General features: G+C 55.6%; 42 protein-coding genes (2 of these 42 cut by a window edge). 18 read left to right on the top strand and 24 right to left on the bottom strand.

Going from position 1 to position 57,671, the window contains the following annotated elements; translation table 11 throughout:
* A protein-coding gene (locus tag KQI65_10060; GenBank protein ID MCB2205082.1) for an OB-fold putative lipoprotein crosses the window boundary here: on the top strand, positions 1–352 show its 3' portion. 92 nt of this gene lie to the left of the window's left edge; the window shows 352 of its 444 coding nt (coding positions 93–444); its start codon lies off the left edge, out of view; the stop codon is at positions 350–352.
* A 26-nt stretch (positions 353–378) separates the two neighbouring features.
* Here KQI65_10060 and KQI65_10055 read toward each other — a convergent pair whose 3' ends face one another.
* Together KQI65_10055 and KQI65_10050 are read right to left on the bottom strand one after the other, a co-directional pair.
* Positions 379–1,212, bottom strand: a complete 834-nt coding sequence (locus KQI65_10055; GenBank protein MCB2205081.1) for a DUF116 domain-containing protein — start codon at positions 1,210–1,212, stop codon at positions 379–381.
* A gap of 53 nt (positions 1,213–1,265) precedes the next feature.
* Positions 1,266–2,774, bottom strand: a complete 1,509-nt coding sequence (locus tag KQI65_10050; protein ID MCB2205080.1) for a hypothetical protein — start codon at positions 2,772–2,774, stop codon at positions 1,266–1,268.
* Between the two features lie 840 nt (positions 2,775–3,614).
* On the opposite strand from KQI65_10050, the gene KQI65_10045 reads away from it, so the two are divergent.
* Complete coding sequence (locus KQI65_10045) at positions 3,615–4,742, top strand: hypothetical protein (GenBank protein ID MCB2205079.1); 1,128 nt, start codon at positions 3,615–3,617, stop codon at positions 4,740–4,742.
* Positions 4,743–4,746: 4 nt separating this feature from the next.
* Here KQI65_10045 and KQI65_10040 read toward each other — a convergent pair whose 3' ends face one another.
* Positions 4,747–6,681: a TonB-dependent receptor gene (locus tag KQI65_10040; protein MCB2205078.1), complete on the bottom strand. Its 1,935-nt coding sequence runs from the start codon at positions 6,679–6,681 to the stop codon at positions 4,747–4,749.
* 199 nt (positions 6,682–6,880) lie between these two features.
* Between KQI65_10040 and KQI65_10035 the strand changes: the two genes are divergently transcribed.
* From KQI65_10035 to KQI65_10020, 4 genes are all read left to right on the top strand, one after another.
* Positions 6,881–8,032, top strand: coding sequence for a hypothetical protein (locus KQI65_10035; protein ID MCB2205077.1), 1,152 nt, complete (start codon positions 6,881–6,883; stop codon positions 8,030–8,032).
* A 111-nt stretch (positions 8,033–8,143) separates the two neighbouring features.
* Positions 8,144–8,869, top strand: coding sequence for a DUF2807 domain-containing protein (locus tag KQI65_10030; protein MCB2205076.1), 726 nt, complete (start codon positions 8,144–8,146; stop codon positions 8,867–8,869).
* Between the two features lie 25 nt (positions 8,870–8,894).
* Entirely contained in the window at positions 8,895–9,263 is a 369-nt protein-coding gene (locus tag KQI65_10025; protein ID MCB2205075.1) for a GIY-YIG nuclease family protein, read from the top strand.
* Positions 9,264–9,299: 36 nt separating this feature from the next.
* On the top strand, positions 9,300–9,605 hold the full coding sequence (locus tag KQI65_10020) for a hypothetical protein (protein ID MCB2205074.1): 306 nt from the start codon (positions 9,300–9,302) through the stop codon (positions 9,603–9,605).
* 93 nt (positions 9,606–9,698) lie between these two features.
* Here the strand turns inward: KQI65_10020 and argJ are convergent, their stop codons facing one another.
* The 9 genes from argJ to KQI65_09975 form a co-directional block, all read right to left on the bottom strand.
* Positions 9,699–10,910 (bottom strand): bifunctional glutamate N-acetyltransferase/amino-acid acetyltransferase ArgJ, encoded by a 1,212-nt coding sequence (argJ, locus tag KQI65_10015; GenBank protein MCB2205073.1) that lies wholly within the window; start codon positions 10,908–10,910, stop codon positions 9,699–9,701.
* A 51-nt stretch (positions 10,911–10,961) separates the two neighbouring features.
* A complete protein-coding gene (gene argC, locus KQI65_10010) occupies positions 10,962–12,008 on the bottom strand; it encodes an N-acetyl-gamma-glutamyl-phosphate reductase (GenBank protein MCB2205072.1) in 1,047 nt (348 codons plus the stop codon).
* On the bottom strand, positions 12,005–13,210 hold the full coding sequence (locus KQI65_10005) for an aspartate aminotransferase family protein (GenBank protein ID MCB2205071.1): 1,206 nt from the start codon (positions 13,208–13,210) through the stop codon (positions 12,005–12,007). Before KQI65_10005 ends, argC begins: the two co-directional genes overlap by 4 nt.
* Entirely contained in the window at positions 13,200–14,036 is an 837-nt protein-coding gene (argB, locus tag KQI65_10000; GenBank protein ID MCB2205070.1) for an acetylglutamate kinase, read from the bottom strand. Before argB ends, KQI65_10005 begins: the two co-directional genes overlap by 11 nt.
* Positions 14,037–14,149: 113 nt before the next feature.
* The gene (locus KQI65_09995; GenBank protein ID MCB2205069.1) at positions 14,150–15,055 is read right to left on the bottom strand and encodes a mechanosensitive ion channel; all 906 of its coding nucleotides are present in this window, start codon (positions 15,053–15,055) and stop codon (positions 14,150–14,152) included.
* Positions 15,056–15,058: 3 nt separating this feature from the next.
* Positions 15,059–16,843 (bottom strand): SLC13 family permease, encoded by a 1,785-nt coding sequence (locus KQI65_09990; GenBank protein MCB2205068.1) that lies wholly within the window; start codon positions 16,841–16,843, stop codon positions 15,059–15,061.
* A 91-nt stretch (positions 16,844–16,934) separates the two neighbouring features.
* Entirely contained in the window at positions 16,935–21,842 is a 4,908-nt protein-coding gene (locus KQI65_09985) for a hypothetical protein (protein MCB2205067.1), read from the bottom strand.
* 199 nt (positions 21,843–22,041) lie between these two features.
* Entirely contained in the window at positions 22,042–22,515 is a 474-nt protein-coding gene (locus KQI65_09980; GenBank protein ID MCB2205066.1) for a hypothetical protein, read from the bottom strand.
* Positions 22,516–22,756: 241 nt separating this feature from the next.
* The gene (locus KQI65_09975) at positions 22,757–23,605 is read right to left on the bottom strand and encodes a helix-turn-helix domain-containing protein (GenBank protein MCB2205065.1); all 849 of its coding nucleotides are present in this window, start codon (positions 23,603–23,605) and stop codon (positions 22,757–22,759) included.
* A gap of 299 nt (positions 23,606–23,904) precedes the next feature.
* Between KQI65_09975 and KQI65_09970 the strand changes: the two genes are divergently transcribed.
* The 3 genes from KQI65_09970 to KQI65_09960 all read left to right on the top strand — a co-directional run bounded on the left by KQI65_09970 (position 23,905) and on the right by KQI65_09960 (position 28,484).
* Positions 23,905–25,044 carry a hypothetical protein gene (locus KQI65_09970; GenBank protein MCB2205064.1) on the top strand — a complete coding sequence of 380 codons (1,140 nt, stop codon included), beginning with the start codon at positions 23,905–23,907 and terminating at the stop codon, positions 25,042–25,044.
* A 172-nt stretch (positions 25,045–25,216) separates the two neighbouring features.
* On the top strand, positions 25,217–25,747 hold the full coding sequence (locus KQI65_09965; protein MCB2205063.1) for a hypothetical protein: 531 nt from the start codon (positions 25,217–25,219) through the stop codon (positions 25,745–25,747).
* A 151-nt stretch (positions 25,748–25,898) separates the two neighbouring features.
* Entirely contained in the window at positions 25,899–28,484 is a 2,586-nt protein-coding gene (locus KQI65_09960) for a PAS domain S-box protein (protein ID MCB2205062.1), read from the top strand.
* A gap of 92 nt (positions 28,485–28,576) precedes the next feature.
* On the opposite strand, the gene KQI65_09955 is transcribed toward KQI65_09960, so the two are convergent.
* Together KQI65_09955 and KQI65_09950 are read right to left on the bottom strand one after the other, a co-directional pair.
* Entirely contained in the window at positions 28,577–30,997 is a 2,421-nt protein-coding gene (locus tag KQI65_09955; protein ID MCB2205061.1) for an Omp28-related outer membrane protein, read from the bottom strand.
* 119 nt (positions 30,998–31,116) lie between these two features.
* Entirely contained in the window at positions 31,117–31,509 is a 393-nt protein-coding gene (locus KQI65_09950; GenBank protein ID MCB2205060.1) for a hypothetical protein, read from the bottom strand.
* A 499-nt stretch (positions 31,510–32,008) separates the two neighbouring features.
* On the opposite strand from KQI65_09950, the gene KQI65_09945 reads away from it, so the two are divergent.
* On the top strand, positions 32,009–33,682 hold the full coding sequence (locus KQI65_09945; protein ID MCB2205059.1) for a T9SS type A sorting domain-containing protein: 1,674 nt from the start codon (positions 32,009–32,011) through the stop codon (positions 33,680–33,682).
* 106 nt (positions 33,683–33,788) lie between these two features.
* Here the strand turns inward: KQI65_09945 and KQI65_09940 are convergent, their stop codons facing one another.
* Together KQI65_09940 and KQI65_09935 are read right to left on the bottom strand one after the other, a co-directional pair.
* Positions 33,789–34,298: a hypothetical protein gene (locus tag KQI65_09940; GenBank protein MCB2205058.1), complete on the bottom strand. Its 510-nt coding sequence runs from the start codon at positions 34,296–34,298 to the stop codon at positions 33,789–33,791.
* A gap of 31 nt (positions 34,299–34,329) precedes the next feature.
* Complete coding sequence (locus KQI65_09935) at positions 34,330–37,590, bottom strand: T9SS type A sorting domain-containing protein (GenBank protein MCB2205057.1); 3,261 nt, start codon at positions 37,588–37,590, stop codon at positions 34,330–34,332.
* 291 nt (positions 37,591–37,881) lie between these two features.
* Between KQI65_09935 and KQI65_09930 the strand changes: the two genes are divergently transcribed.
* Positions 37,882–41,559, top strand: coding sequence for a hypothetical protein (locus KQI65_09930; GenBank protein ID MCB2205056.1), 3,678 nt, complete (start codon positions 37,882–37,884; stop codon positions 41,557–41,559).
* Positions 41,560–41,625: 66 nt separating this feature from the next.
* On the opposite strand, the gene KQI65_09925 is transcribed toward KQI65_09930, so the two are convergent.
* The 3 genes from KQI65_09925 to KQI65_09915 form a co-directional block, all read right to left on the bottom strand.
* Complete coding sequence (locus KQI65_09925; protein MCB2205055.1) at positions 41,626–42,162, bottom strand: hypothetical protein; 537 nt, start codon at positions 42,160–42,162, stop codon at positions 41,626–41,628.
* 149 nt (positions 42,163–42,311) lie between these two features.
* Positions 42,312–42,911, bottom strand: coding sequence for a hypothetical protein (locus KQI65_09920; GenBank protein ID MCB2205054.1), 600 nt, complete (start codon positions 42,909–42,911; stop codon positions 42,312–42,314).
* A gap of 116 nt (positions 42,912–43,027) precedes the next feature.
* Positions 43,028–43,579: a hypothetical protein gene (locus tag KQI65_09915; protein ID MCB2205053.1), complete on the bottom strand. Its 552-nt coding sequence runs from the start codon at positions 43,577–43,579 to the stop codon at positions 43,028–43,030.
* 363 nt (positions 43,580–43,942) lie between these two features.
* Here KQI65_09915 and KQI65_09910 point away from each other — a divergent pair, with 363 nt between their 5' ends.
* Positions 43,943–44,692 (top strand): class I SAM-dependent methyltransferase, encoded by a 750-nt coding sequence (locus KQI65_09910; GenBank protein MCB2205052.1) that lies wholly within the window; start codon positions 43,943–43,945, stop codon positions 44,690–44,692.
* 344 nt (positions 44,693–45,036) lie between these two features.
* Here KQI65_09910 and KQI65_09905 read toward each other — a convergent pair whose 3' ends face one another.
* Genes KQI65_09905 through KQI65_09890 form a run of 4 tightly spaced genes read right to left on the bottom strand, consistent with a single transcriptional unit; the run spans position 45,037 to position 49,831 of the window.
* Positions 45,037–46,728 (bottom strand): DUF2339 domain-containing protein, encoded by a 1,692-nt coding sequence (locus KQI65_09905; GenBank protein ID MCB2205051.1) that lies wholly within the window; start codon positions 46,726–46,728, stop codon positions 45,037–45,039.
* 51 nt (positions 46,729–46,779) lie between these two features.
* A complete protein-coding gene (locus KQI65_09900; GenBank protein ID MCB2205050.1) occupies positions 46,780–48,297 on the bottom strand; it encodes a cytochrome c3 family protein in 1,518 nt (505 codons plus the stop codon).
* Positions 48,294–49,349 (bottom strand): cytochrome bc complex cytochrome b subunit, encoded by a 1,056-nt coding sequence (locus KQI65_09895; GenBank protein ID MCB2205049.1) that lies wholly within the window; start codon positions 49,347–49,349, stop codon positions 48,294–48,296. Before KQI65_09895 ends, KQI65_09900 begins: the two co-directional genes overlap by 4 nt.
* 41 nt (positions 49,350–49,390) lie before the next feature.
* Positions 49,391–49,831 carry a Rieske (2Fe-2S) protein gene (locus tag KQI65_09890; protein ID MCB2205048.1) on the bottom strand — a complete coding sequence of 147 codons (441 nt, stop codon included), beginning with the start codon at positions 49,829–49,831 and terminating at the stop codon, positions 49,391–49,393.
* Between the two features lie 423 nt (positions 49,832–50,254).
* Between KQI65_09890 and KQI65_09885 the strand changes: the two genes are divergently transcribed.
* Together KQI65_09885 and KQI65_09880 are read left to right on the top strand one after the other, a co-directional pair.
* Positions 50,255–50,551, top strand: coding sequence for a hypothetical protein (locus KQI65_09885; protein MCB2205047.1), 297 nt, complete (start codon positions 50,255–50,257; stop codon positions 50,549–50,551).
* Positions 50,552–50,664: 113 nt separating this feature from the next.
* Complete coding sequence (locus KQI65_09880) at positions 50,665–51,555, top strand: hypothetical protein (GenBank protein ID MCB2205046.1); 891 nt, start codon at positions 50,665–50,667, stop codon at positions 51,553–51,555.
* 301 nt (positions 51,556–51,856) lie between these two features.
* Here the strand turns inward: KQI65_09880 and KQI65_09875 are convergent, their stop codons facing one another.
* Positions 51,857–52,840 (bottom strand): HipA domain-containing protein, encoded by a 984-nt coding sequence (locus tag KQI65_09875; protein ID MCB2205045.1) that lies wholly within the window; start codon positions 52,838–52,840, stop codon positions 51,857–51,859.
* 478 nt (positions 52,841–53,318) lie between these two features.
* Here KQI65_09875 and KQI65_09870 point away from each other — a divergent pair, with 478 nt between their 5' ends.
* The 4 genes in view from KQI65_09870 to KQI65_09855 are tightly spaced (at most 4 nt apart) and all read left to right on the top strand, a layout consistent with a single transcriptional unit that may run on beyond the window.
* Positions 53,319–54,866, top strand: a complete 1,548-nt coding sequence (locus KQI65_09870; GenBank protein ID MCB2205044.1) for a MotA/TolQ/ExbB proton channel family protein — start codon at positions 53,319–53,321, stop codon at positions 54,864–54,866.
* Entirely contained in the window at positions 54,863–55,573 is a 711-nt protein-coding gene (locus tag KQI65_09865; GenBank protein MCB2205043.1) for an OmpA family protein, read from the top strand. Before KQI65_09870 ends, KQI65_09865 begins: the two co-directional genes overlap by 4 nt.
* A 1-nt stretch (position 55,574) precedes the next feature.
* Positions 55,575–56,414, top strand: coding sequence for an HNH endonuclease (locus KQI65_09860; GenBank protein MCB2205042.1), 840 nt, complete (start codon positions 55,575–55,577; stop codon positions 56,412–56,414).
* A 4-nt stretch (positions 56,415–56,418) separates the two neighbouring features.
* Positions 56,419–57,671: the start of a DEAD/DEAH box helicase gene (locus tag KQI65_09855; protein ID MCB2205041.1), read on the top strand. The gene runs 1,597 nt beyond the window's last position; 1,253 of the gene's 2,850 nt are visible here — the first part of the coding sequence; the start codon lies at positions 56,419–56,421; the stop codon falls past the right edge of the window.

Below are 57,671 nucleotides of genomic sequence, written 5' to 3'. Positions count from 1 at the left end.
AAACTTCGTGGGCGCGGATCCGGACTATACCGTTACCGCGGCCGCGCTGATAGGGGAATTCTCCACCGACGAGCAGGCGGCGACGAAAAAATATGTCGCGGATGACAGGGTCGTGCTCGTACGCGGTGTCATCGGTGATGTTGTAATCGATGACCGAGGCATCGCCGTGGTGACCGTTACCGGGGAGGGCGTCGACGGGAACGTCTCCTGTACGCTCACCAAGGAGGAATCTGCTCGCGCGCAGTCGCTCAAGGCCGGTGATGCCGTTCGCATTACGGGACAGTGCACCGGTATGCAGGGACTGATAGAACCGGAAGTCATCATGATTCGCTGCGGCCTGGCTGAGGAGTGAAGTTCTGAGCTCGCCGTCCGTGAAATTCAGATACCTTCGAGCAGAGCGTCAAGCTGTCCGAGATCTATGGAGTTTGGGTGAAATGTGTCCATCCACCTGCCGCACCGATTGGCGTTGAGCGGCAGACCCAGCACCGGCACCTTATGCTGCGTGCACATGCGCATTCCGCTCAGCAGCTCTGGTATGCAGGCGATGCCCAGGATTGCGGGAGAGGTAGACTTTTCCCGGAGGCGTTTGAACAGCTGGCGTCTACTGAGCGACATCCACAGGTACGGTTTGATGGAATGTCTTTCCAGTGCTGCACTCACATGATGTATGAAGCAGTCTTGTGAACATTTGCGGCAGCGCATCTCGATTTCATCACGCTCTGCTTTGCATTCCCGCGTCAGATCCCGCAGGCAATGGGGGAGAAGGGCGATGCGATAGCTTGAAGCAGCGAAACGCTCACGCTGCATGCGGTTGACCAGCATGGTTTCGAGCATGGCGAGATGATACTGTCGACGTGTCATACCCAGGACGCTGTCGTGCCGCCTGAGAAAGGAAAGTTGCGAGAGATGTCCCTCCGTCGCCCGTGTAAACGGGGCCAGTGCATTATCAATCCGTTCCTGCTGTTCACGAGTGATCGGTTCCCCGCCGCGTGATTCCCTGTTTGCGTGAAAGCCTCTTCTGCGAGTCCGTCTCGCTGCAGCACGCAGTCCCACAAGCAACATCTCTTTCGAGTCGAACGAGTCCAGCAACTCCGCAAGCATGTTGTGACATGTCGCGTAATACCCCTCCGTTGACGGGGAATCTCCGAACAACGTATAGCTGCGTCCATCGACACGGTCAGGAGAGAGCATGTATGCAGGATATGATTTCATGCGAGAAATATGTGCGAACGGATTTTCAGGGACAAGGGGAATGCTGAACTCGTCTATAATCGCACACTCAAAAGAAATGAGACTCCCCAGAAAACCTTCTTTCCGTTGTCGAATACATCTCTGGTATCAGAGCTGACGTCTACGGTTCTGTATCCATGTTCGCTGACAGCGGGTTTCAGCAGGCGGCGGACCTGGAATTCCAGATTGCCATACGAGGAGGAGATGGTCATTCCGGCTAGAACGAATGTTTCCTGAAGAAGATCATTGCGCTCATATTCACTCTCGTAGTAGGTTCTCCAGTATCCACCGTCATCCGAAGGACCAAGGTCCTCGAACGTGTGGGTGTACGCGAGTCCGGCGTTGAATGCGAACTTCTCCGGATATGCGAGTTGCAGGCACGATTCAGCGGTGAGGAAGGAGCCTGCGGCAATCCTCGGCCGCACGGCGAGGTACCAGCCGTGGCCGTCGCGATGTCCCGTCAGCGGGATTCGGCGGGAAAGCGAAATGGCAGCATGGGCACTGACCGGTCGTGTGTAGACGTCATACACATGGAAGAGGGACTCTACGCCCAGCTGCAGGGCGAAATCCGCATTCGGATCAGGGAGAAAATCATAGGGATGACGATCGTCACCCGCGTATACAATCATCTCATCTCCCCGCGTAAGTCGCGAATCGTGAAATTCGGGAGGAAGTACATTCCCGAAGAGGGAGTAAGGTACAAGATGCTGGACGGCCCGTTTGACAGCGAGGGAGTCTTCCTCCGTCGTGCTCATTGAACCCATGTCAATGCCAGAAACAGCGAAGCCCACACCCGTACCGAATACGACGGCAGGCAGTGTATATGCGATCGTGCTATAGATTACCGGTATGTGTTCTTTCTCGTTTGCGGTCGCGGAGTGCGCACTGGAAATGAGCAGAGACAAGAATGCATAACTGGAGAGTACGATTGACGGACCGAGGGGAAGGTAGTTCGGAGATTCGAGGGAGCGGATTTCCTCGATCGCGATGCGACGCAAGTAGCGGTCCGTCAGCGCTGCATCATACACCTCATCGCTGTCCCAAACGAACAATGCGGAATCCGAAACGGCGAGCAGGGGGCGGTGAAGGCGATTGCCATCCTGGGTGACAACGGTCGGAAGTGACGGCAGCGAGAACCTTCCGTTATCTATTACTATGATCTTTTTCATGATGAGCCTGGAAAAGGCCCGTAACTGCGCGGCATCTTCTCGACGTTTGAGGAACTCAGAGAAGGCAGTGGTAATGCCATCAGGTGAGAGGTGGAAGCGCTCGTACTGTGCAACCCATTCGCTGAGTACGGTGAATTCCAGTGCATCAAACCTGATGTCAGGCACCGTTCCCACTTCGCTCACAACGGTGCAGCACACACTGTCCATCCCACACCAACGCAAGTCTGCATGTGCAAACCCATCGACTCCGGTGAACAGCTCGAAATACGCCTGCTCCGCCGCAGTAATTCTGTTGCCGATGCGTGGAAGCTCCGGAGCGCTGCTCTGTCCAGACGCAGGAAACAGAAACAGCAGGAGAAGTGATATGGTGTACACAGCTTTCACCGTGTGGCTATTGCAAAGACACAACAATCGCTCAGATGTTGCAGGTGCCGGTTTCCACCCAATGAGAACATTTGCGTTGGAAGGAACAACTATGATGTTCATGTGTCCTTGATATTGAGATCTGAAGTGTGCAGGTTTCCTGAACACCTGACTGCTAAGCTTATTGTATACACGAACCGCGATGCAAACAAGTATTGACGTAAACGTTGCCTTGGTTCTACTGGTCGCTGGAGTGTTGTCAGCACATCTGGGCACCACATGGCTGTAATACAAAAGATTGCTCCAGTCGCTTTGCTGCTATTTGCGTTCTGGGGATGCAAGGATGCACCTACGGAGCCGAAACCCGAACCCGAATCGGAGCAGGCTGGGCTTATTTCGCTAACCTTGAACGAACGAATTGAAGTTTCAATCAACGACACACTACATTACTGCTGGGAGGTGATGGGAGAACTCGAGGCTGATTCCCTGATTATCGAATACATGGCTCCAGAACCTGCTTCACGTACATGGAAATTTCTCCAATCCGTGCCATGCACAAGTGGTTGCCTCAACATTCCCGTACGAGCTATCAACAAGGTCGACTTTTCATTGCGCATCCGCACGCCAGGAATGGAGAAAGTGGCGTTCTCCGCTCGGATATCAGTCTACGAACTGAAATTGCTCTGGTTCACAACCTATACCGAGGCGAGCGTGCTTCGTGAGGGGGATACACTGCATGTGTGCTGGCGTACCACCGATCTTGACCGAACCGAAGTCTTTGTGATGGAATACAGTCCCCTTCCGGAGGGCGACTGGCAATACCTTCGAAACATTGTCATCGGGGAATTCTGCGTGAATATTCTTGCAACTGAAATTCCCGAAAGCGATTTCTACCTGCGTTTTCGAAATATGGCAGGTTCTATCTCCACCACCTCGGCACAGATCCATATCACTACTGATGATGCACCCGGGACGGTTGCTTTTCTTCCCACCTCCTTGGACACATTGATTTATCACCGTGATGTGCTGCGCTGGAATATCCTCCCAGACCATGTGGAGGAGGTGCATGGTGTGTATGTGCAGCAACAGATTGTCGGGCGCGAATGGGAGCGGTCGAAGTGGTTCGATGTCTCAAACAAAGAGTTCCATCCAAGTGATCTTATCGATGCCACGGACGCGCAGTATCTGGATTATAACCCTCAGCGCAGATTTCGTATTCGTCCCGAGAGTGATACTACATGGACGTATTCGCCAGTTTACACCATTGTTGACTTCCGTCTCACGGGCCCGCCGCCAGGATCAATTATCAAGAGGGGAACAATTGTGCACGGTGCTGCTTCGCATCCCGCCGGTCCCTTGGCGGAACATTTCTGGTCAACGGACGGAGGAATAACATGGAAGGCGGTAAAGCAGAACGCGTTCGCGAATGAAAGATATGACAATAGTACGAAGCTGTTCCCGCTTCCACCAGGACAAGAGTGTTATTATGCGATGAAGGGATGGCGAGGCTCCCGGCTATTCGCTGATACTCTGGGACCGTACACTGTGCTCGACGATACACGTCCAATTGTCTCGTTCGAGCTGGGGGAGAAATGGACATATGAGTTTATGGACGACGATCAGGGAGAGATTAGCCGTGATACTGTTACTGGAACCCTCGAGCGCATCGAACAGATCGAAGATCGTATTGAATACACGTTCCGTACGGGGGCTGGTACCGAACCGTGGAATTTCCAGACCGTGATTGAGTATCCGGCTGAGATGCATCGTCTGAGTGGCTGGGTCTTTGACGACTTCACAAGTCACCTCACGGTCTATCGCTTTGCCGATCAGGACCTGGATGAGTATTCTGTGTACTGGGACGATGGTCCTTCGCGCGCCCGCATGACCATGCGGCTGGGAATCGGGCTCACTGAATATTCGTTTCAATCAAGAATGGGTGGGACGTGGTACGCCAGATCCACGATACATATCCCGTGATCCCCTACTCCAATACCGCGTGCAGCTGAAGGCGAACGACGCGGCCGGGTTCCCAGACCTGGTTGCCAGCGGCGAAGGGATTGCGGAGGTAGGAGAGATGCTGGCGGTAGTTGTTGTCGAAAAGGTTTTCGACTGTCAGATCAGCGCGCAGCATACTGCCGTTCCAGCGCAGTCCCGCGTCCACGCGCAGCCATCCGGGGGTACCATCCTCTCCCAGGGTTGGGTCGATGCGATACTGAGCCGCCTGGGTAACAATGCCGGCATGCAGCAGGACGCGCTGCCATTCCGGTGATCTGAGTTGGAGCTGGGCACGCAGGGGAGGAATTTCCGACAGCGGATTGGAATTATTCAAATGCTGTCCCCAGGTCCATGCGACGTCGGCCGTCAGCAGTTTGCGTTCATACCGCATGGTGACACCGACGAGTAATGCATCCACGTTTTCAAATGTCTGATACATTCCCTGGCTTCCGCTGCGCTTTGCCGGCTGCACGTAATTTGCAACGCTGCTGCAGAACGCCTCCGCCTGCAGTGCGTGCCAGCGAGCACTACCGCGCAGTGTACCACGCACAGGCTGGGCGAGCGTGGGATTCCCGATCCATGCCGGTTTGTCACCGGGTTTGCGTACGGTGACATAGAGCTCTTCCGCCTGGGGACTTTCAGTGGCAACTTCAACTTGAAAACCGTAACCGCTCTGCAGTCCGTCACGCCTGCGCCACTGTAATGTTGCGGCAACCAGGGGGAAATTCCTTCCGTTCTCCGCATCGGCGAAAACCTCGCGATAAAACGCCAGGCGGCTATCATCCCCGATGCGCAGATGCGTGAGTCCACCTCGCAGCGAAATGTGCCACGCCCCACAGGTCATCCCGCTACTCGCAGCACCGTAATATTGGTACACTTCCGGCATCAGATGATTCGTCAGGATCAGTGGTCCTTCGAGCACGCCAGAGGAGCTGGCGGATTCAGAGAGCTCTTCACCGAGTACGGTCTTGCCCATTTGTGCATTTGCTACCGAATCCGGTTGGTTGAAACGATTATCCGCATCCCACCTTCGCATCCAGACTTCAAAATGATCGCCAGAGACACCGACGGTCAGATTTCGCGCCGCGGTACGCATCTTTACGGCTGAATAGCGGTGTTCGTTCGTCATCAGGTGATCTGTATACGTGGTATAGAAGCGAAACTGCTTCCACTGCACGTGGCCATTCCACACCCGGTTGTAGATTTCGTCCATCAGCAGGTAGGGGAAGAGCACGTTTTCGGTATAGGCAAAGCTCCCGCCGTATTTCCAATGTCCCGCGCTGCCACGCAGGCCGGTTTCCGCCAGCATATGTCCCGGGAGCGTGTGGTATCCATAGCGATCACCGAAATCCATTCCGTCGCCGTCTCTGTACGGATCGCCTGTCGCATACCGAAGGGACAGAGCATGATGTGCTCCTTCGGCCATGACCGCCGCGTCGATACTGCGCAAGGCGTCGGCACTGCCGGCGAAGGAGGTGTGAAGACGGAAGTTTTCAGATGGGGGACGCCTGCGGAACTGCACGCTGCCCGCGAGTCCCGACGCAGGGGGAATGGATGATTTATCCAGCACCACGTTCGCAAGTTCCAGTGGATTGACGCGAGTGAGCGGGGAGTCCATACGATTGGGACATGCGCTGTGATAGCGCTCTTCGTCCACGACCACAACGATGTCTCCGCGCCTGAAACCGTCGACGGCGATATCCTGTGCAAAGGGCACACCGCGGCGGACCAGCGAAAAGCCGTTCTGTGAAAGAATGGATGAGACAGCCTCCTTGCGCATGGGAACGTCAAGGCGTCCGAAGCCAATGCGCCGGGCGGAAATCTCCACCGTGTTCATTTCCCATGTCTGAAGGCTGTCGGATTCCTGGGCGTGCACGACGCCGATCAATAGCAGGATAGATAGGACGAAGAACTTGGCCATCTGGTCACCCCTGAATGTGCTGCGATGTCTGCGCTGATGCGTGGTTATGATACGAAGAATATCACAAAAAGAACGAAGCAAGACAAGGACATCCGATAAGGCAGACGCAGGTGCCGCATTTACGCGGGACGTTTCCCACGCGTGTAAATATTCATATATTCCACTCCGAAGCTCTCATCCAAATTTCCGGAGGCCCACCATGCGAACTCCATCTGTCAGCATCGTTATCCTTGCCGTCATCTGCTGCACTCTCCCTTTGCATGCACAGACACAGCGTCAGGTTCTGCTCGAGGAATTTTCTACTGCAGTATGCGGGTTCTGTCCCGATGGCGGACTCGTTGCCGAGCAGATTGCGCATGATCATCCGTCGGTAATCTGGGTGACGCATCATGCCGGTTTCGGAGTGGATTCGATGACGACGCCGGAGAGCAAGGGGATTGCATCGGCCTTTACAAACTTCGCACCTTCGGCACTGATTGATAGAGGGGTGTACCCGGTACACGTAGCGCCGTATCTGGAGGAGTACGGGAAAATCGGAACTACGCGGTCGAAGTGGGACAGTGTGGTGACGGCCCGGCTCGGGGATGAACAGTATGCGCGCCTCGACATCACGACCTCTTACAATGCAGCCACCACCACGCTCAACTGCAGCATCGATATTGTGTTCAGCACGGTACCAGAACCCGGGGATATCCGCGTGAATATGTTCCTTGTGGAAGACAGCGTCATCGGAACGGGAAGTGGTTTCGATCAGAAGAATTACTACGACGGGAGTGCGGGACACCCCTATTACCAGGCAGGAAATCCCATTCTCGGCTTCGTGCACAGGCGCGTGGTCAGTGCCGTGCCGACCGGGACGTGGGGAGTGGCCGGTATCGTTCCTCCGTCGCCAGAAACCGGCGTCACGTATACGTATTCCTGGTCCGGTTCGCTCATGGATGTCTGGAATGATTGCAACATCGGCCGGCAGGATGCCATCTCCGTGGTGGCTTTTCTCTCGTATTACGATGAGGATATAAAAAAGCGGCAGGTGATTCACGCTGCGGAAGCCCAGGTCGATGCAAGAACCATCATCATTTGCCACGCTCCCGGTCCCCAATCTCCGGCTATCCTGGCCTGGCCGAATCCTTCACACGATCTCATCCGTCTCAGCACTGATCTGCCCGCAGGAGAGAGCGGCAGACTGGTCGTGACGGATGCTGCAGGACGCCAGGTCGCGCAATATGACGTCAGAACGGGGCGGAATCTCTATACGCTCGATGCTTCGGCCTTGCCTTCCGGTTCCTACCTGTATTGCCTGTTCAGCAGTTCCAGTCCCATGGTAACGGGACGATTGCAGGTCCTTCACTGACCGCGCAAATATGCAGAATGTGCATATTTCAAATTCCTGTGTAACTTGTAGTGCGACTCCCCGTAAAAATGAACACCGCACTGACAAACTTTGCCACAGGAATACGGCATCATGAAAACGAAAAGGATTGTACTTCCTCTTCTGCTCCTTGCCATTGTGTTCGTCGCAAACGCCTGCGATGATGATCAGATCGATGGTAGTGGACAGCAGCAGACCATCCCTTACACCATCGCGGATTTCAACAGCGTTGCAGCAGAAACAGGGTTTCGTGTGAGTCTCTCACCGGACAGCCTCTATTCTGTTGCGGTAACTACGGATGACAATCTGCTCGACTATGTCGATGTTTCCCGCTCCAGTACGACGCTCAACCTCAAGGTTAAACCCAACAGCGATGTGCAGTTCACGGAGCTGCGTGCGGACGTGCGCATGCCTTCGCTCGAATCTCTGACACTGGCCAGTGGAGCACGTTGCTCACTGAAGGATGGCTTCTCTTCACTGCTTCCTTTCAGCGTCGTACTCACTGCGGGTTCTTCAGCTGAAGGAAATATCGTGACGGGAAACATTTCCTGTCTCGCGACGGCGGGGAGCAATCTGACGCTCGAGGGCAGCGGATTGCTGGGAAGCATCGTCGCATCCGCTGGCAGTACGGTGGATCTGCGCGACTTTACAATGACGGATGTGAGCGTATCCGCCGATGCAGGTAGCATTGTGTATATCAATTGCAGCGGAAGACTCGACGTGAGTGCCTCGGGCGGTTCACGCGTTTACTACACCGGGAATGCACAGCTTGGCAGCGTATCCGTCACCGGAGGAAGCACTTTGCAGATTATTCCCTGAATCAGAAAGACTGGATACAATCAACATGCAATCACGCAAGGATATCATACGTGAATACAAAGAGCGGAAACACACCGCCGGGGTCTTCATCATAAAGAATACCGCGAACGGGAGATTCCTGCTCGGCAGCAGCCTCAATATTGAGGGCCCCCTCAACAAGCACAGGTTCATGCTGCAGATCGGCTCGCACCGCAATACTGAGATGCAGAAGGACTTCAGGGAATTCGGATCGGAAGCTTTTGTCTTCGAGATTCTCGAAACAATCGAACCCTCCGACAAACCCGGCTTCGACATCGACGATGAATTGAAATTGCTTGAAGAGATCTGGGTGGAAAAACTGCAGCCTTCAGGGGAGCTGGGATATAACCGTGAGCAAAAAATCAGAGAGGCCTGAAGGCTTCCATTACATACATAATGAAAGGATAAAACAATGATCGTCGTTCGCGATGTTTTCCGTGTACAATTCGGCCAGATGAAGCCTGCTGTTGCCTCGCTTCAGGACATGGCATCCAATCTCGCCAGCAAGGGTGAAACCTTCCCGTTTCGCGTTCTCACCGACGCGGCAGGTCCGTATTACACACTCGTCCTGGAGTTGACATTTGACAGCCTCGCTGCGTATGAGAGTGAAATGAAAACCCTTTTCGCAACCGAGGACTGGCAGCAGTGGTACAAATCATTCCTGCCCTTTCTCACTGACGGACAGCGAGAGATTTACAATATTGTCGAGACCGACTGACAGGTCTTGGCGCAACTGAAGGACGGTTCGTAAAAAAAAACGTGCACATCGTTGCCTGATGTGCACGTTTTTCAATAGGAGTGCGCTTGCTGATCAGGTGGTATACACCGAGTTGAATATGATGTAGTCCGTCGTCAGGTCGGTTCCCCAGCCCACGGCTTCGGCGTCGCCGTCGTTGCAGTTCATGTCGACGACGATATGGGATTCGCGAAGCAGACGTTTTATGTTGTTGCGGTCGAACTCGGCGGGACGACCAGCCTCGAGTACAGAAACCTGGATTTCTTCAGAGCCGAGTGCGAGGTCGACTTTGCTGTGATCAAATGGGACACCTGCATTCCCCGCAGCACCGAGAATGCGACCCCAGTTTGGGTCACGTCCTGTCATCGCCGTTTTCACGAGAATGGAACTGGAGATTGCACGCACCAGTTTACGGGCGGTTTCACGGTCCTGCACGCCGGATACGCGATACTCGATATATTTCGAACAGCCTTCCCCATCAGAAACGATAAGCTTGGCAAGGTGCGACATCAGCTCATGCAGATGTTCGTAGAACAGAGCATAGCTGCTGCTGTCGGTCGAAGTGATCGTCTCATTTCCTGCCATCCCATTCGCCATGACGGCTACCATGTCGTTGGTCGATGTGTCGCCGTCCACCGTGATCATATTGAAGGTATCGTCGACGCAGCTGCGTACGGCGATGTCCAGCACTTGCGGGTCAATCGAGATATCGGTGACGATGAAGGCCAGCATGGTTCCCATATTGGGATGAATCATGCCCGAGCCCTTGGCGATACCGCTGAGATTGATGGTGATGCCGTCAAGTTCGAAATCGACAAACCCTTCTTTCGCAAAGGTGTCGGTTGTGAGGATGGCGTTGGCCGTAAACGACCCCGCTTTCGAGTCGTCCGACAGCTTCTCCATGTTGGTGCGTATACCTTCGACGACTTCGTTGGTAGGGAAGGGTTCGCCGATGATGCCGGTTGAGGCAACAAGTACGAGAGATGGATCGATATTCAGTGTCTCCGCCGCTGCGGTCACCATGGCCTCAGCGCCTTCACGACCCTGCTCGCCGGTGCAGGCATTGGCATTTCCCGCGTTGCAGACGATGACCTGGGCCATTCCATCCGCGATGTTGCGCTGAGACACCTTCACAGGTTCGGCCGTGACCTTATTGCGTGTGAATGTCGCGGCTGCCGCTGCGGGTACTTCGGAATGGATGATTGCCAGGTCGCGGCGCATGGATTTGATACCAATATGTGCTCCCCAGCAGGTGATGCCGCGTACGTTCGTCAGATTGCGTAGCATGAGTGTATCTATCATGTTGGTGAATGATGGATCGTCTTATTGCGCGATCGTTCAGGGATGCATCGGAACCTGCGTAAGACCGGTGGTCTCCGGCAGTCCGTACATGCAGTTCATGTTCTGTACCGCCTGTCCGGCGGCACCTTTGACGAGATTGTCGATTGCGGAAAGCGCGATGATACGCCTTGTGCGTTGATCATAGGTGACGTAGACATCGCAGTAATTCGAACCGCGCACTTCCTTGAGCGTGGGCGGTGTGCTGCGCAGGCGGACAAAGGGTTCGTTTGCGTAACGTTCTGCATATGCCTCGCGCACGTCACTTTCCGAGAGTTCTTTCGAGGGCGTAGTGTAAATGGTCGCGAGTATACCGCGGTCTACCGGCAGCAAGTGGGGAGTGAACTGCACCGACGCTTCGGTGGCTCCCCGCGCCACGAGCTGTTCCTCGATTTCTGCGGTATGCCGATGCGTCTTCAATCCGTACGCGCGGAAATTGTCCGCGACGTTCGAATAGTGTGTCGTCTCCTTCGGTGTGACGCCAGCACCGGTAGTGCCGGATTTTGCATCGACAATGATCTGCGTCGGATCAATGAGTCCGGCTTCAAGCAGCGGCAGTGTTCCGAGAATAGAGCAGGTGGGATAACAACCGGGATTGGCCACCAGTTGTGCCCCGGTGATCTTCTCCCTGTGCAGCTCGGGAAGACCGAATACTGCTTCCTCGATACCTTGCGGATACACGTGCTCCTTTCCGTACCACTGCGCATACGCCTGTGCCGAGTGCAGCCGGAAATCGCCGGAAAGATCGATCATGCGGAAGCCGCTGCCGGCATGACGTGCCACAAAATCCATGGATACGCCATGGGGAAGGGCAAGGAAGGCCAGGTCGGGTTTATGATCAGCCAGCTCATCAGCCGAAATCAGCGTATGGGAGAGGATGTCCTGGAAATGCGGGTGTACATCCGAAAATGCGTCCCCTGCGCGACGTTCGGATGTGATCGCAACAATTTCCACGGAGGGATGCTGGACAAGGATGCGCAGCAGTTCAGACCCCGTGTACCCGGTGGCGCCGACGATGGCGACGCGTATGCGTGTGGCCTCGCTCATGTTTTTCCCTCCATGCTGGAAAGGACGGCATCAAGCGTGTCGATGATGGTTCGCAGCTCGTCCCTGCTGATGATGAGCGGGGGAACCAGGCGAAGGACGTTCTCCGCCGTCGCGTTGGCAATAACTCCACGCGCGAGCATTTCCAGCATAACGGGTTTCGATGCCATGCTGAATTCCACACCGAGCATGAGCCCCATACCGCGTACTTCACGGATCACTCCGTGTTTCTCTTTGAGCTTGAGCAGCTCATCGCGAAACCATTCCCCGTTTTCTTTTGCCACACCGGCGATGTTCTCGTCGAGCAGCGTACGCATGGTTGCAAGCGCTGTGGCCGTTGCGAGCGGATTGCCACCGAAAGTCGTGCCGTGATCACCGAATTCCATCGCCGCGGCGACCTTCTCGCTGCAGAGGATGGCGCCGATGGGGATGCCGCCGCCAAGTCCTTTCGCCAGTGTCATGATGTCCGGCTGCACGCCGAACACATCCTTCGCGAACATACTTCCTGTGCGGGCGATTCCGCATTGAATTTCATCGAAAATGAGAAGCACACCGCTGCGGTCGCAGAGTGCCCGGAGTCCCTCGAGGAAATCACGTTCGGCGACATTGATGCCGCCTTCCCCCTGAATCGGCTCGACGACAATGGCGGCGGTATCCGCCTGCACTGCGGCCTCGGCTGCGGCGAGGTCGTTGAACGGGACGCGGGTGAAACCCGGGGGCATGGGACCAAATCCCCGCTGCATGCGTTCTCCGCCCGTCGCGATGGCTGCGAGTGTACGACCGTGAAAGGAACGCTCCATGGCGATGATGCCGCCACCACGTCCATGTGCGTGGGCATACTTGCGTGCGATTTTGAACGCGCCTTCGATGGACTCCGTCCCACTGTTCGAGAAGAACACCCTGTCCATTCCCGAAACCTCCACAAGCAGCTTCTCGAGTTCCACCTGTGGTTCGCTGACAAAGTAGTTGGAGATATGCATCAGTTTGCCTGCCTGCTCCCGCACGGCTTCAACGATGCGTGGGTGACTGTGCCCGAGACTGTTCACGGCAATGCCGGCAAGTGCGTCAATATACTCCTTGCCTTCCACGTCCCAGAGTCGTGCTCCGCTGCCGTGTGAAAAGGCAATCGGTATTCTGTTGTACGTCTGAAGATGATACTGCCGGTCGAGTCCGTGCAGCGCTTCGTTGGTTTTTTCAAGTGCCATTGTTGTTTCCCTGGTGAACGATACGAGTTCCACATTCCTCGCCGGCTGCCGCCATCCGCAGCTGATCCGGTTTCATGCCGTTGATAATGCGTGCTTCCGCCGCGCCATGCAGCAGGGCGACGCGGCAGGATTCCAGCTTGGGTATCATGCCGCCGACAATGATACCGCCCATGGCGGCTTCAACCTCTTGCAGCGTCATTCGCGGAATGAAGGATTCGGGCTGATGGATGTCTTCGTAGACACCATCGACGTCGGTCAGCACGAGGTAGCGATCCGCTTTGAGCGCGGCTGCGATATGTCCAGCGAACATATCCGCATTGATGTTGTAGTCGGTGCCGTGCTCGTCTGATGCGATACAGGTCATGACAGGCAGATAGCCGCGGTCGAGCAGGAGTTCCAGCAGGGCGGGGTCGACCGAGGCGACATCGCCCACCTGCCCGAGATCATGCTCATGGAGCTTTCCGTCCTTCTCCTCCCGGTGAAGGCGGCGTGTGGCGGTCACCATGCGTCCGTCTTTACCGGAGAGTCCGACCGCGCGCAGTCCGGTGCTGTTGAAGCGCTGCACGAGGTCTCCGTTGACGCGGCCTTTCAGGGCCATCTCGACATAGCGGAGCGCTTCGCCTGTGGTGACCCGGTGACCACCAACGAAAGTGGATTCCACGCCGGCGAGTTCCAGCGTTTCCGCGATGAACGGTCCGCCCCCGTGTACCACAACAACGCGTGCGCCCTGTCGATGGAGGTCTGCGATCTGTTGAACGATCTGCGTTGTGACAGTTTCGTCGCGCATGGCGTTACCGCCGTACTTGATTACAATCAGTCCGGTCATCTCACGTTGTCAGAAATGTTTCGCTGAAGTATTGATAAGTATATAAGATAGGATTTTTGGGCCCGATGCAAAATGCAGTCGGATTTCCGCACTTTTTATGCAGCTGCAGGACCTCATGCGCTCTCACCATCCAGGTCGTGGGACCTGTCGCTGCTGCGGCGAGGCATGTCCTTGATGTGGATGTCCCGCTGCGGGAAGGGGATAGTGATGCCTTCCTCGCGAAAACGTTTGTCGATGGCGAAATACATCTGACTGCGCATGACGCCAGGACGCGAAGTGAACTCCCGTGTCCAAACGCGAAGATTGTAAATGATCCCGTTTTCCCCGAATTCCGAGATCAGTACATCGGGTGCCGGATTCTCGAGCACCCCCTCATGATTCTCAGCGATGGAGATCAGGACTTCCCGCACGCGCGATGCCTCCTCGGCGTATGTGACGCCGATCGGGAAGTTCAGGCGGATTTTGCTGTCGGAATGACTCCAGTTGATGACAGTTTGAGAGATGAACTCGGAGTTCGGTACGATGATGGAGATGTTGTCGTTGGTGACGATTTCCGTGGCTCGCATGGAAATGTTGGTCACGTTCCCTGCAATGTCTGATACTTCGATGCGATCACCGACCTTGATGGGCCGCTCCATGAAGATTATGAGGCCGCTGATGAGGTTGTTCGTAATGGTCTGCAGACCGAATCCGATACCAACACCGAGAGCACCGAGAAGAACGGTAATGCTGCTTAGGTTGATGCCTGCAGTTTGAAGCAGGATGATAAAGCCGATGGTCAGGACGAAGTAGCGGATAAACGAACCCATGGCTGCCCGTGTGCCGAGCTCGATGCGGCTGCGTGCGAGCAGGCGGTAGACGATCAGCTTGTTCAGCTTCCCGGTGAGCCAGAATAACAGAAAGAGTGCCACGCCGAGATAGACGATTGTCCACACCGAAACATCGGTCTTCCCGAGTGAGAAAAGTGGCGTGTTGGCGATGCGCACTATTTCATTGAATATGAATTGAATCTGTTCCATGATTTATCCGTGGAATGGGAAAAAAACGGGGAGCAGCAGCACGGAGAGTGCCCAGAAGAGCAGGGTCAGCGGGGTGCCGATCTTAAGGAAATCCGCAAACCGGTACTGTCCGACACCGTATATCATCGTGTTGGTCTGATACCCGACCGGTGTCAGAAAGCTTGCAGACGCCGCAAAGGTCACCGCTACGAGGAGGGGACGCGCGCTGATCCCGAGGGATTCGGCTCCGGCAAAGGCAATGGGGGCGATGAGCACTGCCGTCGCCGCATTCGACATGATGCCCGTCAGCAGAGCGGTGAGCAGGTAGAGTATCGCCAGGAAGGCCAGTGGTCCGAATTGTCCGACCATGGAGATGAGGGTGTCCGAGAGCTGCGAGGCCAGTCCGCTGCTTTCCATGGCGATGCCCAGTGAGAGAATGCCGCCGAGAAGAAAGATCACTTTCCAGTCGATGGCCCTGTAGGCTTCCTCTATGGTAATAGTGCCGATGAGAACAAGAAGGATAGCTCCGGCAACTGCTGCAGCCTCGATGGGGAGGAGGTTCAGCGCCGCAACGACGATGACAGCAGCGGCGACGAGCAAGGCGGAGAACAGACGGGAGCGTCTGTAGGTCGGGAGCTGTACCTCGGAGGCCACCACGAAATTGGGATCGGCTTCGATACGCCGCGTATCCGCCTTGGGCGTTTCGATCAGGATGGCATCACCGGGACTGAGACGCGTGTTGCGAAATCCCTTGCGCTGCAAAGCGCCGCGATGTCTCAGGGCAAGCGCAGTGGCACGAAACATATCCCTGAACTTCGCGCTGCGAATCGATTGTCCCACCAGTGGAGCGTTGGGAGCGACGATGACTTCGAGCAGCGAAAGCTCCTCGGTGTTGAAATCTTCGTCCTGCAGCGTTTTATCTCCCTTGACCGTGCAGCCGACATGACGCTTCAGTTCATGAATCTGGCGCACATCACAGCGTACCCGCAGCGTGTCACCCGCTTCAAGCCTCACTGCATGCGGGGCATCGCCCTGCCACGTCCCATCCCTGATGACGCCGATCACATCAATGTCGAGATCTCGCACGAGGGGAGACTCGTCCACGCGACTGCCCACGGAAGGAGCTTCGGGGAGAAGGACGATGTCTGTCAGGTAATCCGCCATGTCGTAGCGGCGCGTCAGGCTGTTCTCAGAGGGACGATCAGGCAGCAGGCGCAGCCCGAAGGTCATCATGTACAGCAAGCCCGCCCCAAGCAGCAGCAGCGCCGGTAGCGTGAATTCAAACATGCCGAAGGCATTCTGGCCATGCTCGACGGCGATGGAGTTGATAAGAATGTTGGTCGAAGTACCCACGAGGGTGAGCATGCCGCCAAACATCGAAGCGAAGGAAACAGGGAGCAGCAGACGTGTCGGGCTGATGGAAGTATCGTTAGAGACACTGAGAAGTACGGGGATGAAAACGGCTACAACCGGGGTGTTGTTGATAAAAGCTGAAACGACTGCGATCAGGACCATCGTGAGAATGAGTCCCTGCATGTACCCCCGGTTGAAAATTTTCTTACTGGCTACTGCGAGATAGCTGACCGCACCTGTTCGACGTAACGCCTCACTGATGACGAACATTGCGGCAACGGTGATCGTCGCTGTGTTGCTGAAACCGGCGAATCCCTGCCGCGGTGTCAAAACACCGCTCACGATGAGCGCCGCCATGATGAGCACAGCAGTCACGTCCACCCTTATACGTTCTATTGAAAACAGCACGAGGGCGGCCGCAAGCAGTCCGATAACAATCCACATTTCCAGAGTCATACATCTTCACAACAGTACACCCTGGAGACATGTTCCCTCTGTGATATTGTTCGTCAGCGCAGTCTGCAATCAGCCGTGCACGACCTGCCTGTCACTTGATCTGTGACATGACCATGTGCAGCACGATATTTTCCGTGCGCAGGATGCAGATGTAATTGCCGGAAGCCAGCGTGCTCGCGTCGAACATCGCCTGGTATGCGCCTTCCTCCCTGTATCCGCTGAAGAGTGTGGCCACGCGCTGCCCGAGCGTGTTGAGTATATACAGCTCTGCATTGCCGCGCTCGATGAGTTCATACGTGATCACCGTCGCACCGTTGAAAGGATTTGGTCTATTCTGCGAGAGACGTGCGGTTCCTTCTGCATCAAAAAGTCTGTCGCCCCCTTCACGGCATATGTTGATGCGCAGCGATCCATCGAGAAGCGTCACCGCAACGGGAGCATCGGTCCACAGCATCGCATCGAACAGCAGGGGAATGGAGTCCCGGTTGCCCAGGGCAGCGATGGCATCAAAGTACACACCACCTGCGCGCAATGTGGCAAGTGAGGAAGAGATTTCAACGATGCGATCACCCGCATCGATTGTTGACGGGAGACTCTCGTCGAGCGGAACCAGTACGGATTTGTTGAAACGCACGCGAGCGGTGAAGAGGTTCGCCCCGACAGCATCGAGACAGCTGTGCTCTGACATGCTGAGATCGATGCGTACGGTATCGCCGGGACTCACGACGCGATGCGGCAACGCGATGATTGTCGCTGCGGCGACGCAGTCCACCGGGAAAGCGGAAGATGCGAGGGGACAGCCGTTGGCATCGGTAATGACGACGGTATATGTCCCGGCAAAGGTAATGGGACACTGCTGTCCGGTCTCGCCGGGAAGGAGGCTGTCATTCCTGTACCACTGATAGGTTGTAGCCGGAGATGAGACAAGTATCATTGCATCCCTTGAGATGACCGGTGCAGGCGGTTGCGCGTGCATCTGCACATGATGCGGATCGGAAGTCGCTTCACAGCCGTTGCTGTCGACGACGGTCACCGTTCTGTCGCCGGTGCCAGTCATCGTGCAATATGGTCCTGTACTGCCGTCGCTCCACCGGTAGGATACGAAGCCCGGTGTCGCGGCCAGCACTGCGGTGTCTCCGGGACAGACTTGCGCCGGACCGATGATTTCAGGGTCCGGTGCAGGGTATACGCTCACTGTGAACGGATCCGAACTGCCTGCACAACCTGCGGCGTCGCGTACGTATACGGTATAACGTCCGGGCGTCCGAACAGTTATCACCTGCCCGGAAGCCGGTCCATCGGGCGTAGTCCAACTGTAATTGAGGTAGCCGCTGCCCGCGTCGAGTTGCAGCTCGGATCCCGCACAGAAGAAAGCGGCGCCGCTTATGGTGGGCCTGATGCTGTCACCGATGGTGACGTTCAATGTGTCAACAGCCTGGCATACACCGTTATCGATGATGACGATGACGAACCCCGCACCATTTCCTCCCCATTGTACCTGAAGACTGTCTTCGCTCAATGTATTCTCCGCAATGCCCCCGGCGAGCTCCCATCGTATGGTGTTGCCTGCCTGGGGACGCAGCCGATACGTGGCAATGGTGTTGCGACATACCGTAATGGGACCCAGAATTTCCGGATCCGGGGCGGGAAGGATGGTGATTTGCCTGGCAATGCTCGTGGCTTCACAGCCTCCGGCGGATATGACGGTGACAGTATACGTGCCACTCTCACGCGCGCGAAGTTCATGCGCCGTTGTGCCAATGTCACCCGACGGCGTATGCCAGATGTACCGGGCTTCGCCTTTGCCCGTGCTCAGAATGACGGAATCGGTCTCACAGATGACGGTGTCTGGCCACGCGGTCAGTACAGCATCGGGAATCTCGTGAACGACGATTTCGAGCACTGCCGATCCGCTGCAGGGCAGCTGGCCTGTACTATCGTGCTCGGTTACCTGGAGCGTGTACGTCCCTGGCTGCAGCCAGCGCAATGTGAGTTGCAGGGAGTCGCGCTGCAGTACTTCCGCGGCTGATGGGATATCCCATTGCGTACTTCCGTCCCCCTTCTGCAGCGTGTACACCGCGGTGTCTCCTGCGCACAGGTGCAGACGTCCCGTGAGCTGCGGGTCGGGTGCCGGCAGCACGGTGACGAATATGCTGTCAATGCCCCTGCAGCTATCCGCCGTTGCAGCGTGAATATAATACCAGCCTTCTTTCCATACTGTACATGAGCGTCCACTGCCGATGATCTCACCATCCCCGTTCGTCCAGGTAATAATCGGCCAGCTCCTGACCGAACGCAGAAGGAGGGAATCGCCATCGCAGATGCGGGGTGGACCGCCGGTGTATATATCAGGATCGATACCAGTGATGACTTCTACCGGATAGCGCAGCGTATCGGAACAGCCTGTCGACGCATCGACGACCACAAGTTGAAGCTGCATGCGTCCGGCTGTCGTCCATCGTACCCGCAGCGCATCCCGCGTCGTACTGCTGATCGCCTGCCCATCCTCGATGGTCCAGGTGTACTCCCAGCTGCCGCGCAGCAGAGTGTTGTAATCATGAATGCTGTTCAGGCAGACAAGGGTGGGGCCGTCGATAGTGAAATTGGGACCGGGGTTCACCGCGACATCGATTGTATCGCTCAACCCGCTGCAGCCAGTGCTGTCTTCAGCTATGACATAGTAGCTCCCGGCGCGACCGGTGACGAGCGCATTTGTGTTGCTCACAATCCTGCCCGAATCATCGACCCACCTGTAGTTCCTGTAGCCGCTGGTGGCGCTGAGCAGTACACTGTCGCCCTCACACATGGGGAAGCTGCCGTTGATGTCGATATCGAGCGTAAAGCCGGGCTTGAATGTCAGAAAAATCGATGACGAGGATGCTTCGCAGCCAAAGGTGTCATGCACCGAGACGCTGTAGCGTCCCGGCTGAGTGGCAAGCAGTGTTCTGCCCGTATCAGGAATGATGCGCGTCGGTGTGCGCCATGTATACGATTGATAACCCGCCGCGGCGGTCAGGAGCACGCTGTCGCCGATGCAGCGCACGGTGGGACCGTCAATGCTGAGATCGATGCCCGACGTGGGATATACCTCAACGCGAATGCTGTCAATTCCTTCACAACCGAGGCTGTCGACTGCATGCACGTAATACGTGGTGGGAAATTGCACGGTGACGGTGGGCTGCTGCTTCGTGCTGTCGTTCATACCCGCAGCAGGGCGCCAACGGAACGTAACCTTCCCGGTCGCACTCATGAGCTGCAGCGGAAGGGTGATCGATGCGTTTGCGCATACAAACACGGTGTCAGGGAGCAACAATTCCAGTTCCCCATCAGTTGTGACAAGGATGTCATCCTCTCCGATACATCCGTTACTGTCGATGACAGTGACATGATAGGTTGTCGCAACCGTCGGACTCGCCAGCGGCTGCTGCACGGTGCTGTCGCTGAGCGATGCTGCGGGCGTCCAGGCAATGGTGTACGGTGGCGTGGCATTGCTGATGACGAGGGGGAGGCGTACGCTGTTGCCGGCGCAGATGGCGATCGAATCGGGAAGTTGCAGATCCAACTCGTCGCGGAGTGTGACGTAGATGCTGTCGCGCACCTCGCAGCCAGCCGAGTCACGGAGTACAACATGATACCATCGTGGAATGGTGGGGGACACGATAGGTTGCAGAACATCCGTTGCGCTCAACCCCGTGCCGGGCGACCAGACAACGTCGAACGGCGGGAGTCCCTGCGTCACCTGCAATGGTATGGGGGCCGAGCTTCCCGGACAGAGGAACAATGAATCCGGCAGCAGCAGGATGGGGGGAGGCACGATGCGTACGTCGACCGTGTCGAAAGAGACACAACCGCGTCGGTTTTCAACACGGAGAATATATCTTCGGTCAGTGCTTGCCTGTACCGCAGTCTGTGCCGAGTCGGGGGTGGTGAGTCCATCCGGTGGAGACCAGGCATACGTCGCGGAGGGATCGGACGGTGGTGTCCCGATTGTCCCTGTGACGCTGTTGCAGAGCACCAGATCGGGGCCCGCATCCGCAACCGGCGCTGCTCTCACATTCAGTGAGAAATAGGCGACACCCGGACAACCCGCGGTATCGAGAACCTCCACCGTGTACAGCCCCGGGGTTTTGCCTACTGTCGTATTTGTCGTATCACCTGTCGGGGTCCAGTAATACGATGCATAGCCAGGAGTGGCGGTCAGGATACTTTCCTCACCCTCGCAGATTTCACTGTCACCCGTAATGGTGATATTCAGACTGTCACATGGATTCTCATTGCAGGTGATGCCGAATGGAAGGCTGATGAGTACGAGCTGCGGGAAGCCTTTCGGCGTCCCATGGTTCCCCATGCCAGAATAATCTTCATACGAATCACAGAAGCGCCACCAGCCCACAAGTCCCGTCTTGTCACTGTTCGAAAGATCCTTATCCTTCGTCGCATTGATCTGCGCCTGCGTCCGCTCGATGTTCCAGTACCGGGCTTCATCGATGATGCCATCAAGGTACGCCCCTGAGCTGTTGTTATAGTATCCGCACCAGGCGAGACCGGTGTTGCAATTGAACTGACGTGAGGTGAATGTCGGGGAGATCGCGAGCTGGCCGTCGATATACAGTTTCGCGTATCCGGCGGGACCATTGACCACGAGGGCTACGTGATACCAGGTATCTGGGAGGAAGGAATTGTCGGCAGTATAGAAGTAGCTGTCGGGAGGTGATTTGGCAGTGATGAAGGCTAGACGTTTACGGCTGAACTCATACCACAGCTGCCAGTCAGAGGGGGTTCCACTCGTGACATCACGTGTGACGATCAATCCACCGCTCGAAGATTTTACCCATACCTCGACCGTAAACACGGGTATGGCGATGGAAGAATTATCGGGAATCTGCATCCAGTTCCCGTTTCCCGCCCGCATTCCCCGGTTGGGAATAAGCTGTGCCTGCGCAGTGGTTGTGAGTAAAAACAGTGCAATCGCAACAGTACGCAGCAGCTGACAACACATGGTCTCCTCCCGGGCAAGTGAACAACGACCGCAATGCGGTCTTACCATCGTACGGTAAATATCATAATGAGAGAATAATATCAGAGAAGCAAGTGTGTTGTGATGCCGTCTGCGTGACAGATGTAAAACGCCCCGGCCTTCACAGGAGAAGGACGGGGCGTTGTGCGAGAAATAGCGCTCTTACGCGATGCGCATATGACTAGTTATTCTGCGGCATCGGGATGAGGGGGCATTCGAAGTACGTCGATGTGCTTTCGAAATCGGAGAGGTCGAGATCCTCGACACTGCAGGCATCGTCGTACTTGAAGGGATCGACGCCGCTCTTGAGCACGTTCACGTGCCAGCGTCCGCCGTTGAAGTCCTGATCGCCGGGTTTGGATTCGGAGATGGCGCCGACACCGTCCTTGAACTCACCCATCACGAGTCCGACATTGTAAAGTTCATCGAAATTTCCTGCATTCGGATTGAAATGTGCCGGGGTACCGACGGTGCGGAACAGCGTGCAGTCGCCCCAGATGGTACCGCGGCCGACCTTCATCAGGGTGGACTCGCTGTTGTCGGGACCTGCGTTGCCGTCCGGGGAAATGGGACCTGCTTCCTGGTTACAGCCCATGAACGTCATGGCGCCGGCGAGAAAGACTACAGCTGCGAGGGGAAAAAGTGTGCGTTTCATATATCTCTCCTGTGAATGATGAATGACATTTCCCGGAGAGCGATGTGGAGCGGTGCTCCACGGCTTCTCCTTGAATGAGCGTCGGATGAAACAGCTTTCCGATTAACACTGCTGTAATCTAGGAAGCGTATCCCTGGAGAGAAATGATGGAATGTCCCGAGGCCATGCGGATTATTCCCGATATGCGGAATAATTCATGACCGGACGGTTCAGTGACCTGAAAAATCAATGCACTATTGGATCACTGAACTGGTATGCGTGCATCGCGCAGTTCCTGGGTGGTATGCCCGGTGACCTTTTTGAAGAGACGGAGGAACTGCGCAGCATCGCTGAAGCCAAGCTCAAAGGCGATTTCCTTTGCCGTCTTGTCCGTGAGCAGCAGCAGCCGCTGCGCTTCGAGAACGATACGTTCATGAATCACCTGCAGTGCACTGCGTCCCGCATAACGCACGAAGAGATTGGACAGGGTTTTTGGGGAGCGATTGAGGAGGGCGGCATAGTCCGCAACTTTGTGTTTGCTGCGATAATGCTTGTCGACAAGCGCACTGTAAGAGCGCAGCAGATCGGTCTGCGCGAGTAGGAGGTTCTGTTCCTTCTCCATCTTTTCCTTGACGAGCCGGGCGCAGGTGATGATCAGCCGCTTGAGCAGGACGCGAAGCATTTCGAGTTGCAGACGATCCGCGTTTTCGAACTCGCGCTCGAGCATCTGCAGCACGAGGTTCACGCTGTCGGCATCCCCCTGTGGAATATCGATCACCGGTGGCTGCATCGCGGTGTTGAACAGCAGTCCGTTGCAACTGACTTCGGCATCATGATACTCCACGCAGTAGAATTCACGATTGAATTGAATGCAGTACACGCTGCGCGACGTCAGGCGGTCGACCTCAAGCAGCGTCCCCGGGGAAAGCGTGAGTCCCGTCGCAGTCCCAAGCGAGATGCGCGAGGTGTCGCATGCAAGACTGCAGTCGCTGTCCAGACAAAGCAGAATGGTGTAATGGGGGATGCACTGTCTTGACCCGACCTGGAAATCCTCTTCCAGGAAGCCGACGCTGAAAAAAGCATTCAAGCTGGCTTTGGAATACCGCAGCATACATGTTCTCGCACAATTGTTGCCGGTGTGATGGACACTATATAGTAAGCATTCTCCGCAAGCGAGAGAATGGATTTTTGATTGACCCGCCCATGTCCCGGTATCTTGCGGGTGATGCGATAGCTGTGTAGTTTCCCGCAGACAATTCCATTATGCACATTCTGCATATTCCCCGCATGCGCGCTTTCATGATGCACATTCTGCATATTCCCGCTTTGCGTTCACATCGGCGTCACCGCGCGGTGCTGAGTATTGCAGCGTTTTTGCTGCTGACAGCATTGCCGTATCCACAAGCTGCCTTGCATGCACAGCATATTGTCGTCGATCATACTTCTGTCGCGCTCTTCGAGCATATCCCTCCGGCATATAAGGATGCGGCAGCTGCGTTGCGGCTGTTTTTCATGGACCGCTCGGTCGGAGGAAACATCAATGATGCGTTGTCATGTCTTTCGCATTTGCATGGGGATGCCCCCAATTCCTGCACGCGGGCGGGACATCGGGACGCACGCTACGCCGTCGATCCTTCGGAAGTATACTGGGATGGGGAATGGGATCGCAGCAACTGGCGCTATGAGTTCTGGCCCGCGGGATGTTCGGAAGACGCGAACTGTTTTATCGAATCTGTTGAAGGACGCATCGACTCGTTTGACGTCGTGGGATTTCAGTTCAGCTATCTCGCGGTCATGCCGGGCTCGAAACTCGCGGATCCCACCAGCGGTTTCTTTGCGGAGGGTGGGAGCGGACAAGCTGCGGATTACGCGGCGTTTGCAGCGCGGCATCCAGAGAAGACGGTCATCTGGTGGACCACCTCACTGGCCCGCAGCATCGGCACGGAAGAGGCGCAGGATTTCAATCAGTCCATGCGCACTTACTGCCGCGACAGTAGCCTTGTGCTTTTCGATGTCGCTGACATTCTATCACATGATCCTGCGGGCGCCCCCTGCTTCGATAACAGGGATGGTGTGACGTATCTGACCGAGAACCATCCTGATGATGGATTGGACCTCCCCGCAATCTGTCCGCAGTACACCACGGAAACCGAGGGGGGACACCTTGGGTCCATTTCCGCGGGAGGTATTCGCATAGCGAAAGCGTTCTGGGTACTCATGGCCCGGATCGCGGGGTGGGATGGCGGAGTGTCCGAACTTCCTGATGTGGCAGCCATATTGCCGCCTGGTATAATGGAGATCAGCATTTCGCCGCAGCCGGTTCGGCACAATCTCCACGCGCGGATTCGTTGTACAGCCGTGACGCCTGTGCAGCTAGTGCTTTACGATATGCTCGGCAGAAATGTACTCACCACCGAAGGGCAGCGCACGGGGACAACCGGCGCAGCAGAGTTTCACCTGCGGACGAACGGACTCCCCGGTGGCAGCTATCTGCTTGCTGCGTTTTCTGATGCAGCGATGGCCGTACGCCGCGTACTTATCCTTCCCTGACTTTTTTCGCACATATTGTCACCTTTTCCTTCCTTCGGTTGTCATTATATCAAAGGCAATGAAAACGCCACCGTACACAGACATCACGAACTCCGGAGACCGATGATACGCTTTGAGACGGTATGAAGAGCAAACCAGCTATCACCTATCAAATCCTGGAAAGGAGACCGTCATGAAACGTCTCACACGTACCCTCGCCATCATACTCTCTGTCGTCGTTTTCGCGGCATGCAGTGACAATGTGACCAGCTCCAACAACAGTGACACCTTCCGCAGCTCCGCGGATTCAGATATCCTTCTGCAGTCCGTCACCCCTTCAAACGGCGAGAGCGACAACAGCGGACTCGCCTCCGCAGGAAGCATCGACTACAATTACGATCCCGATACACGCACGCTGTACCTGACCCACGTAGATGCCCTGTTCTCAAGTGTCCCCGGCACCATCGCCGTGAAACTCGACCGCGAGGAAAACATCCTTACCATCGTTGAAGACGAATTTGCAGGTGCAGGATCCCTGCAGCGTTACGATCTTAAAATGAAGATTACTGACATCCCTGCTGGCGTATATCGCGTCCTCGTCGTCGAGCCGAATGAGTCCTCGGATCAACTTCCGCTCACTTTCAAGCTCGATCTGGTCGCCTCCCTGAAAGGATCCTTCGACCGTCCGCAGAGTGTCATTGACATAACATCACTGTCCAGGTAATCGCGTTCACCTGCGCACAGTGTCCACGCAGCGCGTCCGGTCCGCAGTTCGAGACCGGACGCGCTGTTATTATTCGGGAATCATACTTGTGGATGGTTGCGGGGATGCGTACAATAGCATCGATATCGCCATCAGTCGAGCCCTCGCCTCCGTGAGCCTGTATACTGTCATAAGTGGGATTGTTGTTGGCCTGCTGATACTGAGTTCAGTCTTCAGTGGCTTTCTTGCGCTCCGCAATATTGAGAGGAGGGTCAATCTCTGGTATACGTTGTTCGCATGCTGCCTCACGATCACGACAATCCTTGGGACATTGCTGGTCTACGAAGCAGATCCTGCCACGGCGCTGCTGTATGACCGCTTCGTCAATATGTTTCTCCTCCTGACCGGAGGAGCGTTCGTGTCCCTCGTTTCGGCCCTGACCGGGTATGAGACACGGGCAGCAATTATCTCCATGCTTGCCATGCTGCTGTTTCTGCTCATCGCCAACTGGCTGCTGCCTTACGGACTGACCTGGTCGAGTGTGCACGGAATGATTGTGGAAGAGTATTTCTGGGGTGAGAAACTCCAGGGCATTGATGGAAGCACCGGGGTTGGCAATTACTTCTCGATGGCGGCGGTGATCGCGCTGCTTCTGTATACCGTACGTGCTGTGATTTACCAGATGCAGCATGGGGAAAAGGAATACGCGCGTCTCTTGCTGGCAGCGATCACCGTTGGACTCCTGGGATTGTTTCTCGACGTCGTGCTGCTGGATATCAGGAATGTGGAGCTCGGTCTGGTCGATGATATCGGTATACTTTGCTTTATCCTGCTCGTTGGACACCGCAATCTGTACCATCTGGTGCGTTCCAACGATCTGCTGCGCGAGAGCGAAGCGCGATTCAGCATGCTCACCGATGCCGCGTTCGAGGGGATTGTGTTTACAGAGCGCGGAATCATACTTGATGTGAATCGCCAGCTTGCAGGGATTCTCGGGTGCACCGTTGAGGAGATGATCGGACGAGAGGTCATCGAGTTCGTTGCGCCCGGTTCGCGGGAGGTCGTTAAAAGCAATATCGAGTCTGAAGACGAAAGCCGATACGAGCACCATGCCAGAAAGAAGGATGGCTCGTTGTTCCCGGTCGAAGTGCGCGTGAAAAATATGCTTCATAATGGCCGCAAGGTGCGTGTGACGGCAATCCGCGATGTGACCGACCGCAAACGCACCGAGGAACAGAACATACTGCTGGCCCAGACGCTCAAATCCGTGCGCGACTGCATCTCCATCACCGACAATGAAGATCACATCATCTTTGTCAACGATGCGTTTCTCGCCACATACGGGTTTACCGAGAACGAAGTGCTGGGCCAGCATGTTTCCGTACTGCGTCCCGCCAACCTGGCGCCTGAGAAAACGCAGGGCATTTTCCCCTCCACCCGGGAGGGTGGCTGGCATGGCGAGGTCCTCAATCAGCGAAAGGACGGCACGGAATTCCCCGTCGAATTGTGGACCTCGGTGGTTCGTGACCAGGAAGGGAAACCCGTCGCCTATGTGGGCGTCGCGCGCGACATCTCTGATCGTAAATTTGCCGAGCAGGCAATCATCGCGGAAAAGGAACGCGCCGAACGTTCTGACAGACTCAAAGATGCGTTCATCGCAAATATCTCGCACGAGGTACGGACGCCCCTGAACATCATTCTGGGCTACACCGGATTGATCGGTGAGATGATGCAGGGAAAGATCGACGACGAGGAGCAAGGCTATTACGACAGTGTGCAGCGGGGCGCCCAGCGGCTGCAGCGTACCGTCGACATGATCCTGAGCATATCACGTCTCCAGGTGGGGGACGTTCGGCTCGAACCGAAGGATATCGACCTCAAGCAGCTGCTCGAAGACATCATTGAGGATTATCACCCCCTGGCGAAGGAAAAGGGCCTCACATTAGCCTTCACCAGTGAACTTGCCTCCCCCATCGTCCGCACCGATGAATACTGCACGGTGCAGACAGTGCAGAATCTCATTGACAATGCGATCAAGTACACACGAAAAGGTGGCGTGACGCTGCGGCTGTGCAGTACTCCGTCGGGGAAGCCGCGCATCGAAGTGGTGGATACCGGCATCGGGATTTCACAGGAGTATCTGCCGCTGCTGTTTGAACCCTATACACAGGAGGAATCGGGTTACACACGCAGCTTTGAGGGTATCGGTCTGGGGATGTCACTGGTGAAAAAGTATACGGAGCTTCTCGGTGCGTCCCTCGATATTTCCAGTGAGAAAAATCGTGGGACTACGATCAGCATTACTTTCGGCGCAAAGACGGACAGCGCGCTGCTGCCGGGCGACGAGGGCAGCGAAGAGGATGAGGGGCAGCATGAGGAAGGCATTCGTGTACTCCTTGTCGAAGATGAGCGGCTGACCATCGAATACATGAGTACGCTGCTGAGGGGACATGTGCATCTTTGCTTCGCTGAATCCGCTTCGGAGGCATGGGATGTCCTCAGGACGGAGAAGGTGGACCTGGTGTTCATGGATATTTCGCTTGCCGGGGAGAAGAGCGGACTCGACATCACACGCGAGATTCGTGCCGATGCCCGGCTGGCGAGACTGCCTATCGTGGCCGTGACCGCACATGGTTTTGCTCACGATCGCACGCGCTGCATCGAAGCGGGCTGTGACGCATATCTGCTCAAACCCGTTGGCCAGGATGATCTGCTCGATACCATTCGCGCGCTGCTGCCTGATGCACTGAAAAAATAGAACCGAAAGACGGATGAAAATAAAACCGCCGCACGGAGCATGACGTGCGGCGGTTTGTGTTCGTCTGAGTCTGACTGCCATTCAGCAAGGTGTCAATGAACATGCAGCAGCTGCTGTACGGACTGCGTCCGTGCACCACGCAGTACCACTGTATAGATACCTGCAGGGAGTTCGCTGGCGTTGAACTGCCGGACATGCCTGCCGGCAACGCAGTACCCGTCTTCAAGCACTGCAACCATACGACCAAGGGCATCATAGACACGCAGCGTGACATTGCCTGCCTCGGGGAGATCGTATCGGAGCGTGGTCTGCGCGGTGAAGGGATTCGGATATCCCGGCAGCAATGCGAAGATTGCCGCGTCCGGCATACGTTCGATTCCCGTGACGAAGTCTGCGAGTGCTACCTCCTCGGACTGAACCACTTCTCCAAAAGTGTTGCCGTCCGAAAGATGTGCGAAAATCACGAAGTGCGATGTTTCGATGGTGGAGTCGACAGAAGTGAACGAGAAGGTCCGGCGGACAGCACTCTGTGATGCGATGAAGTCGCCGGTGCAGATGACTTCCCCTGCGTCGTTCGGGATGATCTGACGGAGTACATGATCGTGATAGTAGGGGAAGAGTTTCGTGCTGCCGCCTTCCGGAGGATAGAATGACTGCGTATAGTTCATCTGGTTCTGCACCTGCGCGATATTGAGGCGCAGCGGTTTCTCGAATCCACGGTGAAAGAAGACTTCGACCGTCATCGAAATGGCCTTGGAAACCGGGTCGTATGATTTGTCGACAACATCAATGCTGATCGGACTACGGTAATTTTCGAGGACTTCCCCGATGCGCTGCCGCCATAGTGATCTGCTCATGGCAGCTTTGGAATCGCCCTCAAAAACCATACGGTTGATCGATCCGTTTGGCCACCCGGTCAGTCCGACAATGTCTTTCCAGAAGTCCGTGTGTTCCGTCCACATCGGCTCGGTGTCACTGCCCCCGTGATAGGCGATCGCAATGACGCGTCCATCGAATTCCTCGACCATGGCCTTGACCGTATCCGCTCCGAAGGGACAGAAACCGCACCAGGTACCGGTGCCCTCTTCCAGCAAGACGTTCATGTCGGTGTCCACATCCTCGTCCTGCACATTCATTGTCACTGTGAGGGTAATGGTTTCATGCTCCGGATCGTTCGTGGTGACGGTAATCGTTCCTTCATAGGTCCCGACGCCGACGGACGCGGAATTCATCACCGCCTTGACGAATGTATGCTCACCGGGTTCGAGAACGGAGGCATCCTGCGTCGACACCATCCAGGCGTTCCCTTCCGTCACCGAGGTTGCGATGGTCAGCGGGGCGCTGCCGTTATTCCACAGCATGAACGACTCCACTGTCGGATCCCCGTTTTTCACCCAGGCCGTTCGTGCAGTGGGGTAGACGCCGGCAATGGGACCGCCTGCAGTATTGATATTCAGTGCTTCGACTGCATCTGTGACACTGCTGGGCTGATCATTTCCCCCTGAGACGTAGAGCAGTTCGTCGCCGTCATAAACAAGTTTGCTCGCGAAATACACGGGTGTCGGCTTCACATCTTTCATGCTCCAGCTGTCCAGGGCCGGGTCGTAGCAGTAGGATACGCCGGTAGGGGGACCGCTGTTCATTGAGCCGGCGTTGTAGCCACCGACGAAATAGGCTTTTGTTCCATCCGAACCCGCGGCATGCCGCATGGTTGAGCGTCCCGGGTAGTCGGCGATCGCTGTCCATGTGATATTATCGCCACTGATGCTGCCTTTGTACGCCCAGGCACCGAAGAGTCCCTGTCCATTCGTGTATCGCGCGCCGCCAACGTACAGCACCGTCGTGCCGGCCAGTGTTACACCGCTTGCCCAGGAGGTGTAGGGTGTCACGCTCGAGGTGACCGTCCACGTATCCGAAGCGGGATCGTAGATCTGAATTCTGTCCGTCGACGTATTGAACGCCGTGGTACCTCCGCCGAGCACCCAGATGCGTCCTTCATGAACGAAAGATCCTGCACCGAACACAGGCAGAATCATGGACGCTTTTTCGGTGTATGTATTGGTGGCCGGGTCGTATTCGAGAACCGGTTCCTGGACGGTGAAGGGATTGGTTGCGCTGTAGCCGCCGATGATATAGATCTTGTCGCCGACCGTTTCCACAACGGGGAGGCCGCGGTTTTCCTCCAGCGGCGCGAGTGTTTCCCAGGTACCGCTTGCCGCGTCATATTTTGCACAGGTTTTATCGAAGCGCAGTGTCGCACCGAGTCCGCCAAACACGTACATAGCGCCATCGTACCAGGCTGCGCCATGATAGCATTTTGCACCGGGCAGCGTTGTCACCTGCGACCACTGTCCGGCCGCCACGACGGGGAACTCCACAGCCTGCCTGCCTTTTTCGACGACAGGGAATGCCATATCGCCGGGGACGGCGTCGGTTGACTGCGCGGTAGCGGTGGTAATGAGGAGGAGGGCCGGGAGGAGGGAGAGGAGGATACTCGATATCATGCGTTTCATACAGAACTCCTTATGTAACTGGTCGCAAACGTTACAGCCTGGTTGAAACAGGACATCCGCGGACAGCAATACACGCTGCCATCACACCCTGCCTGCATTCTCCTTCACCCCTTTTGCTATCAGTACGGACCGCTGCCCGCACGTTCCCTGTCATCGTAGGAACAATCACCATTGGCCACGTGCCCCTTGTACTGTCCCTCGAGAGTCTCACTGTAGTGCGCTTCGAGCGCCTCGCAGATCCCAGGACGCGGGAGCCACTGCCCCTCTTTGTCCAGGCAGTACTTCTTCTCAAGCTCGATCTCCCGCTCCATATATACGCCGAAAATCTTTACGTCTTCGGGAAGCACGTCGTTGCGATCGAGATACTCGATCAATCCACAGATGGTATCCGCGAAATACTCATTCTGCAGGTCGTCAACACCTTCTACAACGTCAACACGTGCGACGTATGTATAGGGCAGCGTTCTGTCATACTTCGATCGCGGTCCGAAAAGTTTGGATGCGATACTCATTGTGGCCTCAGGTGGTGATAATGGAAAATATACGCTTCCCGCATGCAGTAATTCAAGGTTTTGTGCTCGGTTAATCAGTGAATATGTATCTGGATAGAGCAGGATGTCACCCGATTCATCTCCATTGTCCGATTATCGTTCAGTACAATCCAAACGGTCGATTTTTCTTGACATTCCCCGCAGGAATGCCTATCGTAAGAGCAGTCATTATTCCGATTAGTATCTACGGATCATCAGCTTCGCCTGGCCGGCGTGGTGTCTTCTGCCTGCGGATGCCTCCTGATTCGTACTTCAGTCCTTTCGGCAGTTTCGTCTGCTGCTGCAACGACGCGCATTTTTCTGCCCTCACTCCGAGATAACCCGTTCAATACGACACAGCGCCGTATGGCGTTTCCCGACAATGAACCAGCGCAGGCTGGTTTCGTGGCGTCGTATGCAGCGAGATAATCGTGCAACTGCCCCATCACACTGTTCAATTCACATACGCAAAGGATCACCTATGAACAAGCAACGACCGTTTCTGACAACAGCTCTCGTGGCAGTTTTCCTGAGCTGCGCATTATCGTTTTCCGCCTTTGCCCAGGGTGGCATGACGGGCCCGAGCTCACAGACCCTGTATGCACCGCAGACCGGGTTTTCGCCAACTGTATCTACAACCGTATGGGGTGATTATGTCGCCGCGGGTGTCGGCATGCGTAACATCGGGTCTGGAACCATCAATATTGCGATCCCGGCTGGAGCCTCACTGAAGGGTGCCTATATGTTCTGGGCAATTATTGGCGATGGGACCACGGTTCCATCGAACCAGGCCACCATTAACGGCACGACTGTAGGTGGAGTATTCCTCGGGGTATCGGGTACACCATGCTGGCCAAGTGCCCTGTCGACAGTTGAGCGCATTTATTTTTATGGCTACAACGTCACCGGCATCGCAACAGTCGGTGCCAACAATCTGACCAATTTCCCCAGCGGAGTCACCGATAATTCCTTTCCCCCCAACAGTGTCGTATTCCCGCTCTGCGAAGGTGCGACCATTGTAGCCATTTTCGAACATCCGGCCTGGGATCAGAACCAGATCGACATCATTTCGGGAGCACAGACCTTTTCCAGTCAGAACATCAGCGAAAACATGGGGTCGTACACGACGTTCCAGTCGGGGAATCCTGCCGACGCAGCCGCCGTGCATACGTATATCGTGGCCGACGGACAGGCCATATTTGTTGGCGGACAGACGCAGTTCAACGGTGTGGCGACCAGTGGTCCGACTACACCTATAAAGACCGTGGATGCCTTCGACGGGGCTGACGGTATCTTCAATGTTCATCCCCAGCAGGGACTGTGGGATACGCATACGCTGGATGTCAGCAGCTTCTTCCCGCACAACACGGCGACGAACGCTATCCCCGGTATCACCGCCGCGGGCGACTGCCTTACCTGGGGCGTGCACGTGCTCTCCACCAAAACGGCCATCAATGCCTTTGTGGACGTCAAGGCCGGTTCCTGCCCGAACTCGGTAAACGTCAACAGTAACGGCAAGCTGCCGGTCACCATCGTGGGGACGCCGTGGTTCGATGTCTCGGATATCGATCCCGCCACCGTTCGCATCAACGGCGTCGCTCCCACAGGGAATTCGGGGATGAGTGACAACACCATGCCGTATCTCGGCTTCGCGTCTGATTGCTACGACTGCAATCTGGGTGGTGCGGACGGTTATACCGACCGTACGTTCAAGTTCAAGATGCAGGATATCGTCGCGACGCTGGGCGGACCCGCGAATGGTGACTGTGTGCAGCTGACAGTTACCGGTATGCTGACGGACAACACTCCTTTCGAGGGATCGGATGTGATCCGCATCATCGACAACAGCAGTCCCAAGGATGGACTCACATCAGCATTCACTTTCGGACTCGAGCAGAACGCTCCCAATCCGTTCAAGTCGTCCACCTACTTCCGCTACTCACTTCCCGGCGAAGCAATGGTGACGCTGGAAGTGTATAACATGCTCGGACAGCGCGTCGCCACCGTGTTTGACGGCATGCGTTCGGAAGGCGCACATACCGTGGCATGGGATGGACTCAACGATGCGGGGAATGCCGTGTCACCGGGTTCATATATCTATCGTCTGCGCGCTGGCAATGATGTGCTATCGAAAATGCTCATTGTCTCCCAGTAATACCTCCGCAGTTTTGCGCAGATGAAGCAACCCCGCCGTATCCGGACGATGCGGCGGGGTTGTGTTTTGTGAGGATCAGGGCAGGCGCCCGGAGAAGAATCGCGTGCTAGAGTGCCGGCCAGTCCGCCTCGGGACGCTGCAGCCATATCCAGGAGATATAATCGCCGTGTGCGGGTGTTCCATCCAGCGCGCGCAGCAGCATGTTGATCTGAGCGCGATGATATTGTGTGTGCATCGCCACCTGCGTGAAGGTTTCGGCCAGGGTGACCGGACCGGGAACAACATCGAACATGCGCTTGATCTGATAGGACCAGGGGACGGTCACCTCATCATCGAAGGCGTCCGGGTTGGCGGTCTCCAGCCATGAAGCTGCTGCGGGGTGAAATGATTTTCCCCACACTGCGATATCGTGCAGTGCCGGAAAACTGTCGGCCTTCGGGACTTCAAATGCATCCTCTTTCCACACATGCAGAAACGCATGCTGCACGAGATGCAGGTGATAGCTCAAACTGAGAATGCGTTCGTTTTCATGTGCCGCCTCGCAGGCAAGCAGTGCGCGCCACATGCCGGCGTCTGCCCAGTGCATGTGGGCGAGAGAGTCCTTCAATTGCTTCATTCCGATCGTGTCCTCTACAATATGAAACGGGTTAATGCAGAATCTGCATACGACGCAGCAACTGTGTGCCGCCGGCAGTCAAACGATAAAAATACGTTCCCGGCTGCAGAGTTGCCGTCGAAAGCGGGATGGTATGCCGTCCCTGATTCACAAAGCCTTCATGCAGCGTCCGACATTTTCGTCCCAGCAGGTCATAGAGTTCGAGACGCACGTAGCCACTGCGTCCCGCATCGAAGCTGATGACGGTTTGTCCCCTGCCGGGATTGGGATAATTCTGATGGAGGGAGAAATATCCGGTGACTGGCGGATTGCCCTCTGCCGAGGTTACGGCGGACATGTCGAGAATGTATGCGTCCTGCTTGCTGACGGGGATGGTGGGTATAATCGTCATCGCATCTCCGTTCTCGTACATCGGGAGTCCCGGATGATGATAGGCCCACATCGCAAAAACGCAGGGGAGCTGTATGGCATCAGAGATAATGACGCCCTGGTATTTCGTCTGCGGAGTGGTTGTATAGTCATCATCGAATACGAATAAATATTCCCTGTCCATGATCTCCTGCGGATTCCACTGACCATCTTCACGCGCACCACCTTTATTCTCGATGTAACCCAGTGTGATCTGGCGGGGATTCAGACTGTCGGACATGTCATACGCGCGCACGGCAATGTCGTCGTAACTTACGTACCCGTAGGAGGGATCGCCGCCGCGAAGCCAGCGGTAGGCTTTCTGTGTCTGCGTTGCATCGAAGACGAGACGAACGGGATAGATATCATAGATCAGGAGTGAACTTCCGAAAAACACTTCACCGGTGATCAGGTAGTCTGCATAGAACTCCAGCCAGGTGCGCTCGGGATGACTCCATTGCGCCCGTGCCTGTCCATCGTAGTTGGCAGTGAGATTTCCATCACCATCATAGGCGGGACCCGGGTGTGTTGAGCCGGAAAGCAGCTTCCATCCATCGACGATCTGCGCATCGTGTCCCAGCGCATCGGGGAACGGGAGACCACTGGCAACTTCCTTCCTGAGCGATTCGTCACGGATGGAGAAGGTCACCTCCTCATCATATTCGCCTTCGGCCTGAATGTAGTAGAAATGCGGTTTGAATGCGGTCCAGTCGGCCACCACGTAATCGAGAGTGCCTGTGGCGCTTCCCGTGAGATGCTCCAGCCGTCCCACCGCCGGCGGCGTGCCGAAAGGCTCCACCAGCATGCGCAGCGTATCGCGCCACATGCCTCGTCCCTCGACCAGCACGACGATGGGACATTCGAAAATGCCGGGTGAAGCGTTTTCGGGCACCTGCACGGTGAGATATCCCGTCGTGGTCGTGGGGTCATACACCGTGTTTGCTGCGGAGCCTCCGGCGACAGGGAGACGGAAATGATACACATGCTGCGGCACGATAGCGTTCGCTTCGTTGACCGGGAAGAGGTACCACATGGGGATACTGTCAATGGTGCTGTTTTCGAAATGCAACTGGAGGCGGACGTTCTCCCCGGGATTGATTTTCCCGTCGTAGTTCAGGTGATCCGACATCACGGCATTGATGGATACATCAATATCCCCGGCGAGTGGCAGATCGTTTTCGACGAACCACAGGGCGCTGTCTCCGCCCACGACGTTCATGACGGACACCGTACCGCCGGTTGGAATGCGGCTGCCCGGGATAACCGCTCCGAACATACCGTCTCCTGCTCCGCCGTCGTCATGCTGTCCATCATCCAGCATTGCTGCCGAGGAAATGAGATTTCCCGCTTCGTCTTCCAACAGCGCGGTCAGGCTGCCGGTGGGGAGGGATGAGGCAGTGACATGCACGGCGTAGCTTCCTGCATCGGGCCAGGTGATCGACGCATGTAGTTCGGGCGGCTCACCCTGGCTGCGCTGCCATTGATAGTGATCGTGCAGGCGCTGCGCTTCATTGCGCAGCTGGCGAACACTGAGCATGGCATTGCCACCATCCGCGATATGCAGCGCAAAGACGACTTTCTGCGTGTCCCCCATGGCGAAACGATCGACGCTGCAGGAGCCCAGCATGCGGCGGTCGCCCGGACCATGCACGATGCCGTCGCGCCAGCCGGTTTCGAAAATCGGATCGCCGTCCAGCGCCGTTTTGGTTTCTTCCCCATTGGTGGGGTCCACCTGCGGTCCGTAATCATAGAGAGCGCCATTGAGGTTATTGAACATCTGCAGGGTTCCCGCCGGATCGCCCAGGTCCGGATCCTGGTATGTGGGATCGGAATTGATATAGTAGGTGAACGCACTGACAGGTACGTTTCTGTATCCGCTGCGCGTCCCGAGTCCGTAGTCCGCGACCGCACCGCTTTGCTCCTCGAGCGGAGTCTGCAGCCAGATGTAGCCGAAGGCGGGTGGGGGACCGGCGAAGGCAGTATCACTCCCCGTAGCGTTGAACACGTACTGCATGTTCTGTGCGAGGTCGAGTCCGAGATAGTCGTTATCGGCGGCTCCGAGATCAGGATCGGACCAGCGGGCGAGGTGAAATTCCGTGAGATCGGAAGCGCCGCGATGGATAATCGTGTATTCTACGAATACCGTATTGTCGAGCAGGGGATCGCTGGCGGAAGCCCATGCGTATACGCGCATTTCCAGGCCGATTGGCGGTGAACCGTAGAGATCCGCAGTTCGTCTCGCGTCGAGATCATTGCTTACGAACCAGAGAATCTGCTCTCCCGCGAAATACGGATGGTCGCTGCCGTCGTGATCGTCGAGCCAGGAATCGAAATCCGGCGTATAGCTGCCGTCGCCATCCACATCCACATACGGTGCGCCAAGCGTGGCAGGCCATTCCCTGAAATCCTGTCGCATACGCTTCTGCGATGACGTGTCCAACGCCATGAAACCGCTGCGGTTTACCAGTGAGAGCCCGTAAATGCGATGCTTGGCATCGACTGGATCCGTCGTTCCGTCGGGAAGGATATTTCCCGCCTGCAGACCGCCGCGATACGTAGAGCCCCCTATCATCACGTAGCCCTCAATCTTGCCGCCCCATACCAGACCGTCCTGATAGATTACCGAAGCACCGTTCTCCCCGGGCCACATCGTTCCAGCCCCACCTGTTATCGGATTGTGCGAAGACGTGCCGTTGTTGCTGATCCAGTGCAGCAGCCTGTTGGCAGCGAGGTTGTCATAGAAGTCGTTGGTGAGAATGCGGGTATTGTCCGAGCCGTTCCCTGCTTCCGCAGAGTTCGTCTGCTGTGCCGTCAGTGTCGGCGGCAACAACAGGAGGCAGATGCTGAACAGGAAATGCGAGGCAATACCGTAATAGTTACGCATGGGGTCCCCCCGGGAATGTTTGCGATGTCGTGAAGGAAATCAGAGTAATCTATCCGAATGATAGCAGACAGCGCGTACAGATGCAAGGTAGTGATGCCGTATCTTGCTCTTTGCAGCTCATTTTCGTAGTATCTGTGAGAGCAACTCCAAGAAAATTTTTTCCTCCGGGGTCTTTGAATGCGTAGTGCCAGTGTCACAGGATACATGTGTGCCGCGATCTTATTATTGATCGCAGTGCTCTGCCCATTTCCCGCGGCAGCACAGCAACACGCGGAACTGGGTACGCCACTATTGAAATACTACGATTCCGATGAGATGGGATTTGGTACACAGAACTTCTGTGCGCAGAAGGATGCCAACGGAATCATGCTGTTCGGGAGTTCCAACGGACTGCTTGAGTATGACGGCGCCAACTGGAGACAGATTGAAACACCGAACTCACTTCCCATTTTCTCCATGGACATTGCTCCTGATGGTACGGTGTACGTTGGAGGGTTCGGCTGGTTCGGATATCTCGTGACGGATTCGCTCGGAAGGCGGGATTTCGTCATACTGGATGCGAAGATGGACGGACTGAGTCTCAAGTTTGGACGAGTTCATGAAACCTGTGTTGTCGGAAGCACCGTGTGGTTTCGGACAGATGAAACACTGTTTTTCTGGGACGGTAAAAAGGTCGGGGCGCTGTTTGCGGATGGACGGTTTCAGCATTCCTGGGTTGTGCGCGACAGGCTGTATGTCCCCGTAAAGGATGAGGGACTTTTCGTAGTTCAGCAGGAGAACAAGCTGGAAAAGCTGCCTGGTTCTGAATTTCTCATACGCGACGACAACGCCGTAGTTTTTGTCAGATCCCAGGGGCAAAGCGGATTGCTCGTTGGTACGGCAAATGGTTCTGCATATCTGTATGATGGAACGAATTGGAAGCATGCGTGGGATATTCAACTGGAAGACGCTGAAGCTCTGCATCTCGAGCCCGGCATCAATCTTCCGCAGGGACAGATTGCTCTGCGTACAATGAAAAGCGGTGCCATTGTCATTGACTCACTTGGCAGCATTGTATTCTATCTGGACCGGAGCAAGGGACTCGGTGACGAACGAGTTCAGACTATGTATCATGACGGAGGGCAGTATCTCTGGATCATGCTGGATAACGGTCTCGCAGTGGTGGAATGGCCAGCACCGTTGACGGTCTTCCGCAGTCAACAAGGCCTCTCGGGTGAGGTCGTGATGTCCGAACGCTATCGGGGATCGCTGTACGTCGCAACTCTCGCTGGAGTGTTTCGCCTGATAAAGGCAGAGTCCCCGCATAAAACCCTGTCCGATACCGAAGCGCGATTCGAGAATGTCAATGCGATAAAGGGGGCCTGCTTCGATCTGCTCGCTACCAAGCACGGACTTCTCATTGCGGATGTCAATTTCGGAACCTTCCTTCTCACTACCGCACAGAACGTGCGTAAAATCAGCGCGAGGAAGGCACAGCGGTTTCTTTCTTTGACTCCAGACGGCAACACCGTTCTTGTTGCCAGTGACAATGGCCTCTTCATTCTTTCATGGAACGGAAGCGGATGGACCGAACATCCCTTTATCTACCAGCGGGACAACATGAAAGTCAGAGATATGGGAAGAGATGCCGAAGGAATCGTCTGGGTCACGCATATCCATCGTGAGGTGCAGTTGCTGGATTTCACGAAAGGCTTTTCCTCCCCGGATATCAAGACTCTTGATTCTTCCCGTGGTGTTCCGCAGGGAGGTTTACTCTGTGTCCCCGTGCAGGGTGTCATGCGCATTGTAAGCGCTGATTCACTCTGCAGATACGACAGGAAGAGCAACAGGCTTGTCGAAGACAGCATGTTCAAGCAGCTCCTCAAGCGGAAACTAAAACGGAATCCCGTTTATCTCAAAGCCGACCAGTACGGCCGTCTGTGGCTGCAGGACGGGTATTATGGATACATGTTTCTGTGTACTCCGGATGGGAGCGGGAAATATGATCTCTCGAGTACGCCATTTTCGGGGCTGCCCACCGACGCACTGACGAGTATCTCGGTTGAAAAGGATGGAACCGCCTGGTTTGCTTCCTTGAATCATCTCTACCGATATGATCCGAAAGTTGAAGTGTCGGAGCAGGGCAACTTCCGGGCCTTTATTCGTGAAATCAGCACGGTAGACAGAATACTGTATCATGGGAATGTCCCCATCGACACGACGCAAGTGGTTGAGCTGCCGAACGACGACCCATCAATCAGCATCAGATTTGCATCGAATTACTACGGCGTGAACAATGTGCTCTATAACTGGCGCCTACGCGGATATGATTCGGCCTGGTCAGATTGGAGCAGTAATAACCGGCGGGTATACACCCATCTGCCAGTGGGCGAATATGTATTTGAAGTTATGGCTGAACGTCCTGGCGGAGAAGAGAGCCCAACGGTGATGTACCGCTTCGTTGTCCTCCCACCCTGGTATCGAACCTGGTGGGCCTACCTGCTCTTCGCCGCCGGCTTTCTGTTCCTGCTTTGGATCGCGCGACTCTGGTATAAGGGCCGGGTCCTGCACATTCGCAGCAAGGAACTTGAGCAGACGGTGCAGGAGCGCACGAAAGAGATAGCGAAACAGTCGGAGGAAATCCGCCTGCAGGCTGAAGAACTCGAAAGAGTAGACGCTATCGTGCGTACCGTGAATCGGGAAACCCGACTGGGCAGTGTACTCGAAGCGCTGCTCGTACAGTCGCTGCAGTTCTTTCCAAAAGCGGATATCGCAATGTTCGTCCGACGTACCCACGAAAGCGAAGTCTTTAAAGTGATTCACGCGACAGGGAAACATACTTCCCAGGTACAGGGACTGAAGATGGTGCTGCGAGAAATTCTCGGCGGCGCGGACGTCGGCATGCAGCGCATGCAGGAAGGGGTGTATCTGCTTAGCGGACTGGGAGAGGTGATCGCAGAACGCAGTCGCGATAGTGCCCTTCGCGCCGTGCGCTTCATGGCGATGTCGGTGCAGCGGGAGAAAACCATTGAAGGGTTCCTCGTTCTCGGGTCCCGCGACACGCAGAGCTTCAGCGAAGACGATCTGCAACGTCTCCTGCGGCTCAAGGAGCATGCCTCTTCGGCGGTGGCCAAGGCGAACGCTCTGGAAGAGCTGGAAATGAAGAATCGTGAACTCGACAGTGCGAATCATCAGCTCATTTCGACGCAGGAGCAGCTGGTCGCTCAGAAGAAGATCGCCGCGCTCGGTGAGTTGACGGCGGGCATTGCCCACGAAATTCAGAATCCCCTGAATTTCGTCAACAACTTCTCGGAACTTTCCTGCGAGCTTCTGCATGAACTCGAGCAGGAGTTGCAGCATGTCGAGGGAGCGAGGAAAAAGTCCATGCTCAAACATATCGAGATGATCAAGGCGAACTGCGAACACATCAGGCAGCACGGACAACGAGCAACATCCATCGTCAATGCCATGATCATGCACAGCCGTTCGTCCCGCAGCTCGCGTGAACCCATCATGCTCAACAGCCTGCTCGACGAATTCGTACTCCTCTCATACCATGGCATGTGCCTGCTCTTTCCACAGTTCAAGCTGGATCTGCAGACCAGCTACGACGAAACTGTCGGGGAGGTGGCGGTCGTGCCACAGGAATTCAGCCGCGTTATTGTCAACATCTGCAACAATGCCTGGGAAGCCGCCATCCTTCGAGCCGCCGAAGACGGTGAGGAATTCAAGCCTGCGGTTCACATTCGCAGCGAACGCAGTGACGGGGCCGTGCGGGTATATGTTCGTGACAATGGCCATGGAGTGGATCCCGTCGTCCTTGATCGCATATTCGAACCGTTCTTTACCACAAAGGAAAGCAGTCGGAACGCTGGTCTCGGACTTTCCATGAGCCATGAAATAATAACCCAGCTCCATCGCGGTGAAATCACCGTACGAACGGAGCCGGGTGCTTATACGGAATTCTGTATCCAGCTGCCTCTGACGTAGAGGAGATGCCTCTGCACTGAGCGCATCCCATGTTGCCGGAGGAAGCCGGTACTGCCGGGCCAGGTGTTACTTGGCAGTATCCGCCGGCCAGAGAACCTTGACCTTCTTCTGTTTCAATTTCTTGTCTTCTCCAATCGGTATGCTGGTGACGAACACTGCGGGTCCATCCCCGGTTTCGTCTGGAGGGGTGCCCGCATCCGGATCGCAGGGGTCAATCGGCTCATTTGCCATCCTGAAATACAAATGCAGTGTCACCTTGGTCTCGTCGCCGCCGTCGCCAGGCGGTACTTCCACGAATACCCACTGATCATCTGCTAAGATCTCAATGGGGGCAGAGATGATTTCGCCGTCCGGGGTCGTCGTCGCGGTGCAGGGTGGAGGCGTGAAGCAGCACTTCCCATCGTTTACAAGGGAATAGTCTGCATCCGCGCCTGATCCATGTATACGTGCTTTGAAACTCTTCGTCGCCGACTTTGTGTGCTCCTGCGCAAACACGAAATGGTCAGCATCGGCTTTGGAACTGTCACACAGCGTGACCTTGATTCTCTGTGCTCCGAGACTACCGAATGTGAAATCGTAGTATTGGTCGAGCTGATACGCCATGGTACGCCTCCTCTGTAGTAAGATGTCTGGGATGGAAATAACATCAGAGCATACGAATATCAGGATTTATAAGCAACCTGAGTAAAGAAAACCCGGTGATATGCGGGGGATATCACCGGGTGCAGGACGCTCATAGTCCCGAAGTAGATTCAGGCCATTTTCCAGATGACCACAACTTTCTTCTTGCGCAGCTTCTTTCGGTCGTCGTCGCTTCCGTCCTCTGGAATGGGGTAGAAAACGGATTTTGATACTGAGTCCACAGGACCGGCGGTCACTGTCGGGTCATCACCAGCAGCCTCCGGTTTCAGGCCTGTACATGCACCGGTTCCCGAGACGGCCTTGCTGAATTCGAGAAGGATGACGTGGAAATTGTCATCCCCGATGTCGTTGACCCAGTGCCAATCGCTGTGAATCGGAATTTCTTCTGAACACAGTCTCGTTGAAAAGTCATCGTACGCGATATTCGATATTCCGGTTTCGGGAAATTCATTGACATGTGCGCAGAAGCTGCCTGAATTGACCTGTCCGTAATAGTCATCCGGAAATGCACCGTTGGGATTGGATTTGATCGCTGCGCGGAGGAAATCCGTCGTATTGAGCACGAGCAGTTCGAACACAAAAGAACCTTCGCTGATTTCCTCCACATCCTCAAACGCAACCTGGATTTTGTACTTCGATCCGTCTCGAAAAGCGATTTCGAACCATTCTCCGGGGATGGGATCTGTACGGAGTACTTCCTTGCTGGCCATACCGGCACCTCCTCTGGTCAATAGTATATGGTGTGGAAAGACACATCAGCATACGAATATCATCTGAGGTTGTCAAGTGTCGCCCCGTTGCGGCTGCACGTCCCTGTCAGGAGGAGCTACTTATACGTCACCTGTATGCGTGTGATAAAGTTTTTCGCAAAAGCTTTGTCCACGAAGCGCATTTCCTCGGCGTGCGGATTCAGGGAAGTGATGGAAACGAAGGGTGTGTTCTTGACGATAAAATCATTTCCGGTACCGGGCTGGAAGACACTGTACTGATCCGCATAATTCCATCCGCGTCCGTCTACCAGCTCACGCAGGTAGAACTGCTGCACAGCTTCAGGAGCATCGGTGCAGATGAGAACGACGAAGCGCATCTTCGCATTGTCCTCGCCTACGGTGCCGCTTGAAATAATGAATGATTCAGGGAAGGGGGGGATGTCGATATCGGCGGCACGTGGCGCATCCGCAGGATGCACGGAGCTGTATGCCTCGCTCTGCATTTTCGCCCAGGGGGCGTACGCATCCTTCGTCATCATGGGAAATTCGCTCACGCCTGCGGCCTGAACAGCGTCGGTGCTGTCACCGGCGGCAGCGTCGTTGTCAGGATTGGAGCAGGCAGTGGCAAGCAGTGTGACTGCAACGAACAGCAGCGTCAGATGTTTCATGAGAACCTCTCAATCAGGGAGTGAAAGCAATGTTTGGATACAGGGGACGGGCAGCGTGGCGTTGACGCTGCGCGGAGGTGCTGCAATGAAGAGGTGCGGAGTGTTGTATCTGTGATGCATCGCGTGCCAGTAGGAGATGCACCAATCGTAAAGTCCTGCCTCGCCTTCCGGCGAGATGCTTCATCTGCTGAGAGTGGAAATAGATGCTTATGTCAAATATTTGCCTGCTAAATAGTGATTTCTCAATAAGATGTCAAGAGTACCTTATCGGAATATCTCATGCCCTCTTGATCTTTTATCAGGGAAATCGTATTTGACGGTATACGATGTTGCGACGATTCATCGACAAATCAGGGGTATTTCATGCTGAACAATTACGACCGAATCGCAGATTTGTACGACCTGTATGTCACCGCCGATTACGATATCGCATTCTGGAAAAAGGAGTGCGCCGGTGTTGATAAAGTGCTGGAAATTACGGCGGGAACGGGACGCGTAACATTGCCGCTCCTCAGGGAGGGAGTGCGTATCACGGCGGTGGATGTTGCCTATCATCAGCTCGAGCGGCTGCGCAACAAGGCACGGGAGGCGAAACTGGAAGTGGAGACGGTTGTGTCCGACATGCGTGAGCTGGAACTGGGACGCACCTTCCCCCTGGTCATCATTCCCTTTCAGTCGCTGCAGGAACTGACCGATAGCTGTGACGTCACAGCCACACTACGCGGCGTGAGGGCACATATCGGGGAGGGGGGACGCGCCATCATAACGCTGCATAATCCAGGGAAGCAGGATACCGTTGCGGCGCGTGCGCTGCGCCTCGTCACCGATACCGAGATGAAAAACGGGAACCGTATGCTGTTCTGGAATGCCCGCACGTTCGATGCCGAAACCAATGTCGGGACCAGCTACCAGCTCTACGAAGAGTATGACGTCGATGGCGTTTTGCATCGCAAACGTATCTTCACTCCCAGATACCGCGTCTATGCAAAGGATGAGTTCGCGGAACTCGCCTCACGCGCCAACCTCCGCATCAGCAACGAATGGGGTGGCTATGATTGGAGTCCCCTCACCGACGACAGTTGCTTCATGATCTTTGAGCTCGTGAGCGCCTGAGCCTCGCTTTGCTCGGCGCGTGAGCGCCTTCCTCCTTCGCTCTCGCTTCGCTCAAGCTTCGGCGGACGGAGGCGGCGCGCGGGAGCCTCGTCCCCGATTTCATCGGGGCCTCGGCGCGTGAGTGCTTCGCACGCGGAAGTCGCTTCGCGACGCTTGAAACCCTGACTTTGTCCGGAGTATGCAGATATTGGCGTTTCCCCGCGAAGCGGGGTCACGCGCGAGTTCAGCTCTGCTGAACGAGTTCCAGCGCCGAGCGAAGCGAGGCTCCCGCGTTCCGCGAAGCGGAACGCAAGCGCGGCGAAGCCGCACCCGCGCGGCGAAGCCGCACCCGCGCGGCGAAGCCGCTAATGGATGGCGGGAGGCGGATCGCTCGGGGCGATATGGTCATCGTCACTGGTGGACTCGCGCGTGCTCGTTTTGAAATACCACAGGGAGACGGCGAGCAACACGAGGCCGAGCACGATAAATGAGACAATTCTGTATGTGGGCTCAAAGCTGGTGGTTCCGACGACCATCAGGTGCACGACGGCTGCGAGCAGCGTGGTAAGCGCCATCCAGCGATACTTGAAATTCTTGAGCAGCTTGCTCATCAGGTAGTAAAATGCACCAACAGCGACCCAGCTCAGACTGACATATCCTGCAGGGAGCAGGTGATGGAAGGCGTAGGGAAAGATGAACAGGGCCGTGAGCAGATATGCGTTGCGCAGCATATCGGCTTTCAGTTCCAGGCGATCGCGCTGCCAGTTCATGATACGCGCGCTGGCGATCGCGACGAAACCGAAGGCGAGACTGATGCCGTTGATCGAGGGAGCGAGTACGAGATAGGCGATGAACACGCCGAGGAAGATCACGAAATTCGTTACGACAATGATGCGGGAACGGAACCAGATCGCCATGGAAATGACGAGGAAGCTCTGGAGGCAAAGCCACAGAAATTCATTCGGCGTCTCGAACTGCTCGAAAATGGCTGCGGTCAGCACGAGATTGCCCGCCATGGTGTAGAAGAAGACGGAAAATCGCTGCTGGGTGCCGCGCCAGGTGCCCACGGCCAGCGCGAGGTAGACGATGGACATGAAGAGCTGCGAGGTGGCGAACTGTGCACGAAAGGGGCCAAAACTGAGAAACATCAGCACCAGCAGCGGCATCGTGGTATTGAAGAAGGCGGTGACCACTTCCATGTTTTTGTCACCGCTGCGCTGCGCCATGCTGACGTTCGCGAAACCGAAGAGCGCCACGTAGAAAAAGAGGAAGAATATGTTCGCGTACGGCTCGGTGAGCAGCGTGGCCTCTCCCCCGAAGAGGGGATTGTTGATGCTCCAGAGAAAATGAGAAAGGACGGCGAAAATGAGACCGGATGTCAGCATGCTCTGCCACTGTCGCCAGGTCGCGAGGCTGACGGTGATGACAGACATGGTGGCAATTCCCGCAAGGAGAATCCAGCTGTCCGTACTGGTCAGCGCTGTCACGTAACCCATTGCGAGCGCCATCGTGGCGAGGTACACCGAGTTCTGTCGCAGACTGAGCAGCAGGTTTATTCCTGTAATCAAAAGCAAGAAGATGAACTCGGCAGTGGTGCTGACGATGAGGGGATCGGGACTGAAATAGTGCATGCGCAGAGCTGCAAAGAAGAGCAGGAGCATGCCGCCGCCGATGAGGGCACGCGAAAACTGGGGCAGCTGTTTTCGCCAGATCAGGGACATGGCCATGATGACGACGGCGAAGACGAATCCCATACTGTTGCCTACCAACGCGGGCAGGACGTCAAGCGGGAGCGTCAGGAAGAATACGAGTCCGAGCGTGAGAATGACGACGCCGATGCGTGGCAGCCAGATGCGTCCGATACGGTACTCGAGTCCTTCGGTATCATCGCGTGGCTCCGGTGACGGAGCCGCTTCGTCGTCTATGATCGACTTGAATGCCGCCGCCTGTTCCTCGGGCAGCGTTTCAACGGCACGTTCAATGCGCTTGAGCCTTGCATCGAGCTGTTCGATGGTCTCCAGCATGCGGTCTTCGTGTTCTGCATGATCAGTGTTCATGGGATACCTCTGTATATGAATCATCCGGGTTCAAGCATGTACCGGATGCGATCAGGTGGACGTGGGCTCACCCGATGCATGATGCTCCGCTTTCTGCCGTTGTTCAATGCGGCGAATGTAGAGCGCGAGAAAAATGATGGTCAGTGTGATGATGAGTGTCACGACGGCGAGTCCGTACCGCCGGTAATAGTAATCCTCGTTCGCGGCGCTGGCGTCCTTCAGTGCCTGGCGCGCGATACGCAGTCCGGGATCGACGACCTCCTCGAACTTCGGGAGTGAAAAGGCGTGTATGGCAGTGCGGGATTGCAGGCGTGCCTGCCGCGCGTCTCTCAGTGCGAAACGGATGTCGTCAATTTCCATCCCCTTCTGTTCGGCGGCATCCAGCTGCACTTCCGCTTCATGCATGGTCAGCATCAGGCTGTCGAGCAGCAAACGCATACGCTTCGCTGCGCGGTATCCTTCGGGCGCGCGGTCTTTTCCGTGGCAGGATGCACACGGAGAGCCGGCATCGAGTGCAAGCAGCTTTTCGGTTGCCGGCTGCACAGCGTGATTGCCATGACAGGTTTCGCATTCCGGTTTGTCCAGCCGCGCAAACTCGGTGTTGTGCCGACTTTCGCGGAACAGCTCGGCGTTCATCGCGTGACATGTCCCGCAGACGTTGGAAATCGACTGCACGCTCGGTGGCGCGGCGCCATGGTTTCCGTGACAGTCATTACATGAAGGCGCACTCATATCCCGTTTCTCGAGCAATGCCTTGCCGTGCACACTGCTGCGGAATTCCGCGACCTGTGTCGTCGGCAGTCCCGTACCCCGCATGTACTCAGCACTGGCATGACATCGCCCGCAGGTCTGCGGGAGGTTCAAGGCGTTCGTGCTGGATGTACTTTCCTCCGCGGGACGAATGTCGTGTGCACTATGGCAATCGTTGCATGTCGCCGTCCTGGTATTTCCCTGCAGGTTCTGCTCGCCATGGACGCTTGTACGGTATTTGGCGAGCTGATCCGTCGGCAGGGAAGGATTGTAGCGGCGCATGTAGGAGGGATCCGCATGACAGGAGGCACAGAGCGAGGTAACGCGCAACGCAGAGACGGGGGAAGCGGCATCTTCGGGATGACGGATGCCGTGCGCGCCATGGCAGTCGGTGCACTGCAGCAGCAGCGTGACTGTCGTGCCCGCCTGCTGACTGTGTGCACTCCCGCGAAGCGACGTCAGCTGTCCCGTCGGACCCTCATACCCGTAGCGTTCCATGGTTTCCGCATCATCGTGGCATTTCCCACAGAGGGCGGAGATGCTTTCCCCGGTGGGGACGCCGATAAAGCCCCTTGCCTTGCTCATCCCCTCTTCCATGTCATCGGTTGTGGCATCGCCGCCGTGACATGACGCGCAGGTGAGTCCTGCGGACCTGTGGACATCGGAAACGAAAGCTGTGGCGGCATCGCCGTCCATCATCTGGTGACAGGTGAAGCATTCGTCCTGCTGCGCAGGCAGCATCGTCGGGACGACAAGTGCCGCCATGGGGATGGAGAGTGCGAGCAGGATACGAAGGAGTCTTTGCTGGAAGTATCTCATAGCATCACCCATCCGAGAATGGTGAAAAACAGGATGAAGATGATCACGGCCAATCCGATGATCGTGAACAGGCGGCCTCGCTGTCCCTTCTGCGATTGGCGGTCGAAGAAAGGAATGAAAATCCACAGCGTCATCGCCGTACCGAACAGCAGCACACCAAACACTTCTCCTTCCAGGAAAAGCACATGTGCGGGAAGCAGCTTCAGCACCTGAAACATGAACAGGAAATACCATTCGGGGACGATGCCCGCCGGGGCGGCCGCGAAGGGATCCGCTTTGACGCCCAGTTCCCAGGGGAAGAACACGGCGAGAATGGCGAGGATGTTGAGGACGATGAGCCAGAGCAGTACATCACGAAGGAAGAAGTTGGGGAAAAACGGGATGCTGCGGGCCTTGGGATTTTTTTCTTCCCCAATCGGAGAGCTCATGCCCTGTCGCTGCACCATGAGCAAGTGAATGGCGAGCAGAACGGTAAAGATTGCCGGGAAAAGTGCGACGTGAAAGCCGAAGAAGCGCGAGAGCGTGGCGCCTGACACCTGTTCGCCGCCCCGCAGCAGTTCCATGATGGGTCCGCCGACGAACGGCACACTCCCCGCGATGTCCGTTCCCACCTTCGTCGCAAAGTATGCCAGCTCATTCCAGGGCAGCAGATAACCACTGAAGCCGAATGCGAGGGAGAGGTAGAAGAGGAGGACACCGGTAACCCAGGTGATTTCCCTGGGACGCCGGTAGGCGCGGGTGAGGTAGACGCTGAACATATGAACCGCGGCCGCGAGCACCATGAGGTTGGCCGACCAGCTGTGCACGGAACGTATCAGCCACCCGAAATGCACCTTGCTCATGAGGAAGCGTATGCTTTCAAAGGCAGTGTCCTCTCCCGGACGGTAGTAGAACAGCAGCAGGATGCCAGAAACCACCTGGATGATGAAGAGGAACAGCGTCACACCTCCGAAGTAATACCAGACAGAATGCCGATGCGCCGGTACCGTCTTCTTTTTTGCAAAGGACACGACGGCGTCCAGGTCCATCCGGTCATTCAGCCATTGCCGCATTGCCTCTCGTCTCGTGCTCATGCCGTACTCCGGATTTATGATCAAGCTTCCGTGACAAACACCTCGCCGCCTTTCTCGATGACGTCGAATTCATCGAGCGGACGCGGCGGGGGACCATCTATGTTTCTGCCGTTGAGATCGTACTTTCCGTTGTGGCATGCACACCAGATGATGCCAGCGTCCTTCTTGAACTGCACCGTGCAGTCGAGGTGCGTACATGTCGCGGAAAACGCGCGGAAACTGCCGTCCTCATACCGTATGAGGATACCCGGCCTGTTACCGAAGCGGAACAGCGTACCGCTCGCCGGTGTGAAATCATCGATTGCGCCCACCCTGACGCTGGATACGGCATCGCCGGTGACTTTCGGCGGTTTCAGATACGCCATCACCGGGTATACCAGCGCAGCAAACAGCGCGGTGCCGCTGGTACGCAGCAGCCAGATGAGTGTACGTCTTCTCGTAGGGGATACAGAATCGCTCATGTCCGTGCCTCCTGGACAATACCCGAATTAGGAAGATAATAGGTGCGGATTATCCGATTATGCGGACGTAAAGATAAGTTTTTTCGGCACTTATAGAGCGATTGGAAGGGTTACTGGCGAACATAGTCATTTTAACACCCGATGTCAAGTATGTGCCGCTTCCACCTTCGCTTTCGCTTTGCTCAAGCTATGGCGGACAGAGGCGCGGCACGCTTGAGCCTCGTTCCCGATTTCATCGGGACCTCAGCGCGGGAGCGCCTGACGGCACGCGGGAGCCTCACTTCGTTCGGCGCGGGACCCCGCTTCGCGGGGGCGGGAGCCTCGGTCCTGATTGCATCGGGGACGAGGCACGTTTTCTCTCTTGCATACATGGCGGGGAAGTCCTATAATCGGAGAAGAAACTGCAGAACTATCCGGAACCGTATGAAAAAGATTGACATAGACGGACCGCCGCTCACGCTGCGGCAGCGGTTGGCGCATGATCCGATCATGAATACGCGGCAGAAGAATGCCGTGCGGCATGTACTCAAGCACGGGGATATTGCGCGGAGGGAATACGCGGAGCGCTTCGACGTGACTCCTTCGGTTGCCACGCGTGAGCTGGGCGAGCTGGTGCTGGCCGGCTGGCTGCGTCGCCAGGGACGTTCCACCGCCACCCGCTACATCCTCGACGATCAGAAATTCGGCACCGAGCACCTGCATGATGCATACCACCCCTGACGGGGATAGAAAAATGGAATGATGGAAAATGGAAATATGACACCGATGCCATATTTCCATGATTCCATCCTTCAATCTTTCCATGCTGCGCACTAACCACAAGGAGGGAAATGTTGAAGCACACATTAACGCTGATCACTATTGTTCTCTTGACCGCTACGGGGTATGCGCAGCAGGACCCGTATCATTTCGAACTGGGGCTGGGGACGGACGTTTCTCCTTTCTCGACATATACCCTCAATCTCGACGGAGAGTATATTCTCGAGGGTCTGCAGCATGATGCCGCGCACAGTACCATTGTTGCGAAACGGCTTGAGCCGCGGAGCCGCGTCGCATTTACCATGACGGCCGGTGCCTTCACCGACGATGAAGTGCTGGATCATTCTGCGTACCGTTTCCGCAGTTACGGGAGCGGTTTGCTGAATGAGAACCTCGGATTGGGGTTCGTTTACGTACACGAAATCCGTGAGTTCTCGAACAGTGAACTCAGTGCGTACCGGAGTGTGGAAACAAACATGGATCTGTTCGGACTCGGATTGGATCTCTACATCTCTCCCACCGCGCATGTGCGCGAGATCATCGCGATCGGGGATCGGAAATTCGACTGGGACAGGCATGAGTCCCTGCGTCCCTCCATTGAACAGAACTACGAACAGAATATCGTATTTGTCGAGCACTCCGCAGACATTCTGTTCGGAAAGGATGGTTACCGGCATGCCATTTCCTTCGAGGTCCGCCGCGGTGGCTTCGAAGCCCTTTCCTTCTTCAACGAATATGAATTCGGCGGCGATGCTGAATATACATACGCTGGTATCCTGCAGGTGCTGGCGAATGAGGATATCGACCTGCTCAGTCACATGCAGGTCATCGTGGGTGCAGCAGTGCGCTGGCATCTGAATCCCCGCGACCTGCTGTACGTTTCACCGTCACTGCTTTTCGGCGACGACATCCTTCACGAGAACAACGTGTTTTCACTCGGTGTGCGCTTCGCACACCGGTTCTGATCACGGACCAGCGCTATCATCGCTGTCGCATATGATCGCGACATCACCGCATACGGCAGTTTTGGAGAGCAAGTTTTCCGCGCCGGGGAGTATCGCATCGCGTATGAGGAAGGCCGTCCCACCGCGATCGTGCGTCTGCCCGCTTCAAACGGAAGCGCCGAAGGAGAAAGCGCAGCACGTCTCCCGCTCCACGCCGTCAGCAGCCTGGACATTGAAGGCAATCACACCGTGATCGTTTTCCTGGGAGTGTGGGGAGTGATACTCATCTCGCTCATTTTGAGCCTTGGGGATTCCGGATTATTCAGGACCTAACGAGCAGGGCCGCCATCTCCCTGAACCCCTCCGAGCAATGCGCATCCGCGGCAATGGCTTCCCAGAACCGAGCGGCCAGCCGCGATATGCGATCGGTATCCACGGGTAGATTTTCCCGCAGCTGTGGGTGGAATCGGTTGAGGGGAGGAAGTTCGCCCTGCCGGGGTGCCAGCGCCATGGGCACCATGTCGTAGACGGGGAGGAGCCGGAAACCCGCAGGTTCGGGAGCCAGACTCAGGTTGCCGAAGTGCATATCGGTATTGCCGATGGCATCGCCGAAGGACTGCAGGAGGGCGATGGTGTCAAGGTCCTCACGTGATAGCAGTCCGGCCTCATGCATTGTGCGGGCGGACTGATACCAACTCCCGCCACTGGCAGCAAATTCCGCATCCACGACTCCCAGCGAGAACATCGGGCAGCGTCCGTTCCACCCCGCGCGATCGAAGCGTCTGGATTCCAGGAAAACGCGTCCCTCGGAAAACACGAGCCGCGTCTCTGCGGCTGGGAGTCCTTCATGCCGCAAAGTTCCGAGCGCATGATGCTCAGCGATCAGCAAGTCCCGCCACCGCTGTGCGACCACATTCTCGTCAGCAGGGGAGAATTTTACGAGAACATGTCCCACATCCGGTCTCCACGCCGTGAACTTCGGCTGCTGTCCGGTGTGCGCCGAACCCGGCGTTTCGCCACGAACAACCAGTTCCGCCAGGGCAGGATATGCAGTTTCTGCATAAACCACGACCTGTTCGGACGTTCTGAGGGCCCGTGCGGCGCTTCCGCATCCGAGAAGCAGGTTCCCCGGCATGATTTCACCGGACTGGAGAAGAAAGGTGATGAGCTGGGCATTGTTCCAGTCCTGCGGCCTCGGAGGCAGTTGCAGCGCCTGTGCCATACGTCGGCCGATCTCGCGTCCCAGGAAGCCTGATGGACGAAGGTCCTGCAGAAACCAGGGATGCCGAAAGTACCTGCAGTCCACAAATAACGCCTGCGAAAACGCTCTTTTTACAAAAAACACCTGCCATACGAGTGAAATTGCAGAAAGTATCTGCGGGGAGGCGGTTCCTGCCGAGTCGCCGCTGCAACCCGTCAATCCTGAGAAAAAATGTAGCAATCTCCCGCTTTTCGATGCTTCCTTTCCCGAAAAAATGCCTGCGTGCTTGCATCTATTCCAACAGATTCAGATATTCTTGACCATAACTATAATACTTGATCCAGCGCCTGGGTGGGTACGTGGTGAGAGCCTTATTGTATTTCTGTTTGACGGATCAGTGCCTGAAGCGACTGCCGCGGCATGCGGAGCGGGCTTTGTGGTGTCACGTGGCGGTCCATGCGGGGATAAGGATGAAGAGGGAAATTCCAATTAAAAACTATGTGGTGAGAGCGTTTGCCAGTTTTATTTCTGAAGGGACGTGCAGCTCATTACGCGGTTGTCGTGAATCAATCATGGGTTTTGAATGAGTTTTTCTACTTCGATGTCTATTGCGTATCCACTTCTTGTAGTCTGGTTCATTTTCAGTTTCTATTACTGCGTAAAAACATACCGTACAGGGACTCTGACGAACAAGAGACTCCTCGATGCGATCCCTCCGATTTTTACCACTATTGGCGTCTTTGGTACATTTCTGGGGATTTACTTTGGACTCCAGAAATTCAATGTAGCCGATATAACAGGGAGTATACCAACGCTGCTCGAGGGACTGAAAACTGCTTTCATGACTTCGCTGGTTGGTATCTTTCTCTCCGTCATATTCTCCATTATCATTTCACAGATTCACCGAAGTGTGGAAGAAGCTTCAGGGGAACAGGTTTCCGATGAGCTTGATGCGCTTAGTGGGATTCTCGGGACTCTGCGCGATATCGACACTAACCAGTCCAGGCGCCTCGATGCCATTCAGAAAGCGCTCATTGGCGATTCTGAGGACAGTCTCTCCACTCAGATGGTGAATCTGAATCTGAAGTTCAGTGATATGAGTGGAGATCTGGTTGCCAGCTCCAGGGAACAGTCGCAGAAGCTCGACGAACTCAACAAAACACTGGGCAGTGACACGGATTCAAGCCTGATCACTCAGTTGAAAAAGCTACGCATCGAGGGACAGAATGCTGTAAAAAAACAGCAGTCGAGTCTCGAGAAGATCATCGAATCAAATGAGACATTGCGTGCGCAATCGGAAAAGGTTGGTTCCGATCTCGCCAGCCGATTGGATGGTTCAAATGCAGCTCTCGAAGAGCTGAAGCAGCAGGTTGTCGAGACAAAGAAGGATATCGCGGAGCAGATGAACTCTCTTGGTGAGTTGCTTGCGAAGAACAACACCGAAGCTTTGGTGCATGTCATGGAAGCTGCGACCCGCCAGTTCAATGAGCATATGTCCGAACTGATCGATCGCCTCGTGAAAGAGAATTTCGAGGAATTGAACCAGAGCGTCAAGAACATGAACGACTGGCAGCAGAAGAACATGCAGGCGATGGAACAGCTCACGACGAGCATGAAGAGTGCCGGTACACTGCTCGAAACCGCCAGTGGTAAAATAGATGGGATTGCTACCGGTACCGAAAGACTTGTGAAAAATGACGGATACCTTAGTGATATACTCAAGGAAATCCATGCAGTGATGGCGGAAGACACCGGTCTCAAGACGACCACGCACAACCTGTCACAGGTTGTGAAGCGGCTGGAGCAGGCGAATATCAAGTACGACGGTGCAACAGACAAGCTTGTTGAATGGATTCAGAGAGAAGAGTCATTCAAGCAGCAGGTTCAGAGGATCATTGATCGACTCAAGGAAATCGAAGCGATACGCGATTACAACCAGGAGTTCTGGTCGAAAACGCGCGAACAGATGCAGGAAGGTGTATCCATTATTAAAAACGGCGCAGGCGCACTCAACACGCAACTGGAAGAATTGAGGACGAGCTTCTATGAAATGCTGAATAATACACTCGTAGAACTCGATTCATGTATTCAGAGTATGGTCAAGCATTATGAAGGTAATGGGAAAGCATGATGTCAGGCTCGCATAATCCATGGATATCCTTCTCAGACATCATGACTGCGCTTATGGTCGTGTTCATGTTCATTGCCATCTCCTACATCGTTGAGATCGACCAGGAACAGAAAGAGAGGAATAAAATCATTGAAGAATTCCGCGATGTGAAAGCAGAACTGTTTGACGTTCTGCGCGAGGAGTTTTCTGACGATTTCAAGCAATGGGGCGTAGAGCTGGATAGAGACCTCTCTATCAAGTTTACGAATCCCGAAGTGCTGTTCGCCTCGGGCAGATCGGATCTGACACCGCGTTTCAAAGCGATCCTCGATGACTTTTTCCCCCGGTATCTCGACATCATCATGAAGCCCAAGTATGCCGACAGAATTTCAGAAGTGCGTATAGAAGGACATACGGACACGACAGCGTTACGGTTCTATGGTGATTCCTACATCAGCAACACGGTTCTTTCTCAGCTCCGCTCCTCCGAGGTACTTCGATATCTTCGGGCCATGCCGCGATACCGGCAGCTGACAGGAGAGGAGGAGAAGCAGCTCCAGTTTTGGCTCACTTCGAACGGACTCTCATACGGTCGAACACTGGACGACAACAAAGAACTGACCGCCTACTCGAACCGACCGGTAAACAATGAGTATTCGAGGCGCGTGGAATTCAGAATTGTGACCACGAGTGATGAAGTGGTCGAAGAATTCTTGAGGAGCTTGTAGTATGACTGCTCTTCATGCATTCCGTGCGCTACGAAAGTTCCTCGAAGGCCGTGGTGTGAACATCGTGGAGTCGGATTATCACGCCGAAGTGTTGCGTCGGGATTTTTCTGTCGACCAGGAAGCTGGAACTGCGGAGATTGACCAGAGTGGTGTGTTCTTCAAGGTGAAGGGGAAACGGGTAAGGGGTTTCCTCTATATCAAAGAAGCGAATATTGGAAGATTTGGATACCCGAAAGCTCATTTCATTGATTGTATCACCATCCAGGATAAGAAAGCGGCTGGGAAGTTCGACCACCAGTACTTTTGGAGCAATGGTAAGAAGGTATTGTTGATCGATCGGAGTACACTACAGGAGGTTGGCCCAGTCGAGTTACAGCTATGTAAGAACTGTATCGCAGGGGGAGATGCCAGAGGTGCGAAGAGTTCGGGAGCTTTCGTCGAAGCATATGGGGATGAATGCACAATTCCCGTAGATACGAAGACAGATGCAAATGGATATCCACTCGACTGGCATCGGATCAGTGAACAGTATCGGAAGGGTATTGAGTACCGTTGTGAGTCCTGCGGTGTCAAGATCAAGCGAGGAATTGACAGACGATTCATGCATGTTCATCACTTGAATGGGGACAAGCTGAATAACGATCCTGCCAATCTCAGGTGCCTCTGTGTACTATGCCATGCTTTTGCTGACGATCATCATTCAAGACGCATGATCCGCGGTGCTTTTCGTGTTCATTTGCAGGATTATTACAGGATTTATCGCGACGAATTGGAACAGAACAAAAATCCTTATATCGATCGCGGAGCTGACATGCTCAAGCAGGTAGGTGTCGTTGTCTAATCCAATCACAAAGCCGAACAGTCTACCCCTCGCACCCGGTGCGCGTGTGGAAATACGCGACGCGGAGTGGATCTGCAAGCGGGTGGATCGGGCATCGGGTGGTGGCTTCGCGCTCACGGTGACAGGCGTGTCAGAGATCGTGCGCGACCGCGAGGCGGTGTTCCTGACGGAGATTGAGGATGAGGTGCGGGTGCTGGATCCGGCCGAGACGAAGCTGGTGCGGGACGATTCCGGGTTCTATCGCAATACACGCTTGTATCTCGAAGCGCTGCTGCGGCAGACGCCGCCGACGGGGGATGGGATTTATGTTGGACACCGCGGGGCGATGGATGCGGTGGAGTATCAGCTCGAACCCGCGGCCATGGCGCTCGCGCAGCCCCGGCAGCGCATGCTGATAGCGGATGCGGTGGGACTCGGCAAGACGCTCGAAGCGGGCATCCTGCTCAGTGAATTGATCCGGCGCGGCAGGGGACGCCGCATTCTTGTCATCACCATGAAATCCATGCTCGCGCAGTTCCAGAAGGAAATGTGGAGCCGCTTTACCATTCCCCTCGTGCGACTGGATTCGCAGGGGATTCAGCGCGTGCGCGCCCGGGTCCCAGCCAATCACAATCCGTTCTATTACTACGACAAATCCATCATCTCCATTGACACGCTCAAGCAGGATCACGAATACCGCACCTGGCTCGAGCAGAGCCGGTGGGATGTGATCGTGATCGACGAGGCGCACAGCGTGGCGCATCGCGGTACGCGCAACCTTCGGCACCGCCTGGCGAAGCTGCTGGCAGAACGATCGGACGCCCTGATCATGCTCACCGCCACGCCGCATGACGGCAAGCCGCGCTCCTTCGCCAGCATCATGAACATGCTCGATCCCACGGCCATTGCGGATCAGGACAATTACACGCGTGAGGATATTCGCGGTCTGTTCATCCGCAGGCATAAGAAGGATGTGCACGACCAGGTGCGGGAGTCCTTCCGCGAGCGCAGTATCGCCACCGCTCATGTCCCGGCCTCCGCACCGGAAGAGGCGGCGTTTGATGTGCTGACGGAAATGAACTTTACGCGGCTGGATCAGAGGCGCGGGGCGGGACAGCTGTTCCGTACCACCCTGGAGAAGGCGCTGTTTTCTTCTCCCGCCGCCTGCCTGGAAACGCTCGACAATCGCATCCGCACGCTCGAGAAAAAAGAGGATGCGGAGGAGTTCGAAGCGGACATTATCGCGCTGCAGGAACTGCGCGGCAGGGTGGAGGAGAT

The sequence above is a fragment of the bacterium genome (genome assembly GCA_020444325.1).
Lineage (GTDB): Bacteria > Bacteroidota > Ignavibacteria > SZUA-365 > SZUA-365 > BM516.
This window is presented reverse-complemented; position numbering and strand designations above follow the sequence as displayed.

Bases quoted from the DNA above. Each gene is read 5' to 3' on its own strand.
- KQI65_10055 (MCB2205081.1), bottom strand. From the start codon at position 1,212: ATGAAATCATATCCTGCATACATGCTCTCTCCTGACCGTGTCGATGGA.
- KQI65_10040 (MCB2205078.1), bottom strand. From the start codon at position 6,681: ATGGCCAAGTTCTTCGTCCTATCTATCCTGCTATTGATCGGCGTCGTG.
- KQI65_10035 (MCB2205077.1), top strand. From the start codon at position 6,881: ATGCGAACTCCATCTGTCAGCATCGTTATCCTTGCCGTCATCTGCTGC.
- KQI65_10030 (MCB2205076.1), top strand. From the start codon at position 8,144: ATGAAAACGAAAAGGATTGTACTTCCTCTTCTGCTCCTTGCCATTGTG.
- KQI65_10025 (MCB2205075.1), top strand. From the start codon at position 8,895: ATGCAATCACGCAAGGATATCATACGTGAATACAAAGAGCGGAAACAC.
- KQI65_10020 (MCB2205074.1), top strand. From the start codon at position 9,300: ATGATCGTCGTTCGCGATGTTTTCCGTGTACAATTCGGCCAGATGAAG.
- argJ (MCB2205073.1), bottom strand. From the start codon at position 10,910: ATGCTACGCAATCTGACGAACGTACGCGGCATCACCTGCTGGGGAGCA.
- argC (MCB2205072.1), bottom strand. From the start codon at position 12,008: ATGAGCGAGGCCACACGCATACGCGTCGCCATCGTCGGCGCCACCGGG.
- KQI65_10005 (MCB2205071.1), bottom strand. From the start codon at position 13,210: ATGGCACTTGAAAAAACCAACGAAGCGCTGCACGGACTCGACCGGCAG.
- argB (MCB2205070.1), bottom strand. From the start codon at position 14,036: ATGACCGGACTGATTGTAATCAAGTACGGCGGTAACGCCATGCGCGAC.
- KQI65_09995 (MCB2205069.1), bottom strand. From the start codon at position 15,055: ATGGAACAGATTCAATTCATATTCAATGAAATAGTGCGCATCGCCAAC.
- KQI65_09990 (MCB2205068.1), bottom strand. From the start codon at position 16,843: ATGACTCTGGAAATGTGGATTGTTATCGGACTGCTTGCGGCCGCCCTC.
- KQI65_09985 (MCB2205067.1), bottom strand. From the start codon at position 21,842: ATGTGTTGTCAGCTGCTGCGTACTGTTGCGATTGCACTGTTTTTACTC.
- KQI65_09980 (MCB2205066.1), bottom strand. From the start codon at position 22,515: ATGAAACGCACACTTTTTCCCCTCGCAGCTGTAGTCTTTCTCGCCGGC.
- KQI65_09975 (MCB2205065.1), bottom strand. From the start codon at position 23,605: ATGCTGCGGTATTCCAAAGCCAGCTTGAATGCTTTTTTCAGCGTCGGC.
- KQI65_09965 (MCB2205063.1), top strand. From the start codon at position 25,217: ATGAAACGTCTCACACGTACCCTCGCCATCATACTCTCTGTCGTCGTT.
- KQI65_09955 (MCB2205061.1), bottom strand. From the start codon at position 30,997: ATGAAACGCATGATATCGAGTATCCTCCTCTCCCTCCTCCCGGCCCTC.
- KQI65_09950 (MCB2205060.1), bottom strand. From the start codon at position 31,509: ATGAGTATCGCATCCAAACTTTTCGGACCGCGATCGAAGTATGACAGA.
- KQI65_09945 (MCB2205059.1), top strand. From the start codon at position 32,009: ATGAACAAGCAACGACCGTTTCTGACAACAGCTCTCGTGGCAGTTTTC.
- KQI65_09940 (MCB2205058.1), bottom strand. From the start codon at position 34,298: ATGAAGCAATTGAAGGACTCTCTCGCCCACATGCACTGGGCAGACGCC.
- KQI65_09935 (MCB2205057.1), bottom strand. From the start codon at position 37,590: ATGCGTAACTATTACGGTATTGCCTCGCATTTCCTGTTCAGCATCTGC.
- KQI65_09925 (MCB2205055.1), bottom strand. From the start codon at position 42,162: ATGGCGTATCAGCTCGACCAATACTACGATTTCACATTCGGTAGTCTC.
- KQI65_09920 (MCB2205054.1), bottom strand. From the start codon at position 42,911: ATGGCCAGCAAGGAAGTACTCCGTACAGATCCCATCCCCGGAGAATGG.
- KQI65_09915 (MCB2205053.1), bottom strand. From the start codon at position 43,579: ATGAAACATCTGACGCTGCTGTTCGTTGCAGTCACACTGCTTGCCACT.
- KQI65_09910 (MCB2205052.1), top strand. From the start codon at position 43,943: ATGCTGAACAATTACGACCGAATCGCAGATTTGTACGACCTGTATGTC.
- KQI65_09905 (MCB2205051.1), bottom strand. From the start codon at position 46,728: ATGAACACTGATCATGCAGAACACGAAGACCGCATGCTGGAGACCATC.
- KQI65_09900 (MCB2205050.1), bottom strand. From the start codon at position 48,297: ATGAGATACTTCCAGCAAAGACTCCTTCGTATCCTGCTCGCACTCTCC.
- KQI65_09895 (MCB2205049.1), bottom strand. From the start codon at position 49,349: ATGCGGCAATGGCTGAATGACCGGATGGACCTGGACGCCGTCGTGTCC.
- KQI65_09890 (MCB2205048.1), bottom strand. From the start codon at position 49,831: ATGAGCGATTCTGTATCCCCTACGAGAAGACGTACACTCATCTGGCTG.
- KQI65_09885 (MCB2205047.1), top strand. From the start codon at position 50,255: ATGAAAAAGATTGACATAGACGGACCGCCGCTCACGCTGCGGCAGCGG.
- KQI65_09870 (MCB2205044.1), top strand. From the start codon at position 53,319: ATGAGTTTTTCTACTTCGATGTCTATTGCGTATCCACTTCTTGTAGTC.
- KQI65_09865 (MCB2205043.1), top strand. From the start codon at position 54,863: ATGATGTCAGGCTCGCATAATCCATGGATATCCTTCTCAGACATCATG.
- KQI65_09860 (MCB2205042.1), top strand. From the start codon at position 55,575: ATGACTGCTCTTCATGCATTCCGTGCGCTACGAAAGTTCCTCGAAGGC.